At 41.5% G+C, this 57,671-nt stretch carries 58 protein-coding genes, 1 tRNA gene and 2 pseudogenes (2 of these 61 only partly in view); 51 read left to right on the plus strand and 10 right to left on the minus strand.

The window, feature by feature from the left end; all coding sequences use genetic code 11:
- The 21 genes from HXT37_RS00700 to nucS all read left to right on the plus strand — a co-directional run.
- A protein-coding gene (locus HXT37_RS00700; RefSeq protein WP_004110044.1) for an adenylosuccinate synthase crosses the window boundary here: on the plus strand, window positions 1–26 show its 3' end. Its footprint begins 1,276 nt before the window's first position; 26 of the gene's 1,302 nt are visible here — the last part of the coding sequence; its start codon lies beyond the left edge, outside the window; it ends in the stop codon at window positions 24–26.
- A 95-nt stretch (window positions 27–121) separates the two neighbouring features.
- The gene (locus HXT37_RS00705) at window positions 122–625 is read left to right on the plus strand and encodes a fluoride efflux transporter FluC (protein WP_421779559.1); all 504 of its coding nucleotides are present in this window, start codon (window positions 122–124) and stop codon (window positions 623–625) included.
- Window positions 625–1,035, plus strand: a complete 411-nt coding sequence (locus tag HXT37_RS00710) for a fluoride efflux transporter FluC (RefSeq protein ID WP_415683540.1) — start codon at window positions 625–627, stop codon at window positions 1,033–1,035. Before HXT37_RS00705 ends, HXT37_RS00710 begins: the two co-directional genes overlap by 1 nt.
- A gap of 39 nt (window positions 1,036–1,074) precedes the next feature.
- The gene (locus HXT37_RS00715; RefSeq protein WP_004110037.1) at window positions 1,075–2,442 is read left to right on the plus strand and encodes a ClC family H(+)/Cl(-) exchange transporter; all 1,368 of its coding nucleotides are present in this window, start codon (window positions 1,075–1,077) and stop codon (window positions 2,440–2,442) included.
- Window positions 2,443–2,565: 123 nt separating this feature from the next.
- Window positions 2,566–3,741 (plus strand): ATPase, encoded by a 1,176-nt coding sequence (locus HXT37_RS00720; protein ID WP_116440310.1) that lies wholly within the window; start codon window positions 2,566–2,568, stop codon window positions 3,739–3,741.
- Entirely contained in the window at window positions 3,728–4,804 is a 1,077-nt protein-coding gene (locus HXT37_RS00725) for a CpaF family protein (RefSeq protein ID WP_004110032.1), read from the plus strand. The genes HXT37_RS00720 and HXT37_RS00725 overlap by 14 nt, the downstream gene beginning before the upstream one ends.
- A gap of 29 nt (window positions 4,805–4,833) precedes the next feature.
- Complete coding sequence (locus tag HXT37_RS00730) at window positions 4,834–5,409, plus strand: type II secretion system F family protein (protein WP_004110029.1); 576 nt, start codon at window positions 4,834–4,836, stop codon at window positions 5,407–5,409.
- Window positions 5,410–5,412: 3 nt separating this feature from the next.
- Entirely contained in the window at window positions 5,413–6,060 is a 648-nt protein-coding gene (locus tag HXT37_RS00735; protein WP_004110027.1) for a type II secretion system F family protein, read from the plus strand.
- A gap of 138 nt (window positions 6,061–6,198) precedes the next feature.
- The gene (locus HXT37_RS00740; RefSeq protein ID WP_033888546.1) at window positions 6,199–6,474 is read left to right on the plus strand and encodes a DUF4244 domain-containing protein; all 276 of its coding nucleotides are present in this window, start codon (window positions 6,199–6,201) and stop codon (window positions 6,472–6,474) included.
- Between the two features lie 29 nt (window positions 6,475–6,503).
- The gene (locus HXT37_RS00745; RefSeq protein WP_033888547.1) at window positions 6,504–6,884 is read left to right on the plus strand and encodes a TadE/TadG family type IV pilus assembly protein; all 381 of its coding nucleotides are present in this window, start codon (window positions 6,504–6,506) and stop codon (window positions 6,882–6,884) included.
- Window positions 6,881–7,285 (plus strand): Rv3654c family TadE-like protein, encoded by a 405-nt coding sequence (locus tag HXT37_RS00750; protein ID WP_033888548.1) that lies wholly within the window; start codon window positions 6,881–6,883, stop codon window positions 7,283–7,285. The genes HXT37_RS00745 and HXT37_RS00750 overlap by 4 nt, the downstream gene beginning before the upstream one ends.
- 105 nt (window positions 7,286–7,390) lie before the next feature.
- Window positions 7,391–9,796: a DNA polymerase III subunit gamma/tau gene (gene dnaX, locus HXT37_RS00755; protein ID WP_288230961.1), complete on the plus strand. Its 2,406-nt coding sequence runs from the start codon at window positions 7,391–7,393 to the stop codon at window positions 9,794–9,796.
- 6 nt (window positions 9,797–9,802) lie between these two features.
- Complete coding sequence (recR, locus tag HXT37_RS00760; RefSeq protein ID WP_288230962.1) at window positions 9,803–10,411, plus strand: recombination mediator RecR; 609 nt, start codon at window positions 9,803–9,805, stop codon at window positions 10,409–10,411.
- A 129-nt stretch (window positions 10,412–10,540) separates the two neighbouring features.
- The gene (locus HXT37_RS00765; RefSeq protein WP_004574185.1) at window positions 10,541–11,305 is read left to right on the plus strand and encodes an aspartate kinase; all 765 of its coding nucleotides are present in this window, start codon (window positions 10,541–10,543) and stop codon (window positions 11,303–11,305) included.
- Window positions 11,306–11,368: 63 nt separating this feature from the next.
- A complete protein-coding gene (locus tag HXT37_RS00770; RefSeq protein ID WP_421779562.1) occupies window positions 11,369–11,938 on the plus strand; it encodes an ACT domain-containing protein in 570 nt (189 codons plus the stop codon).
- Between the two features lie 101 nt (window positions 11,939–12,039).
- On the plus strand, window positions 12,040–13,107 hold the full coding sequence (locus HXT37_RS00775; protein WP_421779564.1) for an aspartate-semialdehyde dehydrogenase: 1,068 nt from the start codon (window positions 12,040–12,042) through the stop codon (window positions 13,105–13,107).
- 52 nt (window positions 13,108–13,159) lie between these two features.
- Complete coding sequence (locus HXT37_RS00780) at window positions 13,160–13,780, plus strand: DUF5701 family protein (RefSeq protein WP_004109989.1); 621 nt, start codon at window positions 13,160–13,162, stop codon at window positions 13,778–13,780.
- A 109-nt stretch (window positions 13,781–13,889) separates the two neighbouring features.
- Window positions 13,890–14,591: an ABC transporter ATP-binding protein gene (locus HXT37_RS00785; RefSeq protein WP_004105770.1), complete on the plus strand. Its 702-nt coding sequence runs from the start codon at window positions 13,890–13,892 to the stop codon at window positions 14,589–14,591.
- A gap of 13 nt (window positions 14,592–14,604) precedes the next feature.
- Window positions 14,605–17,358 carry an ABC transporter permease gene (locus tag HXT37_RS00790; protein WP_415690114.1) on the plus strand — a complete coding sequence of 918 codons (2,754 nt, stop codon included), beginning with the start codon at window positions 14,605–14,607 and terminating at the stop codon, window positions 17,356–17,358.
- Between the two features lie 237 nt (window positions 17,359–17,595).
- Window positions 17,596–19,029, plus strand: coding sequence for an amino acid permease (locus tag HXT37_RS00795; protein WP_100066729.1), 1,434 nt, complete (start codon window positions 17,596–17,598; stop codon window positions 19,027–19,029).
- Window positions 19,030–19,065: 36 nt separating this feature from the next.
- Window positions 19,066–19,773 carry an endonuclease NucS gene (nucS, locus tag HXT37_RS00800; RefSeq protein ID WP_004109980.1) on the plus strand — a complete coding sequence of 236 codons (708 nt, stop codon included), beginning with the start codon at window positions 19,066–19,068 and terminating at the stop codon, window positions 19,771–19,773.
- 84 nt (window positions 19,774–19,857) lie between these two features.
- Here the strand turns inward: nucS and HXT37_RS00805 are convergent, their stop codons facing one another.
- Entirely contained in the window at window positions 19,858–20,847 is a 990-nt protein-coding gene (locus HXT37_RS00805; RefSeq protein ID WP_004109977.1) for an FKBP-type peptidyl-prolyl cis-trans isomerase, read from the minus strand.
- 79 nt (window positions 20,848–20,926) lie between these two features.
- On the opposite strand from HXT37_RS00805, the gene HXT37_RS00810 reads away from it, so the two are divergent.
- From HXT37_RS00810 to HXT37_RS00825, 4 genes are all read left to right on the plus strand, one after another.
- Window positions 20,927–22,723, plus strand: a complete 1,797-nt coding sequence (locus HXT37_RS00810) for a hypothetical protein (protein ID WP_119504618.1) — start codon at window positions 20,927–20,929, stop codon at window positions 22,721–22,723.
- Window positions 22,716–23,780 (plus strand): hypothetical protein, encoded by a 1,065-nt coding sequence (locus HXT37_RS00815; protein ID WP_004109972.1) that lies wholly within the window; start codon window positions 22,716–22,718, stop codon window positions 23,778–23,780. Before HXT37_RS00810 ends, HXT37_RS00815 begins: the two co-directional genes overlap by 8 nt.
- 41 nt (window positions 23,781–23,821) lie before the next feature.
- Complete coding sequence (locus HXT37_RS00820) at window positions 23,822–24,847, plus strand: tetratricopeptide repeat protein (RefSeq protein ID WP_102703311.1); 1,026 nt, start codon at window positions 23,822–23,824, stop codon at window positions 24,845–24,847.
- A gap of 283 nt (window positions 24,848–25,130) precedes the next feature.
- Window positions 25,131–25,469 carry a hypothetical protein gene (locus tag HXT37_RS00825; protein WP_004109968.1) on the plus strand — a complete coding sequence of 113 codons (339 nt, stop codon included), beginning with the start codon at window positions 25,131–25,133 and terminating at the stop codon, window positions 25,467–25,469.
- 610 nt (window positions 25,470–26,079) lie between these two features.
- Here the strand turns inward: HXT37_RS00825 and HXT37_RS00830 are convergent.
- The gene (locus HXT37_RS00830) at window positions 26,080–26,754 is read right to left on the minus strand and encodes a hypothetical protein (protein ID WP_421779567.1); all 675 of its coding nucleotides are present in this window, start codon (window positions 26,752–26,754) and stop codon (window positions 26,080–26,082) included.
- 78 nt (window positions 26,755–26,832) lie between these two features.
- Here HXT37_RS00830 and HXT37_RS00835 point away from each other — a divergent pair, with 78 nt between their 5' ends.
- Window positions 26,833–26,955: a hypothetical protein gene (locus tag HXT37_RS00835; RefSeq protein WP_255358933.1), complete on the plus strand. Its 123-nt coding sequence runs from the start codon at window positions 26,833–26,835 to the stop codon at window positions 26,953–26,955.
- 408 nt (window positions 26,956–27,363) lie between these two features.
- Here the strand turns inward: HXT37_RS00835 and HXT37_RS00840 are convergent, their stop codons facing one another.
- On the minus strand, window positions 27,364–28,656 hold the full coding sequence (locus HXT37_RS00840) for an MFS transporter (protein ID WP_076002578.1): 1,293 nt from the start codon (window positions 28,654–28,656) through the stop codon (window positions 27,364–27,366).
- Entirely contained in the window at window positions 28,640–29,128 is a 489-nt protein-coding gene (locus HXT37_RS00845) for a hypothetical protein (protein ID WP_226988337.1), read from the minus strand. The genes HXT37_RS00840 and HXT37_RS00845 overlap by 17 nt, the downstream gene beginning before the upstream one ends.
- Before the next feature lie 384 nt (window positions 29,129–29,512).
- Between HXT37_RS00845 and HXT37_RS00850 the strand changes: the two genes are divergently transcribed.
- Complete coding sequence (locus HXT37_RS00850; protein ID WP_162861110.1) at window positions 29,513–29,878, plus strand: hypothetical protein; 366 nt, start codon at window positions 29,513–29,515, stop codon at window positions 29,876–29,878.
- Between the two features lie 115 nt (window positions 29,879–29,993).
- Here HXT37_RS00850 and HXT37_RS00855 read toward each other — a convergent pair whose 3' ends face one another.
- The 3 genes from HXT37_RS00855 to HXT37_RS00865 all read right to left on the minus strand — a co-directional run bounded on the left by HXT37_RS00855 (window position 29,994) and on the right by HXT37_RS00865 (window position 35,671).
- On the minus strand, window positions 29,994–33,395 hold the full coding sequence (locus HXT37_RS00855; RefSeq protein ID WP_421779569.1) for an LPXTG cell wall anchor domain-containing protein: 3,402 nt from the start codon (window positions 33,393–33,395) through the stop codon (window positions 29,994–29,996).
- A 185-nt stretch (window positions 33,396–33,580) separates the two neighbouring features.
- Window positions 33,581–34,639, minus strand: a complete 1,059-nt coding sequence (locus tag HXT37_RS00860; protein WP_415693599.1) for a hypothetical protein — start codon at window positions 34,637–34,639, stop codon at window positions 33,581–33,583.
- 198 nt (window positions 34,640–34,837) lie between these two features.
- Entirely contained in the window at window positions 34,838–35,671 is an 834-nt protein-coding gene (locus HXT37_RS00865) for a tyrosine-type recombinase/integrase (RefSeq protein WP_421779572.1), read from the minus strand.
- Between the two features lie 208 nt (window positions 35,672–35,879).
- Between HXT37_RS00865 and HXT37_RS00870 the strand changes: the two genes are divergently transcribed.
- A complete protein-coding gene (locus tag HXT37_RS00870) occupies window positions 35,880–36,083 on the plus strand; it encodes a helix-turn-helix domain-containing protein (protein ID WP_408609799.1) in 204 nt (67 codons plus the stop codon).
- Here the strand turns inward: HXT37_RS00870 and HXT37_RS00875 are convergent.
- Window positions 36,043–36,116 (minus strand) — tRNA-Met (locus tag HXT37_RS00875). The genes HXT37_RS00870 and HXT37_RS00875 overlap by 41 nt on opposite strands.
- A 155-nt stretch (window positions 36,117–36,271) precedes the next feature.
- Here HXT37_RS00875 and HXT37_RS00880 point away from each other — a divergent pair.
- The 17 genes and pseudogenes from HXT37_RS00880 to HXT37_RS00960 all read left to right on the plus strand — a co-directional run bounded on the left by HXT37_RS00880 (window position 36,272) and on the right by HXT37_RS00960 (window position 50,927).
- Window positions 36,272–37,303 carry a homoserine O-succinyltransferase gene (locus tag HXT37_RS00880; RefSeq protein WP_004109954.1) on the plus strand — a complete coding sequence of 344 codons (1,032 nt, stop codon included), beginning with the start codon at window positions 36,272–36,274 and terminating at the stop codon, window positions 37,301–37,303.
- Window positions 37,304–37,505: 202 nt separating this feature from the next.
- Complete coding sequence (atpB, locus tag HXT37_RS00885) at window positions 37,506–38,360, plus strand: F0F1 ATP synthase subunit A (RefSeq protein WP_004109952.1); 855 nt, start codon at window positions 37,506–37,508, stop codon at window positions 38,358–38,360.
- Between the two features lie 77 nt (window positions 38,361–38,437).
- Window positions 38,438–38,671, plus strand: coding sequence for an ATP synthase F0 subunit C (gene atpE, locus HXT37_RS00890; RefSeq protein ID WP_004109950.1), 234 nt, complete (start codon window positions 38,438–38,440; stop codon window positions 38,669–38,671).
- A 55-nt stretch (window positions 38,672–38,726) separates the two neighbouring features.
- The gene (locus HXT37_RS00895; protein WP_004109948.1) at window positions 38,727–39,269 is read left to right on the plus strand and encodes a F0F1 ATP synthase subunit B; all 543 of its coding nucleotides are present in this window, start codon (window positions 38,727–38,729) and stop codon (window positions 39,267–39,269) included.
- Between the two features lie 99 nt (window positions 39,270–39,368).
- Complete coding sequence (locus HXT37_RS00900; RefSeq protein WP_064621453.1) at window positions 39,369–39,950, plus strand: F0F1 ATP synthase subunit delta; 582 nt, start codon at window positions 39,369–39,371, stop codon at window positions 39,948–39,950.
- 16 nt (window positions 39,951–39,966) lie between these two features.
- Window positions 39,967–41,628, plus strand: coding sequence for a F0F1 ATP synthase subunit alpha (gene atpA, locus HXT37_RS00905; protein WP_012913755.1), 1,662 nt, complete (start codon window positions 39,967–39,969; stop codon window positions 41,626–41,628).
- 3 nt (window positions 41,629–41,631) lie between these two features.
- Entirely contained in the window at window positions 41,632–42,636 is a 1,005-nt protein-coding gene (locus tag HXT37_RS00910) for a F0F1 ATP synthase subunit gamma (protein WP_004574170.1), read from the plus strand.
- A 6-nt stretch (window positions 42,637–42,642) separates the two neighbouring features.
- Window positions 42,643–44,130 carry a F0F1 ATP synthase subunit beta gene (gene atpD, locus HXT37_RS00915; RefSeq protein WP_012913756.1) on the plus strand — a complete coding sequence of 496 codons (1,488 nt, stop codon included), beginning with the start codon at window positions 42,643–42,645 and terminating at the stop codon, window positions 44,128–44,130.
- A gap of 2 nt (window positions 44,131–44,132) precedes the next feature.
- Window positions 44,133–44,447, plus strand: coding sequence for a F0F1 ATP synthase subunit epsilon (locus HXT37_RS00920; RefSeq protein ID WP_033888552.1), 315 nt, complete (start codon window positions 44,133–44,135; stop codon window positions 44,445–44,447).
- 739 nt (window positions 44,448–45,186) lie between these two features.
- Window positions 45,187–45,372: an antitoxin VbhA family protein gene (locus tag HXT37_RS00925; protein WP_012913757.1), complete on the plus strand. Its 186-nt coding sequence runs from the start codon at window positions 45,187–45,189 to the stop codon at window positions 45,370–45,372.
- 18 nt (window positions 45,373–45,390) lie between these two features.
- Entirely contained in the window at window positions 45,391–46,110 is a 720-nt protein-coding gene (locus HXT37_RS00930) for a Fic/DOC family protein (protein ID WP_012913758.1), read from the plus strand.
- Window positions 46,111–46,404: 294 nt separating this feature from the next.
- Window positions 46,405–47,655, plus strand: a complete 1,251-nt coding sequence (locus HXT37_RS00935; protein ID WP_012913759.1) for a Fic family protein — start codon at window positions 46,405–46,407, stop codon at window positions 47,653–47,655.
- A gap of 30 nt (window positions 47,656–47,685) precedes the next feature.
- Entirely contained in the window at window positions 47,686–48,735 is a 1,050-nt protein-coding gene (locus HXT37_RS00940) for an FAD:protein FMN transferase (protein WP_421779574.1), read from the plus strand.
- Window positions 48,736–48,983: 248 nt separating this feature from the next.
- Window positions 48,984–49,676, plus strand: a pseudogene (locus HXT37_RS00945) (type I restriction-modification system subunit M); the annotation flags it as partial.
- Window positions 49,677–50,316: 640 nt separating this feature from the next.
- Window positions 50,317–50,604, plus strand: a complete 288-nt coding sequence (locus HXT37_RS00950; RefSeq protein ID WP_199172869.1) for a terminase TerL endonuclease subunit — start codon at window positions 50,317–50,319, stop codon at window positions 50,602–50,604.
- A gap of 12 nt (window positions 50,605–50,616) precedes the next feature.
- The gene (locus tag HXT37_RS00955) at window positions 50,617–50,745 is read left to right on the plus strand and encodes a hypothetical protein (RefSeq protein WP_255408308.1); all 129 of its coding nucleotides are present in this window, start codon (window positions 50,617–50,619) and stop codon (window positions 50,743–50,745) included.
- Window positions 50,742–50,927, plus strand: coding sequence for a head-tail adaptor protein (locus tag HXT37_RS00960; protein ID WP_080551010.1), 186 nt, complete (start codon window positions 50,742–50,744; stop codon window positions 50,925–50,927). The genes HXT37_RS00955 and HXT37_RS00960 overlap by 4 nt, the downstream gene beginning before the upstream one ends.
- A gap of 5 nt (window positions 50,928–50,932) precedes the next feature.
- On the opposite strand, the gene HXT37_RS00965 is transcribed toward HXT37_RS00960, so the two are convergent.
- Both HXT37_RS00965 and HXT37_RS00970 read right to left on the minus strand, forming a co-directional pair.
- A complete protein-coding gene (locus HXT37_RS00965; RefSeq protein ID WP_102703314.1) occupies window positions 50,933–52,510 on the minus strand; it encodes an Eco57I restriction-modification methylase domain-containing protein in 1,578 nt (525 codons plus the stop codon).
- Window positions 52,511–52,572: 62 nt separating this feature from the next.
- Window positions 52,573–53,469 carry a hypothetical protein gene (locus tag HXT37_RS00970; RefSeq protein ID WP_421779577.1) on the minus strand — a complete coding sequence of 299 codons (897 nt, stop codon included), beginning with the start codon at window positions 53,467–53,469 and terminating at the stop codon, window positions 52,573–52,575.
- 238 nt (window positions 53,470–53,707) lie between these two features.
- Here HXT37_RS00970 and HXT37_RS00975 point away from each other — a divergent pair, with 238 nt between their 5' ends.
- From HXT37_RS00975 to HXT37_RS01000, 6 genes and pseudogenes are all read left to right on the plus strand, one after another.
- Window positions 53,708–53,908: a hypothetical protein gene (locus HXT37_RS00975; RefSeq protein WP_033888430.1), complete on the plus strand. Its 201-nt coding sequence runs from the start codon at window positions 53,708–53,710 to the stop codon at window positions 53,906–53,908.
- A 201-nt stretch (window positions 53,909–54,109) separates the two neighbouring features.
- Window positions 54,110–54,271, plus strand: a complete 162-nt coding sequence (locus HXT37_RS00980) for a hypothetical protein (RefSeq protein WP_004109027.1) — start codon at window positions 54,110–54,112, stop codon at window positions 54,269–54,271.
- Between the two features lie 76 nt (window positions 54,272–54,347).
- A pseudogene (locus tag HXT37_RS00985) lies at window positions 54,348–55,262 on the plus strand (type I restriction-modification system subunit M); the annotation flags it as partial.
- Complete coding sequence (locus HXT37_RS00990; RefSeq protein ID WP_421779580.1) at window positions 55,259–56,482, plus strand: restriction endonuclease subunit S; 1,224 nt, start codon at window positions 55,259–55,261, stop codon at window positions 56,480–56,482. The pseudogene HXT37_RS00985 and the gene HXT37_RS00990, both read left to right, overlap by 4 nt.
- A 111-nt stretch (window positions 56,483–56,593) precedes the next feature.
- A complete protein-coding gene (locus tag HXT37_RS00995; protein ID WP_102703316.1) occupies window positions 56,594–57,547 on the plus strand; it encodes an Abi family protein in 954 nt (317 codons plus the stop codon).
- 58 nt (window positions 57,548–57,605) lie between these two features.
- Window positions 57,606–57,671, plus strand: the beginning of a protein-coding gene (locus HXT37_RS01000) for a type I restriction endonuclease subunit R (protein ID WP_421779582.1). 3,225 nt of this gene lie beyond the right edge of the window; only the first 66 of its 3,291 coding nucleotides appear in the window; its start codon is at window positions 57,606–57,608; its stop codon lies beyond the right edge, outside the window.

Here is a 57,671-nt window from a genome sequence, read left to right on the forward strand (position 1 = left end):
TTAGTGTTCACTCACTAACTGACTGAAATTGTTTATTATTTTATGATCAACTTAGCAAAACGGCACTTCTCGGTTGGGAGTGTCGTTTTGGTTTATGACGATAATTTCAAAAAGAGTGAAAATGAGTAAAATAAGCGGAAAAAATAAAAAAAATAATTGTCGATTATACTTTTTAGTTTTTATTGGTGGTACATGTGGAGCTTTCGTGCGCGCAGTAATTTCTTCTTATGCGCACATGATTCACCAAGTAGACGGACAATCATTTATATTTGGTCAGCTTACTTTAGGAACTTTTTTGTCGAATATGATTGCATGCTTTATTTTTGCTCTTGTTACTGCAATATCTGTTAAAGCTTTAACGCAAGAAAAGCAAACTTTGTATAAATATGCGCTAGGAACAGGCTTTTGTGGCGGATTGTCGACTATGTCTACTTTCGCGTTTGAAAGTGCAATGTCTTTTATGTCTCCACGCATGACGCTTGTTGTTTTGGGCATGCTTTTTTCGCTGCTTTTTGGCGTTTTTATGGCTTTTGTTGGTAATTGGGTTGGAACAGGAATTGCGAATTGCATGAACAAAAAGCAAAGTCGATCTGTTGCAGAAGCTAACACTAAGGTGATGAAGTGATGAATTCTTTATACGTTTTTATTATGTTTATTTTGCCTTGCTTTTTTGGCGGTTTAGGTGCTGTTTTAAGATGCGCAATGACTAAAAAAATTTCAGCTGCCCACAAAAGCGAAGTTCCAGTTGCAACGCTATTTATCAATTGCATTGCTTCATTTGCTATAGGTGTTGTATCTAATGTTTTCATGGTTGCAGCTGCAATATGTGGAGTACGTTTTGCTTATTTGATGATTTTGGGATTTTTGGGTGGATTTTCCACGTTTTCTACTGCAATTTTTGAAGGTGTGGATCTTATTCAAAGAAAGCGCATAAAAGATGGAGTGTTCTTGCTTTTTGCAGAACTTATTGTTCCATTCTTTGCTGCTTCTGTTGGGTATATTGTTTCGCAAATATTGTTACTGTACGTAATTTAGTATTTAGAAGTTAAGTGTTGTGCGCAGAATCGAGTTGTAGTGAAGTTTAAGAATGCATTGAGCTTTTTGAGTAATAACTTAAAGCAAATATCAAAAACTTTTTGCCAGCTTCGTTGGAAAGTAATATTAGCTGGGATATTTGTCGGCGTTGTTTCTGGTTCATTAGTAGCTTCTTACAGGCTTGGTATTGAATACGGTACAGATTTTGCGCGTTGGATGTATTTACAAATCCGGCATAACGCATGGTGGATTTTGCCATGCTTAATTTTTGCTGTAATTGCAGGTTTAATTATTGGCTGGATGAGTCGTAAAGAAAGTATGGCTTCTGGAAGTGGTATTCCTCAAGTCGTGGGATATGTTAATCGCGGTTTGAATATGCGATGGCACACGATTCTGCCAGTGCGTTTTGTTGGCGGTTTACTTGGTTCTTTATTTGGATTGTCTCTTGGACGTGAAGGTCCATCTATTCAAATAGGTGCATGTGGTGCTCAGATGTTGTCTCGAATTTTTCGTAAAGGTAGGCGTGACGATATTAAAGAGCATTATGTGGTAACTGCTGGAGCTGCAGCCGGTTTATCTGCTGCGTTTTCTGCGCCACTTTCTGGAGTTATGTTTGCTATGGAGGAGATTCAGCACGGCTTAACTTCAATTGTTCTTATAGGAGCTGCTGCAGCTGCTTTATGTGCTGATTTTGTTTCGCAAACTTGTTTCGGGTTGCGTCCAGTTCTTGATTTTGGTCAGATTCCAGATTTGCCAATGAACTTGCATATTTGGATTATTCCTCTTGGTATTTTTGCAGGTTTTGTAGGCTCGATAATGAATCGTTCGTTACTTGGTTTGCAAACATTATACGGATATTTGCCAAAGTGGATGCCTGTTGCCATTGCTTGCTTAATTGCAATACCAGTTGGCTTGTTCCTGCCTGAAGTTCTTGGTGGCGGATCTAATTTAGTGCGACTTTCTGAATATGGAAAAGCAAGTCTTGCAATGCTTTGTTTGCTATTTGTGGCAAAAATGTTGTTTACTTCTACGAGTTTTGGTTGTGGCGCTCCCGGTGGTATTTTTATGCCTATTCTTGCAGTAGGTGCGCTCGCAGGTGGTGTTGCTGCGCGCTGGATTACTAGCGTTTCAGCATTTGGCATTGATACAAAATTTGTATCTGTGTTTGCAGTTTGCGTTATGGCTGGTACGTTGTCTGCATCTGTAAAAGCTCCACTCACTTCGATTTTGCTTACTGTTGAAATGTCTGGAACTATGATTCATACGCTTCCAGTTGCAGCTTCTGCATTTATCGCATTGCTTATTTCGGATATTCTAAAAACTAAGCCAATTTATGGTGAGTTACTTGAACGCTATATGAAAGTTAATAAAGATTTAGTATTGCCATCTGTAAATTCTGTAAAATAGATGTTTTTATAGATAATTTTTGTGCAATATTTGCTTATTCTTAATATTTCCTGAGCTTTTAACCACATTGCATGAATATTGTTGAAAACTCATTGCTGTATGCGTTTCAATAGGCGCATGAGTATGAATATGAGTGTAAGCAACAAATCAATTGGCGTTAAGCAGATTGATAAAAATTATAACAATGGCGAAGCTGTAGGCGCATTTAGAGATGTTAAACGTTATGTTTATCCTCCTCAAGTTGCAGATAAATCTATATACGAATCTGCGTCTAATGGTGTAAAAAGCACGCCTTGTATAGCTGACGATCATACTGTTATGACTCTTTTGCCTAAGAGTTCTCAAGATGTGGAGAGTTTTCAACACACTGAACGCTCACAAGATATTTCTATTAAGCATAAGTCTTGCATGTTTAATAATTCTGAAGAAGATAATCTTATTGCGCGTGATTCTTTAGATCCGTTGCCTAAAAATATTTTAGTTGGAATGTCTGCTGCAGATGGCATTGGGCTAAGCACTTCGCTATCTATTCTTTCGCGCTATATAAGTGAACAAGGTCATAGTGTTGCTCTTGTAGATGCTGATTTGACTCATGGTGGTTTAGACGTTCTGCTTGGTTTGGAATCAGATGAAGGCCGCAGGTTGCAAGAAGTTGATGCTTCTTTAGGTAAATGCGATGGCTATGTGTTACGCAATGAGCTATTGCATTGGGACAATGTGGATGTTTTAGCATTTTCTCCATGGCATGGTAAGTATCCTGAACCTTGGGTTTTAGAGGCTGCTATTAGAGGTTTAGCTGATGCTGTTGATGTAGTTATTGTAGATATAGGTTCTGGCGAGACTGCTATGAAGTCTTACCATAATATTCCGCAATTTATTGACAGTGTGACTCTTGCTGCTGTTGAGCTATCTGTGCTTGATTTAGCAAGGTTTAGAGCGTTGCTACAAAAATTAGATACTTTGTGTGATTCTGAAGTAAAGTTTAATAAATTTGCTGTTGTTGGATTGTCTCCTCGTGGTTTAACGCAAAAATCTTATGTTTTAAGTATCGATGAAGCTTCTGAATATCTATCAACTACATTTCTTGGTTCTTTGCAACACGATGCTCGCATGTACGCCGACATTATAGGGGGATATGGTATTCGAAATGTGCCATCTTCAATGAAGGAAACCATGAAACGCATAAATAATTGGCTTATCGGAGATGTTATATCAAATACAAAAAATGCTGTAACTAAATATCGTCGTTCGCAATATCGTCGTTCGAAATACTCAAGAGGTAAATATGATCGTAAATAATATTCGTGATATCGATTTTGGAATTCTGCAGGAATTTGCCAATGATGTAAGAGTTACAGACATGGTTGTAAGTGAGTCCGGTCGTGTGTGGGTAGATTGTGGGCAAGGTCTCAAGGAACGCGCAACTCGAGTTCCGCTTAACAACCCTGCTTTGTTAAGAGAATATGCTGTATGGCTTTGTGCACAATTAGGCAAAAGACTGGATGATGCGTGTCCTATTGCTGATGCTTCAAGTACTTCTGGCATTCGCATACATGCTGTTTTAGCACCACTTGTATCTCAAGGAGCAGCATTGTCAATTCGTTTTCCTTCAGTTAATCGTTATGATCTTGTTTCTTTAAGCGATCAAGGCATGTTTCCAAAAGAATTGTCTTGTATTCTAAGCGTTTTAGTTAAAAAGCGAGCAAATATAATGATCACTGGAAGTACTGGATCTGGGAAAACCACACTTATGAAGGCTTTGTTGGCTGCTGCTGATTGCGAAGATCGTATTGTATCTGTTGAAGAAATTAGAGAGCTCGGCGAGTTGACACAAAATCATGTTTCGTTAAGTGCGCGAGAAGCTAATGTAGAAGGTGTAGGAGAAATTGGCTTATCTCAATTAGTAAAAGCAACATTAAGAATGCGCCCGGATCGCATTATTCTTGGTGAATGTCGTGGGGAAGAAATTGCTGATTTGTTGAGAGTGTTTACTTCCGGGCATAAGGGTGGAATGACAACTCTTCATGCAGATGAAATAGAAAAAGTTCCCGCTCGTCTTATGGCATTAGGGTTATTGGCTGGGTTGGAGCCTGCAGCTTTATGTGCTTTAGCTGCTGGAGCATTCGATGTTGTTATTCATGTAGAGAGATCCTCTAACGGGCGTCGAATGATCAAAGAACTCGGTATTTTGCAATACGCTTCTAGCGCTTCGTTGCTGTGTGGCATTCCAGTTTTGCAATTATCTTGTGGAATTGACGGCAGTATTGTCATGAAATTTTTGCCTGCATGGGTTAAGTTTTCAAATTATTGGAATCTTCCCGAAAATATGGCCAACATATGTGTTGACAGTTCAAATAATTAGTAGTCGATTGTGTTGCTTGGAGCGTAAAAATGGATATTGAAGAAGTTCTTGCTGGAATGATTGCTGCATTACGTTCTGGTTCTACTTTTGCAATGATTGTTCACAGTGACTCTAAGTCTCAACAATGTATTTGCAGTAGTGCAGTTAATACAAAAATTATTTATAAATGGCTTTATGAACGTTGTTTTCCAAAGAACCGCAATATGAATAAGAATCAACGTCGTCAGCTTGAAAAACATATGCATACTGTTTCTGAAAGTCTTATGGCTTCATATGAATTGAGTAATACTCTTGGTTGTGCTATGGCAGAATGTGTGGAAGCTACGGCAGCGTCATATCATGCTCAGAAGCGTGCAGAAGATTTACGTGCTGACGTAGCTGCAATGCCAAAAGCAACAATAAAACTACTTACTGCTCTACCTATTTTGGCTCTTTTTGCTGGTGAATTATTAGGTGGGCACCCTATTTTGATGTTAATTACAACAGTAAATGGATGGATTTTATTAACAATAGGTGGAATATGTTATGGATTGGGTTTGGCATGGGTTAGTTCTATGTTGCAAATATCTCAGCATGCAATGGATGCTGCCTCGCTGGAAGGATGATTTATGGAATCCACAAAGCAGCTTTTGTTTATCATCCCATTGTTTGTTGTAATTGTTTGGCAATGGGTGAGTTTGAAATTAGAGTGCGATTCATTAGATAATCGTATGCGTTTTAACAGTAAAATTATGCTAGTTAAATACGAATGGCGTAACTCCAAAGTTTCATATGTAGATCCTCTTCTTGGTTTACATATGATTATTGTTTCACTTCGTAGTGGTGTTGCTATTACTAGGGCTCTTAGTGCTGTTGGAGAAGTGTTTCCTTGTGGTCAAGGCATGTGGCTTTGCTCTGTTTCCAATGCTTTACTTGCAGGAGATACGTGGCATGAAGCATGGTCTTCTACTTATACTAAACAAGATAATTTTGAATTAGAAAATAAATCAAAATTTACTAATCGTAAAAACTTAGATTCTTCAGAAATATTAGCTAGATGGTTAATGACATCTTTAAAAGAATCATGGTGTTATGGTTCATCTCCAGTTCCTGTATTGTCTGCACTTGCTCAACATTATGAGATAAATATGGCCAATATTGCTAGACAAGAAAGTTCTAAGTTGTCTGTGCGATTGCTGCTTCCTGTTGGATTATGTTTTTTGCCGTCTTTTATATGCATAGGAATTTTGCCAACAGTTATGTCGCTTATGCGCTAGCTTTTTAAAAATAAATTTTTAGAAAAATAAATTAGCTTTTATCCACAATGCAATTTTTTTATTTTCATTCGCAAAACAAGTTGTAATAATATTTCTATCCGAAAATTTCGGATAGTTTGAAGTGAAAGGTACAAGATGATGGTTGGGATAATGCAAAAACTTGTTGCACGATACGCTGTGTCTATGCTTCAAGTAAATGAACAATTAGTGAATATTGAGTCACGTTTGTGTCAAAAAAGAAAACTGTACGCTGAAGGTCTTAAAAATAAGGATTCCGGAGCTGTAACAGCTGAGTATGCAGTAGTTATTATTGCTGCTACTGGTTTTGCTGCACTGCTAGTTGCTATTTTGAAATCAGATACGGTTCGCACAACGTTGACAGATTTAGTGAAAAAAGCATTGAAAATCGGCTAACGGCATGTTTTAGCAGATGAAATGAGCTTATGATGCGGAAAGTTATTGTGTGCAAAAGATTGTTGCGCAAAATTAGTGATTATGACAGAGGGACGGTAACTGCTGAATTTTCTATTGTTTTGCCTTGTGTATTAATACTGTTATTTGTATTAATTGGCATAGGTAGAGCAGTTGTATGTACTATGAATTGTCATGATGCTGCTGCGCAAGTTGCGTATTATCTTGTGACTCATAAGGACGATAAAGCTGCCGCAAGTATTGTGCAGTCGGTCGCAGGTCAAGGAGCGTCGGTGAAAATAAGTCGTAGCAATAATATGGCGAATATTGTTGTTAAATGTCCTCTTATTCCCGATCCTCTTCATATTTTGCCGCCTCTAGTGGAAAGTCATGTAAGCCAGGTTTTAGTATGAGTAGGCGCAAGAATTTTGTGAAGCATTCAATAAATTTCATTCATAAGCGATGTAAGGGCATTGACTGCGGTTCTGGCACTATGCTTGGCATTATGCTAGTGATCGCAGTCTGCTCAATAGTAGTGCTTTCTGCTATTTTATGTAATGTTCTCGGAGCTAAACATCAAGCTTATGCTGTTGCAACTTCTGCTGCTTTATCTGGTGCTTCTGCGTTGCAAAGGATGGAGGATAATGCGTGTGAGGTTGTTGCGCGTACTGTTGCTTCAAGCAATGCTTTTTTGAAATCTTGCAACTCTACTAGTAATGATGTAACTGTTCGTGTTTCTGTTGGGCTAAATATTCCATTTGCTTCTAACGTGGAAGTTTCTGCTAGAGCAGGACTAGAAGATTGCAATAAGTAGTAAGTAGCAAAAACGAATATAAATATCAGCAGTCGGGTGGCGGCTGCTGATAGTCTTAACTAAGATATATCGGGGAAATAGTTAGGTCGCAGTAGGTTAGGAAACATGGCACTTGCACTGTATCGTAGATATCGTCCTGACACGTTTGATGGTGTTATTGGGCAGGATCAGGTTACCATACCTTTGTCTAGAGCATTAGACCAAGGAAAAATAACGCATGCATATTTATTTTCTGGGCCGCGTGGATGCGGTAAAACAAGTTCTGCGCGAATTTTAGCTCGCTGCATTAATTGCGAAAAAGGACCAACTTCGCACCCATGTGGAGAGTGCCAAAGCTGTAAAGATTTAGCTACTGGCGGTGCCGGTTCTATCGACGTTGTAGAGATTGATGCTGCAAGCCATAACGGTGTCGATGATGCTAGAGAGTTGCGTGAGCGTGCTGGCTTCGCTCCTGCTCGTGACCGTTATAAGATTTTCATTCTCGATGAAGCTCATATGGTTACGCAGCAAGGTTTTAATGCTTTGCTTAAGATTGTAGAAGAGCCGCCTGAACATGTAATGTTTATTTTTGCTACCACTGAGCCGGATAAAGTTATTGGCACTATTCGCTCGCGTACACACCATTATCCTTTCAGACTTGTGCCTCCAGAGGTAATGTCTCCATATCTTGAAGATATTTGCAAAAAGGAAGGTATTCTGCCACAGCCGGGAGTTCTTCGTCTTGTTATGCGCGCTGGTGCAGGATCAATGCGAGATACGTTATCTGTGCTCGATCAGCTTATGGTGGGTGCTGTTGATGGTTCAATTTCTTTGGATTCTGCGGTTGCTTTATTAGGTTTTACGCCTAATTCATTGATTAGCGAATTCATTGACAATCTTATTAATCATGATGGTGCTTCGATATACGATGTAGTTCGTCGCGTTATTGTTGGAGGCTACGATACTCGTAAGTTTGTAGAAGATTTATTAGGTAGAGTTCGTGATTTGTTGCTTATGGTATCTGCAGGTCCTAAAGCGGCTTCAAGCTTACTTAATGATGTTTCTCCAGAAGATTTGGAAATATTGAATAAGCAATCTGCAAGCATGACATTGCATGATTTAGCACGTATGGCTCAAACAATTAATGATGCTTTAAGTGCAATGGCTAGTGCAATTTCTCCTCGAATGAATTTGGAAATTTTAGTTGCTCGTTTGCTTGCAGACAGTGAAACTTCAAATACTGTTGCAACTAATTTGCGCATCAATAACGTGCAGCAACAAAATATTTCCACTTCTAAGCAGAATATCCAAAATAAAGTATCTTCTGGTGCTCATTTCGTAGGTTCTACACGCAATAAGAAATATGTTTCTGCAGATAGTGAGAATAATAGTACTTCAAATTCTTCACTACCTTCTGAAACTACAGCATCTCCTATTGCTAAAGCAGAAACGCAATCTGCTACAAACACAAAAGAAACGGAATCTAAAAAAGCGTTTTTGAACGATGCGCATAATGCTAATTCAAAGAATGATTCCATGGATACTGATGCAATGTGGGATAAAGTAGTTTCAAAATTGCCTGATGACGTACGTGAGTATGTAACTCGTGAGTATGTTCCTACAGTGCAACTTACTTCAGCACAATCAGGTCGACAGCGTCTTATTTTGACTTTTAATGAGCCTATGAGTCAACATGCGTTTGCGCTCGCAGTATGCACCACTTCTCCATATGATGGACAAAAAGTGCCAAAAGTAGTAATGAATGAAGTGCATGAGATATTTGGCACGCAAGTAATGATTGCTCCTGCACCAGTTGCTGCTAATGGTGAACAAGTAGAATCTGTTGCTCGAATGGATCCGCAGAAGCTTGCAAAAGTTAAGCGCGATATTTTATTGCGTAAAACAGGTATATCTGCTGGTTTTAGTAATAAAACTGATTCTGATAGCAGCGGAATAAATAAAAATCCGACTAAAAAAGAATCTTCGGGTTTTAGTGGCGCTGATGGCTCCGCAGCATCAGTAGCTTCTGAAAATACTGCGGATGAGCTAAGTGATGTTGCGAATGCGGATGATGATGTTTGGGCAGATATGTCGTCTATGCCTATGTCGGATGTGATTGCAATGCCAGAAGACTCTTCTTCTGAAGAGTCTTCTTCTAAAGGCTCTTCTATTGAAGATGAGCCTATGAATCATGATGACGAGATTACAATACAGAAGAGTTCGCATTCTCATAACCAAGATGAAGCTATTTCTGGTGTCTTGGATCAAGCTAAACTACAATCTCAAGTTCAGAATGCAACTAATACTTCAGAATTGTCTAGTGAATCAATTCAGACTACTGTTTCTCCTACGAATGGAGCTACTGCTGACGAATGTTCAATGGATGATGCTTCATTAGAATCAGCAACATCTGTAAGCACTGATGAGCTTAAACAAATTTTTGAAGTTAAATCTGTTGAAGAATTTGCTTCCACTGATCCTAAAAATCCTAAAAATGCGATTATGAGCGTTAAGAAAAAGCAAGAGGAGTAGTTTACAGTGCATAATTCATCGTCATATGATGGAGCAATTGGTCGCTTAATTGAAGCATTTTCAAAGCTTCCAGGGATTGGACCTAAAGGCGCTCAGCGTATTGCGTTTTACTTACTTTCTTCCTCGGATGAAGATGTTCAAGAGCTAATAGACGCAATTAATAACATGAAAGAAAGTGTGCGTTTTTGTGATGTATGCGGAAACGTATGTGAGCAGAGCCCTTGCATAGTATGCGCAGATCCTCGGCGTGATCATAGCAAAATTTGTGTAGTTGAAGAACCTAAAGACATTATGAGTATTGAGCGAACTCATGAATATTCAGGTGTTTATCATGTTCTTGGTGGTGCAATTAACCCAATGGCAAATGTTGGGCCTGGGGACTTAGCAATTACGCAATTACTTGAACGTCTTAAAGATGCAAAAGTTCAAGAAATTATTCTTGCGCTTGATCCTGATATAGAAGGTGAAGCGACTGTTACGTATTTGGCTCGATTGCTCGATCCTCTAGGAATTAAAGTTACTCGCTTGGCAAGTGGATTGCCTGTTGGTGGAGATTTAGAGTATGCGGATGAGATCACTTTAGGTCGTGCATTTTCTGGCCGTCAATCTGTGTAATTTTGAATATTGTTTTTATGTGCACAAGTCATTATCAATAAATAGGGCATAGTTGGTAGTCTGATATCGAAGCCATTATTCGGCATATCCTGTGCGTTTATCAATATTGACATGAGCAAGGGGTAAAAATTGGCGCTTATCGTACAGAAATACGGTGGTTCTTCTGTAGCGGATACGGATTCCATACAACGTGTTGCCAAACGCATTCTTTCTACAAAAGCAGAAGGCAATGATGTTGCTGTTGTAGTTTCAGCGATGGGAGATACAACTGACGATTTAATTGATCAAGCAATGAGTGTAAATACTCATCCTCCTGCTCGCGAAATGGATATGCTTATGACAGCAGGCGAACGAATTTCTATGAGTTTGCTTGCAATGGCTATTCATGCTCAAGGATCTCATGCTTATTCTTTTACTGGTTCTCAAGCTGGATTTATGACAGATACTCAGTTTGGAGCTGCGCATATTCGTGCGGTTAAGCCTGATCGTGTCAGAAGAGCTCTTAGCAAAGGCAGTGTTGCAATTGTTGCCGGGTTCCAAGGAATTAACGAAGTTGGAGATGACACGACTCTCGGTAGAGGCGGTTCGGATACTTCCGCTGTAGCGCTTGCGGTTGCTTTAGGTGCTGATGTATGTGAGATTTACACGGATGTAGATGGAGTATTTACTGCGGACCCACGTATTGTGCCAACTGCAAAACGTATTCCTGTAATCGATTATGATTCAATGCTTGAAATGTCATCTTGCGGCTCGCGCGTGCTTGCGTTGCGTTGTGTTGAGTACGCTCAGCGTTTTGGTATGCCTCTTCATGTTAGAAGTTCATTCTCACATAGGAACGGAACGCTTATAGTTCCAAATAATATTAATCCGAACGATTTGCCTAATCTGAGTTAGGAAATACAAAACTAAATATTAATAGATAATGTCAAATAATCTTCGAGCTTAAAGGCGGTAACAATGGTAAACCACGATATTCTTTCGACTATGGGCGATTTATTTCCTGATTTAGGTCCGGAAACTCCTGTTATCTCTGGCGTTGCTCATGATCGCAGTGAGGCAATGATTACGGTTCGCGGTATTCCAGATATTCCTGGTATGGCTGCGAAAGTATTTACAACTCTTGCAAAAGCAAATGTAAATATTGACATGATTGCACAAGCAAGTGCTTCTACTGGTACAGCAGATATTTCTATTACTGCTCCAGGAGCGTCAATGGAAGCAGTCCGTAAAGTTCTAGAAGAAGCGCATGATGAATTGAAATTTACTTCTATGGATGTCGTTCCAGTAGTAGGAAAAGTAGCTGTTGTTGGCGTTGGTATGAAAACACATTCAGGTCTAGCTGCTACCTTCTTCACTGCGCTAAGTGAACATGGTATAAATACTTTGATGATTTCTACTTCGGAAATTCGTATTGCTGCCATGGTTCCTGTTGAACAAATTGATGAAGCTGTTCGTGCTTTGCATACTGCTTACGACTTGGACGCAAGCCAGGTTGAAGCAGTAGTGTACGGCGGAAGCGGGCGCTGAAGCAATTTAAATTATTGAATTAATAAATTAACTAAATTATTTAAATTGTAGAATTGTAAAAACTGTAGAAATTATACGTACTTACTTTTAGGGGAGTCTCGATGACAATTATCAACGAAAAAGGCGTGAACGTGGCAGTACTTGGCGCAACTGGCCAAGTTGGTATGGTAATGCGTCGAGTGCTTGACGAGCGCGATTTTCCAATAAAAGATTTACGTTTTATGGCTTCCGCTCATTCTGCTGGCACAGTTTTGCAATATCGTGGCAAAGACGTAGTCGTAGAAGATGTAGAAAAAGCAGATTTGCGCGGAATTGACATAGCTATTTTTTCTGCAGGCGATGGAACTTCAAAAATTTGGGCTCCGAAATTCGCTGAAGCTGGCGCAATTGTAGTAGATAATTCTTCGCAATGGCGTATGCATAACGATGTGCCTTTAGTAGTTGCGGAAGTAAACCCTGAAGATTTAGATACTATTCCAAGAGGAATAGTAGCAAATCCAAATTGCACAACTATGGCTTGCATGCCTGTATTAAAGCCGCTTGCTGATGCTTTTGGATTAAAACGTTTAATAGTTTCGTCTTATCAAGCTGTTTCTGGTGCCGGTCGAGCCGGTGCTTTGCAACTCATGAATGAGGCTCAAGCTGCATTAAACCAAGGAGCAGATAAACTCGTTTTCGACGGTAGCGCAATAGATTTCCCTGAGCCTACAAAAGTTGCTCGTACTATTGCTTTTAATGTAGTGCCTTTTATTGGTTCAATAGTTGATGACGGATCTGAAGAAACTGACGAAGAACAAAAATTGCGCAATGAAAGCCGTAAGATTTTGCATTTGCCAAATCTTGCAGCCTCATGTACTTGTGTGCGAGTAGGTGTTTTCACTGGTCACGGCATGAGCGTAAATGCTGAGTTTGAGCATGATGTAACTCCAGACATGGCTCGCGAAGTATTGAGCAAGGCTCCGGGAGTCGAGCTCAACGATATTCCTACTCCTCAGCTAGCAGCCGGAAAATCTGCAAGTTATGTTGGCAGAATTAGGAAAGATCAAGCAGTAGATGGAAATAAGGGATTGGCACTTTTTATCACTAACGATAATTTGCGAAAAGGTGCTGCATTAAATGCTGTGCAATTGGCGGAAATTATTGCTAAAAAGCGTAATTTCCTAAACTAATTATGGTTATATTGCGCTCGCGATTATGTAAGATTTTGCGTAAACTGGAATTATGTCAATAGCATCTGAAGAAATACAGCAGCAACTCGATCGTATAGTGGCACTTGGGTATCCAGATGTGGCTGATATGAGTGCCAATGCTTTTCGTAAGTTGGCAAATCCTATATTATGTGCGCTTGAAAATAGTAGTTTAGGTGCGAATATTTTATTGATTCCTACGCGTGAATTAGTTTCGCCTGAATCGTTGATTTCTCGGACGAGTATTAATCGCATGGCTGGATTCACTACTATGCCTCCGCGAGATATCATAAGTTTTCTTCCTAAAGACGGGTATGAGTTTCCTGAAGGTCCGTTCTATATAGTTGTCGATCCGCATACTGGCTCATCGTATTTGAATCGAGAGCCTGATGTTGCTCGTAAGCTTATTGATTCTGATGAGCGTTTGCCTCTTACGCTGGAAGAAGGGCTTGCTATTGCAACACAGCATCCAGATTGGCTTGAAAGCAAGAATGGATTTAATTTGCTTGGTTCGCAAAGCGCAGATGGGCGTGTGCCAAGTATATGGATGAGCCAATGTGCTCCGCGTTTAGGTGCTGTCTGGCCAAATTCTCGTCATACTTGGCTTGGTAATGCGTATTGCATGGAAAGATGTGGAGTGTCATCGCTGAAGTAAGTTAGCGAATTTTGCGCTCATTTAGTAAAATAGTACGAAATATAACGGTAGATAATACAAATAAATAGAAGTTGAATTTTTATAGTTTCTCATATTGTGAAGGTGTGTTGTGGCATATATAACTTTTGATCATGTAGTGAAAGAATACCCATCAGGTTCTGGTGCTGTGCGAGCTTTAGATGATGCCAGTTTTACTGCACAGAGCGGTGAGCTTACAGTAATTTTAGGTGCATCTGGCGCGGGAAAAACTACAGCATTAAATATTTTGGGCGGTATGGATACTGCAACAAGCGGTCGTGTTGTTGTTGGCGATTGCGATGTTACTAAGCTAAAAGGTCGTAATTTGGTTCGCTACCGCAGAGAAGACATTGGTTTTGTTTTTCAATTTTATAATTTAGTTCCAAATTTAACTGCTCTTGAAAATGTAGAGTTAGCTTCGCAAATTTGTGCAGATCATTTTGACCCTGCTCAAACGCTTATTGATGTTGGCTTGAAAGAAAGGCTACATAATTTCCCAGCTCAACTTTCTGGCGGTGAGCAGCAACGCGTATCTATTGCGCGAGCTCTTGCTAAAAAACCTAAATTATTGTTATGTGACGAGCCTACTGGTGCCTTGGATTATGAAACAGGTAAGGCAGTATTGCAATTATTGCAAGATATTTGCCGAACTGAAGGCATGACAGTGCTGATTATTACTCATAATGCTGCCATTGCTCCGATGGCTCACAAAGTTGTTCGTTTCCGTTCTGGAAAAGTTGTAGACGAAACTGTGCAAGAACATCCTATGGCTATAGCCGATATTGAGTGGTGATTAGGTGGTTGTTATGCGGAAAGTAACAGCAGTTTCAAAGCAATCTGATAATAAAAACGCCAATAATGGCAGTGAAGGTAAGCGCACGCACTCATTGCTGCCAATAGTATTTATTAGCGCAATTAGAATGTGGGTTCGCGAATGGCGTCGCTTCTGTGTTCTTGCGGTTATTGCAATGCTTGGCGTTGCTGTTATGACTGGTATTTATGCAGGCTGCAACGACATGTTTCTCGCTACTAACGATATGTATGCGAAATTGCATGCTTATGATTTGCAAATCGTATCTACTCTTGGTTTAACTAAAGACGATGTTGCAGCATTACGCGCGTTGCCAAGTGTGAGTGAAGTTGAAGCAGAGCGTTCTTGGAAAGCAACAGCGCACGCAACAGATGATGCAAAGTCTTCATACGCAATGAATTTCGTGCATTATGTAGAATCGCAAAAAAATCTTAATCGTTTGCATTTGCTTAAGGGCAACATGCCTAAAAATAATAGTGAAGCTGTTGTAACTCAGCGATTTTTACACGATAGTGGATTGAGCATTGGCAATGTGATAGTAGTCAACGTGCAGCAAAATGCGGGCGTTGGAAGTCTTGGTTCTTCTAATTCAAAGTCTAAAACTTATCGTTTGCGCATAACTGGTAGCGTGCTAGATAGCAACGATTTAAACAATCCTGATGGCTATCAATCTAAAGCATTTCGTAACTCTGTGACGTCTAGATACCCAATATTTACTTCTGCTGCTCCTGATAACGTGGCTAGCTTGCCGTATACAGCAATATCGGTGCGTTTGAATGATGCTCAACGTGTCAATGTTTTTTCTAAAGATTATCGTGGCATCGTCGACGATGCGTCTGAACAGATTCAAGAACGCGTGCAATCTAAGCGAGAAACAGCTCGACGTAATCAAATTATCGACAAACAAGTTAATTTAGAATTAAAAAATATTATTGCAAACGATCCCAGGCTTCAGCGCGCTCCAAATTTTGTTAAAGAGCAAGCAAAAAAGCAAATTCGTAAACAAATTAAGTCAGAGATTCAAAAACGTGTTCCTCAAGCTCAATGGCATATATCTACTCGCATAGCTAACGATAGTTATGCGAGTTTGCGTTCTGACGTTGCTTCAATACAGTCACTTGGATACGCTTTCCCAGCAGTATTTCTTGTTGTAGCAATGATGATGAGTTTAACTGCTATGGCTCGTATGGTTGAAGAAGAGCGAGGGCTTATTGGCACATACTTAAGTTTGGGATACGGTCGTTCTACTGCAGTAACAAGACATGCTTTCTTCGCAATATTCGCGTGTTTTGTTGGCGGCGGAATTGGCGATATTATGGGTTTTCTTGCAATCCCTTCACTTTTACTAAAAATCTTGCGTGGCTTATACGCTGTGCCAGACGTTAGGTTGAAGTATGACTGGCTATATGGCTCTTTGTGTGTGCTAGCATTTGTGATTCCTGTTGCAATATGCACAATCGTTGTTAGTTGGCGAGAAACAAAGCAAGTTCCTGCAGCTTTGTTAAGACCAAAAGCTCCAAAAGCTGGTTCTCGCGTTCTTCTTGAAAGGTTGCCTTGGATTTGGAAGCGAATGAGTTTCTTAAATAAGGTTACCGTTCGCAATTTGGCGCGATTCAAAGGCAGATTGTGCATGACTATCGGTGGAGTTGCCGGTTGCACAGCGCTTATTGTTTGCGGTCTTGCTTTGAACGATACTGTTGCGACCTTGGGTATTCGTCAATACGAGGGAATTTATCGATACGATATGATTTCTATCTCGGCTCCAGGATCTTTCCAAAATATGAAGAAAAGCGTTGAGCAAGACAAGTCAAATAATAAAGTAGAAACTATACTTCCAGCTTATGTGGGCTCTGGAGAAATAGCTAAAAATCAATCAAATAAGTCGCATAGTCGTCATGTTGAGGATGCTGAAAGCGTGCAGTTGATTGTTGTAAAAGACACAAAAACTTTGTCTTATCTTGTAAATTTGCAGGATGTGGGCAATAATTTGCAAGCTATTAAACTTACAGATGAAGGTCCGTTGCTTTCTCAAAGCGCTGCTGCATCTCTGGACATTACTCGTGGTAGTGAAATTAATGTGACGAATACTAGTTTTAAACGTGCGAAAGTTAAAGTTAAAGCTATTGTTCGTAATCTTATTGGTTCTAATATTTACATGACTGAACGTTGCTACGAACGCTTATTTAATGGAGAAAACAGTAAGCTTTTGAAACATAATGCGTTAATTTTGCGTTTGCGAGGTAGCGATAATAATAAAATTAAATATGCCGACAAGGTTTCTGAACGTGACGGTGTGCTTGCTGTTATGAATATTACGCGTATGAAGCATGCTTTTAGTTTTGATCTTATGAATGCTGTTGTTGCTTTAATCGTAACTTTGGCTGCTGGCTTAGCTTTAGCTGTGCTTTTTACTCTTGCAAGTACTAATATTTCGGAACGTACTCGCGAAATGGCTACGCTGAAAGTTCTTGGTTTTTATCGTAGAGAAGTTCATTCCTATGTGCATAAAGAAATGCTTACTTTAACTGTTATCGGCATTGCAGTTGGATTGCCATTAGGAAGGCTTATTGCAGGATTGTTGACTAGCGCGCTTCGTATGCCGTCTTTGTATTTTGAAGTTGAAGTAGCTCCTTTAAGCTATTGCATTGCTGGCGTTGCAACACTAATTTTTGCGTTAATTGTGCAATGGGCTACCAACCCAGCTTTGGATCGCATAGATCCAGTAAGCTCACTTAAAAGTGTGGAATAGTTGCGCGAATTGTGGAATGCGTAATGAATAGTTAAGGGTTCCTATAAAATTAGAAATTCGTGGCTATTAAGGAACGGAGTTGTAATAATGAGTGAGACTGTGAATAGTGACATTAATGTAGGTTCTAAACAAACAGAATCTGCAGAGACGCACAATAGCACATCTTCTCATAATCAATCTTCAAACCAATCTTCTCGCGTATCTGCGCAAGAAAATGCAAGTAGCAATACAAACCAAATGGAGCGTAGTCTTACCAAGCGTCATGTGCAATTTATTGCTATTGGCGGCACAATTGGAACAGGTTTGTTCCTTGGTTCTGGAAAATCAATTAGCTTAACAGGTCCGAGTATTGTATTCGTTTACATTATTGTGGGCTTGATCATGTTCCTGCTGATGCGTGGCATTGGTGAGCTAATGTACAAGGATCCAAACCAGCATACTTTTATTAGTTTTATTACGCGTTATCTTGGCAGAGGTTGGGGTAATTTTGCTGGATGGTCGTATTGGTTTGTGCTTGTACTTATTGGTATGAGCGAAATTACGGCAGTTAGTACGTATTGTGTCACATTCTTCCAAACTTTCGATATTGACGTAAGTCATTGGAAATGGCTGATAGAAGTAGTATTTTTAGCGGCTTTAGTGTGCATAAATTTGGTAGCTGTAAAGCTATTTGGGGAAACTGAGTTTTGGTTCTCAATGATTAAAATTACGCTAATTGTTGCTCTTATTGTTACAGCCGTAGTTATGGCTTTAATTGGTTACCATTACTCTGCAACTCCTTTGCATGGTGGTGTAATGAGTCCTGCTGGTCACGCTGGATTAGATAATATTTTCAACAATTTCTCGCTTATGCCAAATGGCTGGCTTTCCTTCTTAATGAGCTTCCAAATGGTGTTTTACGCGTACCAGCTTATTGAGTTTGTTGGTGTGACTGTTTCGGAAACTAAGAATCCTCGCCAGGTTTTGCCAAAGGCTGTTAACGAGATTATTGTACGCGTTCTGGTTTTCTATGTTGGTGCTCTCATAGCGATTATGCTTATTGTGCCGTGGCAACAGTTTAGGGCTACGAATGCGGAAGGCGTATTTATGTCACCATTCATTATGGTGTTCCAATACGCGGGATTGCATTGGGCTTCTGCGCTTGTGTTCTTTGTGGTTATTACAGCTGCTTCTTCTGCGCTTAATTCTTTGCTGTATTCTGCTGGTCGCCACATGTATCAGATTGCGCTTGAGTCACCTTCGCCTCTTTTGGGTAAGTTGCGTAAGGTTTCACGCACGAAGGTTCCTGCTCGCGCGATTTTGTTCTCGTCTGCTTTGATTCTTCTTTCGCCAATTATTAATTCGATCCCTGGCATTCATGGTGCGTTTATTTTGTTTGCTTCGGCTTCTTCTGCAGTGATAATCATGATTTATATTTTGATTATGGTTACGCATCGTAAGTACCGTGAATCTGCTGATTTTATGCCAGACGGTTTCGTTATGCCGCATTATAAGCTTTTGAATTCTCTTACTATAGCGTTCTTTGCTTTTGTGTATGTGACTTTGTTTATTAGCGACGATACGCGAGCTTCTGCAATTGGCGGACTAGTGTGGCTCGTATTGTTCGGCGGATACTGCGCCTTACATCAACATTGGCAGAATCGCGATTTAGCTGAAGCTTTGGGGAAGTAAGGTACTTCTTTACTTGATTTCTGTTATGCTTGCTGTGTGCGAATTATTGTTGCAGATTGCAGTGCAGAGTATACAGGTAGGTTAAATGCCACGCTTCCTTTAGCTAAGCGAGTGTTGCTTATTAAAGCAGATGGCAGCGTACTTATTTTTTCTGAGCTTGGTGCGTATAAACCTCTTAATTGGATGGTAGCTCCTTGTAGTATGCGTGTTTTACGTAAAGAAGATAGCGGCGAATCCGATGCTGGCGTTGTTGTAGATGGCTGTATTTTGCGTGTTGCTGCCGCTAAAAGCGATGATTTGCTTATGATTTCGCTCGAGCATGTTTATAGCGATAATACTTACGATTTGGGTGAGGATCCTGGCTTAATTAAAGATGGTGTTGAGGATCATTTGCAACGTTACTTGGCTGAGCAGATTGAACGAATCGGCGATGGTGCAACGTTGGTGCGCCGTGAGTATCCTACGGCTATCGGCCCAGTGGATATTATGGCTCAGGACGCGGATGGTGTACATGTCGCTATTGAGATTAAGCGGCATGGCGGTATCGACGGCGTTGAACAACTTACGCGTTATTGTGAGTTACTGAATAGAGATCCGTTACTTAAGCCGGTTAGAGGTATTTTTGCTGCGCAAACTATTAGCCCACAAGCTCGCGTTTTGGCTGAGGATCGTGGATTTACTTGCTTAATATTGGATTACGATGAAATGCGTGGAGTCGAGTCCAACGATCTTCGTCTGTTCTAAATATGTAAAAACCCCTCGGGAAGGAGGGGTTTATTATTTATGAATCGCTAGTTAATTCTGCAACAGTTTGCAAAATTACAAATCTCACGAAGCATAGAGAATATCGACTACAAAGTACAGCGTGGCATTTGCAGGAATAGTTACGTTTCCGCGCGCGTCCTTCTTTTCTTCTTTACCGTAGCCATCTTCTGGTGGGATTACCAAAAGAACTTGGGAGCCAACTTTCTTTCCAGTTAAGCCTTTAGTCCAACCAGGGATTACTCCTCCAGCAAGTTGGAAGTCTGCAGGTATGCCACGAAGCCAAGAAGAATCAAATTGATGCAATTTGCCGTCTTTATCAGTAGTCCAGCCAGTGTAATGGGCAGAAACTGTGTCTTTTGCAGTTACTTTTTTGCCGGTTCCTTCAATCAAAGTCTGAGAAACAAGCTTTCCGTCTGGAACGTAGTTATTTTTATCTAAGGTTGGTGCTCCAGATTTATCAAGAGTTACCTTCGGCAAATTTGCGGGAATATTCGTAACAGCCTTGCCCGTTGCTCTAGTTATAGCCTTTGATCGCGAAACCATTGTAAGAACCATAACATATGAAGGATTTTTATATCCTTCACTTACGCCAAAAGCAATAGTTGTATTAATTTTCTTGCCTTTAATCAAAGCGTAATATGGGCGGCTTGTAGAATTTTTATTAATGTAAATCGAGCAATCAGCTTTGCCTTTTTCCCAAGTATTCATAAGCTCTTTGCCGGTTTTGGAGTCGAACACAATGCCCTGAGAGCATACGCGATCGCCTTCTTTAATTGTTTCTCCGTTGCCTCGTTGCAAAACAGCATAAGTATTTTGCTTTACTTTTACAGGCGTTTTCAGCGTTATTTTAGGCTTTTTCCCAAGTGCTCCAGATGCGCTTACGCCTTCCAGCAACTGCATTCCAGCTTTTTGAGCGTTCTCATCAGTTAAATTGTTTTTGTTGTTGGAACTTTCTCCGCATGAAGCGAGTACTACACACATTGCCACTGCACTAATAGTTGCAAAAGTGCGAAGCAAAAAGGATTTTTGTTCTAATGTTTTGATTTTTTTCATAGCCTCACATTACCGCTTGACGCTGATTTTTACATCAAAACATGCAAGTAATATTAAAAGACTGTAGAATGGTATCGTTATGACAAATATAGAAGATGCTTCTGATACAGAAGGACGACCAATGCGACGACCAATGCGACGGCTCACTTTGCGCAGTAAAATCATGCGCGGTGTTGTAGCTCCATTTTTTGCTTTGCTTGCAGTATTAAGCGTTGTTCTTGGAGTTGCTAACGCAACATTTTGGAAGCCTAGCAACGTTGTTATTGCGTACGCTAACGTATCTGGAACTCGTTATATTGTCACTGATCCTGGTGTTTTGAATCTTGTAGATAACAGGGTTCGTATTAGTGTTGCTGCTTTGCATACGCGTAAGCCTATTTGTGTTGCTGTAGGTTTAACGAAAGACGTAAGAGGCTGGGTGGCAGGTTCTCCAGTACAAAGAATTACTGGTTTGCGTGATTGGAATAATCTTTCAGTTTCTGAAGTGTCTGGTAAAACCTCTGTGCAAGCGGGTGACTCTGTGGACATTAAGGATCCTGACGTAAAATTCCAAGAATCTAATTTATGGCCTATAGTTACATGCCAGCTTGGTTTAGCGAAATTGGCAATAAATACTGCAGATTATGTTCAATCTTCTGGTTCTGCGTCGTATGATCATGCTGTTGCAAGCGGCACAATGCCTAAATCGGGCACTCGCGCTAGTAAGTCAAATAGTCATGATGCGTCTTCTTCTTCACTGCGCTCGCAGGCTGCTAGACGTGTTTTGCTAATTGATTTGGGGGATAATGTGCCGGAAGCTTCCGTAGAATTGCGGTGGCGTCGTAATCAAATTCCAGATTTTGCAACGCCTTTATATTTTGTAGGAGTGCTTTTTGCAGTATTAGCTATACTTTCTGCAACTATTTTTGCAATGGCTCCGCATCGTCGTCGTAATAAGCAATTAATAGCTAGCCGTTCAGGAGTGTTGGCAGTAAAGTCTGCACAGCGTGACGAAGTCACCTTTGCTGAGGCGATTTCTGGAACCATGTCTGGTATTTTTGGTCACAAACGACACAAGAAGGATTCTGGAAGCCACGCAAGGCATGGAGATCATGCGCGTCGTCGCAAAGATTCAATGCAAAGCGGCGACTCAAATGGTATGCAAACTCGAATTGCGTCTGCTTCTACAGCGGTTGCATCTACTGATTCTTTGGCTGAAACTACTGTTATTGCGCAAGATGAAATGCTTGCGTTTGCCACGCGCTTTATGCAGCAACATGACGATAATTCTTATTTAGATGGTTTAGACAATGCTGATGATGAATTTAATGATTTGCACAATCAGGATGCTGCGGCAAACGGAGAAGATTTAGCAAATGCGGAAGATATAGGAAATGCGAAATATTCTGGAAATTCAGCAGGATCAGCAAATTCAGAAAATAAGCAATATAAGCGGAATTCTCAGAATATTAAGACTCCGCGAAATAAGAAAAAATCTTACGCAAGCGCGTCGGATGGCAATAGTCTGAACGATTATAAGAATAAGCGTCAGCAGCAAAATAAGTATGCACAGCAGAATAACAAGAGGCGTAATCGTCAGAACGATAGAAATAATGCTAATAATTCTGAAAAGTTTGCAAAGAAACGTTTAGAAACGGTCAAGCCTTCAGATAGTAATAGCAAGATTTCACATGAATCTAGTAAGAAAAAGCTTAATGAGCACGAAAACTATCGCAACTCAGAATCAAACAAACGTCAAAATTCGTCTAAAAATAGCAACGATAAGCAATCTCGCATAAAACGAAATGGGTTTAGAGGAGACGGCGGTAACGGTCGCTACAGAAAAAATGGGAAAGGCTACCGCGGTAATTCTTCAAGTGAGCGAGGAAATGAGTAAAATGCGTAATAGTAATGTCGATATTCACCGAGTAAAAAGTAAAAATAGAGGCGTATTGCGCAACAACGTAGTCACATTAATAGCATGTGTTGTATCAACGGTTATGGTAACCGGATTATCTGCTTGCGATGGGCAGGTGCCGAAACCTGCTGAAGCGCGTAGTAATCAAGAGTTACCTAATGTGACTATGCTGCAAGAAAAAGATATCCGCTTGGGGTTGCTTCGCACTCTAGAAAAGGCAAACGACGAAAAAGATGTGGATTCATTATCTCAAGCAGTTTCTGGACCTGCTCTCGATATTCGTACGAGCGAGCTTACGATTGCAAACAAAACTGGAAACTTAGATCCTAAGGCCACTATTCCGCGTGAAGCCGCGCAAACTATTGTGCCAACTAATTCTGGTTGGCCAAGAGATTTAATGACTATTACAACTACTACTAAAGATCAGCAGTCAAAACGTTTGCTGGTTTTACGTCAACAGAGAGCGCGTTCGAATTATAAACTTTGGGCTGTTGCGCGCTTATTCCCTGGAGTGCATCTTCCTAAATTTGCTGTGCCAAGTATTGGTTCTTCAATGGGTAAATCTAACGATACTGGTTTGGTGATGACTCCAGATGAAGCGGTAGCTGCGTACGCTGACGTTTTACAAAATGGTGAAAACAGCAAGTACGCAAAGCATTTTGCTGACGATTATTTGCGTAAAAAGTTAGTTGAACTTTCTAAAGCAGTGCAAGCTGGAATGGAGCGAAATAAAGGCTCTCAAGAACAAGTCTTTACACCAAATCTCAAACAAATAAGCATTATGCGTTCAAGCGATGGAAGTGATTTGGTTGTTGCGCGCATAGATTCTGTGTGGACTCGTAAAGCTGGTGAAGGGCGTGAATCTCGTCCTGCTTCTGATGAAGAAAAAGCATTATTTGGCGACGGTAAAGCAAAAGGTACTATGCGAGTAACTTACGTAAATGTTATTGCTCTAGTAGTTCCTCCAGCTAGTTCTCATATGAAGATTATTCCTGTTGGTGCTGAGCGTCAGCCTATTAAGGTAGAAGCTTTATAAATTTTGTAAGTGCAATGTAGTGTGCTTGGAAAAGAGGAAAAATGGTGAGTAGCAAAGCGCAAGGCATGAATCCTGGCGGATTTTCGCTTGCTGGGGCTGTAGATTTAGAAGGCGTAAAGCGTCGTGTAGAAGCTCAAGCTAAGCAAGCTGCTAAAGCTGCGTCGGGTTCTACTGGTTCTTCTGCTCCAAAAGCTGGCGGCTATGTAATCGATGTTAATGAGCAGTCTTTTCAGGCGATGGTGCAAACGTCTGTAAGTTTCCCAATTGTTATTTTGCTTTGGCAAGCTAATGACGAGGCCTATTATGATGTGGCGCAGAAATTAGCGGATGCTGTTAACGCGCTTGACGGTCGTATGCAGTTAGCTCGTATCGACTCTGATGAAAGCCCAAGTATTGCTCAAGCATTGCAAGCGCAGCAGCTTCCTGCAATTTACGGTTTAATTGGCGGACGCCCTATGCCTATTGCGCAAGGTTTACCTAGCGATGAGGAATTACAGCAGATTTGTGGCACTATTTTGCCGCAATTGGTTCAGGTTGCTGAACGCTCTGGTGTTGCTGGAACTGCTCCTTTTGTGGAATCCTCGGTTGAGAAAAAGTCTGAAACGTCTAAAGATGCAGATCAAGATAGTTCCGAGAATAATTCTGTTGAGAGTGTTCCACCTGCTCATGAGCAAGCTCATTCGCTTGCTATGAAGGGTGATTATGAAGGTGCTGCACGTGAGTATGCAAAAGTAATGGAAGCGGATCCTCATGATGTGCTCGCATCGCGTGAACATGCAAAAGCTTTGTTGCTTTCGCGTAATACTAATACTGATGTTGCTGCGGTTAGAAAGGCTGCTGGCGATAATAAGGATGATTTAGATTCGCAGCTTGCAGTAGCAGATGTAGATATGATTGACGGTCATATTGATGACGCTTTTGGGCGACTGCTTGACTTCCTTGCATCTGGTCATAAGAGTGATGCGGATGCTATTCGTTCTCGTATGCTTGAGTATTTTGCCATACTTCCTGCAGATGATGCTCGATTAGCGCGCGCTCGCCGTCGCCTTGCAATACTTCTTTATTGATTCTTATGAAGATGACTTGTATTTTGGCGATTGCAGATTGACTGACTTATGCGTTATTAAATAAAAAAGCCAAGAACCACAACAATCGTGAGAAATTCGTGTGATTCTTGGCTTCAGTAGCGGGGCATGGATTTGAACCATGGACCTCTGGGTTTCCTAACTAATCTCTTACAAAGCCACAAATTTTAATATCTTTCCTTTCCTAAAAATTAAGATAGCTCAGAGCAATACCTCTGAGCTATCGAATAAGCCTTTTCATCAAGAAACAATGCGGAGTCTTTTGATGAAAGTACTTAATATTTTAACCAACCCAGATGATAACGTCAACGATCTTGTAACGTTTAATGCTCCTTCCGCAGCTCTCCAGTTTGACGAGGAAAAACGGGAAGAGATTCGCTCTCTTAATCCTGATGCTCAAATGAATTGGGCACATACTACTACGCAACAGTTGCGCGAAAAACTTGTCACAACGATTGATAGCGTAGAGCTTGCTAACAATAATGTTGCAGACTTCTGCATTGCATTAAATACGGCGCTTTCTGGTGAAGCATGGGCTATTCTTGGAATAAGGCGGGCTCTAGTTGGGAGACATAGTCTTTATCGAGTGTCCAGTTGTGGATGAAGCGTAGGTCGCACGAGTTTTCGTATGTGTTTTCAAGCTCGCTTATGGGGTGGATGGTGTATCCGGTTTTTTTGCGCGTCTTGCTCATCTTGTGTGTTTTCGCAGATGTAGATTTTGTGGCATCCGTCGTATGCGAAGCTTGTGCCGGTGACTGGCTTGCTGTTAATTTTCATTCTTGTTTTCCTTTCTACTTGTATATGATTTTTCTTATGGTTTGGTTTTATATAAAAACCCTGGTGTGATTATTTTTCGTTCGTGTTGTTGAACACTGGAAGGGACAAAAACGGAATGCGCTGGAGCCAACCCCTTGCGGGCCCTAGCTTCGCGCGTGTCCGTAACGCGAGTGGAGGACGCGGGGAAGTTGGCGGAAGTGACCCGTTTTTTAGAGTGGGAAGTGTCAAGAACACGTCATAAAAAGCAAAAAATGAGAGTACACCGCAGGTGTTCCATGCGATGATAATGGGTCTGCCGCCATGATAGTGGTGGCAGATTCTTTGTTCTGCTGGTGGCGGCTGGTTCACACATCTTTGTGTGAACTTATGGAAGCATAGTAGCCACCCTTCTCGCGTGGTAATAGCGCGGCTTGCTCCTGGGGGTAATGCCCTAAAATTTATGGAATTTTGTTCAGGGCATGCCCTAGGGGTAAGACGCGCCCCGCGCGGGAGGGTGGCTGCGATAAGCCACCAGGGGCTGGCAGAAAAAGTTGCGCTTCTTTTTCTGCCAGCAAACCCTCTGCTTGCTTCTGGCACCAGTGGGGTGTGATGTGGTGAAGGAGCGCTGTAGTAGTGATGCGTGCAAGCCAGTACTTCTCGTCTATCGTGAGTGCTTTCTGGGCTGTGATACGAGCGTTTGTCGTGTCATTTTTCAGCCAATACAAGTATGACAGTGTGCCATAGACTGTGACAGTTTCCCTCTGACTTAATCCTTTAAGTTCCAGCATGGTGGTCAGCAGTGCTATTGCACGATGGATGCGCCGTGTGTCGAGGGTGAAATTGTCATCTCTAAAAACCAGGTCGAGGCTTGAACGCACATAGTGGACAGTTTTCTCAGCGAATGGGTGCTCAACGTTATCGAGGAAGTCTTGCATGGTGCAGCCATGGAAACTATCAATAAGGAACATGTCACGCACGATGAGGAGACTGCTTAATGCTTGGATACCGTAGCGTAGTGTGTTCTCGTCCAATCCTTTCGTGGTAAAGCCTGCTAGGTAGTTGTGGAATGCTACGAGAGCTTCTACCTCTCCTATTAGGAGTGTGACCGTGTGGTCGCTGTTGATGGTAACCATTTTTTTTATCCTTTCCTTGTGTGTTGGTAGTTCCAGGGCAGGCACACCCGTAAACCCACAAGAACACTCCCAGTCCTTGTGCGACGCTCCAGGCTCGACTCCGGTCAGCCCGTGGAACATGTTGTGGAATGGGCTGGCAGGGGTGAGCTTGTTGGGTGGCGTGACAAGGCTGGCGTGTGGTCTTTGGACTGGGTGTGCTAGCCTCTGGGCTACCAACACGAGAAAGTGGGGGCGGCGACCGGTGGCAGCATTCTTGCTGCGCCACAACAGTACAGTCTCCACGAGTGAAACTCGTGGAGACAATAGCCGCCCAGACTTTTTAGTGGATCCGGGTATGGTGCTGATATTTCTTTTAATTCTCATGATGTTAGTCAAAAGAATTTACAGACGGGACATCAGTTATAAATATCCTAGATATAGATGTTGGTGCTATTTGCTCACGGCACAAATGAACACTCTATGACAGATAAAGTATGGTTCACTCGGTTAACTTAGATGTCTGAATTGAAAGCGTTCTAATTTAAAAATAAGCTGCGCTGTGAAACTTCTGTAGTGAACTTTCACAGCGCAGCTTGTAGTTGTGCTCGTATTTACAATATTTATTGCATCTTATTCTGCTTTAATTGAACGCAATCGCTTATCGAATATGCAGATAAGCACCAGTATAAAGTGGATAAGAGCAGCTATGACAATTATTCCTGACTCTGCATGTAGAGATGGAATGGTCATGTGGGAATAAGCGTAATCCCATAGCGGATAGCTTACTGCTCCTATAGCGGCAACAACTGAGATGAATACAGACATTACCTGTCCAACGAGATTATCATCTACTGCATGAATAAATACTGTTTGGAATGGTGGATTTACTACTCCTTGGAAGAAAGCAAAAAGGAAACCAAACACGGCTGCTGCTATAGCGTTAGGCGCTAATGCCAGTCCTATTATAGAAAGAGTCACTAGTATATGTGAAAGAGTGAGTAGCATAGAGAAGGACATTTTGCTGGACACTTTTGGCGCGATGAGATAGCTGAGGGCATACCCAAGTGACATTGCGCTTAAATACCAGCCATATCCTTCTGCACTATGTAGAACCATTGAGAATAAGAGGACTCCAGCAAAGCTTATGCCAGTAGATGCGATAGCTTCGAGTATTGCAAATGGAGCTAAAGTCCTGTACGTTTGGTTTTTTACAAATGTTGCCATTCCCCTAGCCCAAGTTGCCAAAAAGCCTTGAGAATATTCTGGATTTTCATCTGCGACGTCTGAAGTATAAATTCCGGTTCTAACTGCATGCTTGTAAATAAAATAAATAAAAATTATTATTCCTGCTAATGCGATAGTTTCTGTAAATAGAATTGGAATGTATAAATATTTACTACTCGCAAAACCTGCAACTGCTGGTCCTACTAATGTACCCATGAGGCTTGTAAAGCGAAGAAGTGAAAGAACATTAATAAGATCATCATTTTTTGTTACACGATTAACAAAGGAAGTAATAGCAGGAAAATAGAAAGTATCACATGCTGTCGTAACCATTACAAGTATACAAACACACCAAAATAGGAGCAACTTGTTAGCAGATGGGGTTGAGAAGGATACCGATACAATTGCGATAATACATAATCCCGCAATCATTCTTGCTAAGCATGCAGCAACTGTTGTCCTGAAAATTCCTACATGCTCAGCTAGTGCTCCTGAGAAAAGGCCTGCTACTAATTCACTTATTGCAGTGAGGGTGAGGTAAAGCGATAAATAATGGCTTGACTGCTGAAAACCGATAAAAAGTGAGTTCAATAGCCATAATTGAATAGTAGTTGAGGCTAGTGTAGTTGCATAGTTAGAAAGAAAATCACTAGCTGCTAAACGCAGATATCCGCGGTAAGGTTTAAATAGATTCGTCAAGGTTTGCTCGTTTCGCGAAATTACATTGCCAAATTATTGCTTGAGAGATGCTATCGGCACTAGTAGTGAAGTATGTTGTAAAGTCGTCGTTATCCCAAATCTGTTGCTGTAGGTTCTTGTCATCACGCACTGTGCTAAAGAGTTGAATAATCTGCTCGACGCAAGATAATGTTTTCTTTATATAGAAGTATTGTTGTGCGAAATCGACTTCTACTTGCTCTCCAGGGATAGTCGTATGTATTTCTTGGAATGTCCGTAGCAAATCAATTGTTTTAATAAGCGATATTTTACATGTCTCGAAATATTCTTGTATTGAATGGATGGTGGATGTTTTCGCTGTGTTTGTACTGACGATAGTGGCTTCAAGTGCAGCATTTGCTTTGAAAAAATATTCTGTTGCTTCAAATAGAGAAGCGCAATATGCTGCACTTGATTTCACATACTCATCAAACATTTCTTCGTACGAAGTCATGTTCATTATTAACCTTTGGTGTGAATATGTGCGGATAAATTATGCCTAAATCATATGAGGATATGGTCGAGGTCGTGGGTTGATTCCGCCGCGCTTGCTATTCTTGTTCATCTTTGTCTCCTTTCATAAGAACAATGCTGTATCTTATTTGCATCTTCATCTATGAAGATGCAAATAATCCTAATACAGGATTCGCATTCTTTCCAAGTGTGTCTCTTATTGTGGAATAATTTTATATAAAAATTAGTAGTACATTATTAGACCTTAACTATTTACCAGTCTCAGCTCGTAGTACGTGTTTTCTGATATCCCTACTGTTTGGCAGAGTCCGGCTATTCGTATGTCAGGATTCTTTCTGTGGAATTGGTGGATAAGGTGTAACGCTTGGCTTCAATCAAAACCCTCAACTCTGCTCGCCATCTGGTCGAGGAATATGCTGACTTGCTTGTGTACTTGTTCTGGCATGCCGGACTGTGTGTAGTCGGTGTTTTCCCGCCTGTTGATGCAGCGTTCAATCCTTTTGCGCCCGATGAGGGTGGACGGCATTCCAGCCTGTGCAAAAATAACAGACGGTCTGACACCGTTATCGTATTGCTGGACAGCGTCTTTGTGGAATTGGCTTGTGTAGTAGATTCGTGTGGCTGTCGCGTGTTTGATAGCTGGAAGACTGTTGAGATAAGCACGTTGACTAGGGGTAAAGGCTGTGTCTTTTCTACTCATGAGTATGAACCGTTACGTGTGAAAGATTAATAAGAAATCAATAGAGGAAGAAGAAAATATAGAGTGAGGGGCCACACCATTGCACGGAGATAGTCCCGTGTGCATGTGCGACCCCTCGCCAGTTAATACTAAGCGTGTTTACGGGTTAATGCTTACGAGCATTTTCCTTGTTACGCTTAGTGATCATGATGCTTGCTCCTGCGCCCAGGGCTGCAAGAGCAGCGATAGCGATAGACACGACCGCGCTACCAGTCTGAGCCAATGGTGCAGCAGTAACACCGTTCCAATCATCAGAATCTTCGACTGGAGTGTCATAGCACACACCCGTATTACCACCATTACCATTATCTCCACCGTTTGGGTCGAATGGGTGATCGTTATGGGATGCGCATGGCACGATAGGTGTACCAGTCGTGTGACCACGGTCGGTATGATTCATCGTGTTCATACCAGTCAACGTGCCCTTGACTTCTACGTATTCGCCAGGCTTTAATACCAGGTTAGACCAGTTTGCTGGATACTCCAGATTAGTTACCGTACCGGAGCCTGCGATAGTCTTATCATCTAACGTGATCTTGGTCAGGTTGACTTTACCGGTGTTGATGATACGGAACACAATCTTGGTGCCGTTCTTGGTAGACTTCAAGGCTTCGCTTGGTGTGTTACGGTCTCCCGCTTCAAGACCAGATGCTGCGTCGTACTTGATGAGTTTAATAGCAGGGGTCTGGTCTGGGGTCTTGGTCCACACCATATTGGATTCGCGTTCAACATCATTCATGGTTTCCACGAACGTGTTTTCTACGCGATCGCTTACGCCCAAACGGGTCATTTGCACGTACGCTGTCCAGGACAAGTCACTATCTATAGCAGATGCAATATCAAGGAACTGTTGTGTTGCCTCTACAGTAAACGCACCATTAGCCTCGGTGAAAGTGAAATATCCGGCATCAACACCGCTACCGTCGATACGGCTACCCTTGGAGATCACAGTGCCGTCAGCGAGCTTAATGTCGTTGTTGACATAGACTGCCCACTGGCCGGTTAGCTTGTCAAACTTTTCATCATAATCATCCACGATGCGCCAATTCTTGATCTGCTTGTAGGCACGGTTACCAGCGATCTTGGAGCTATCGAGACGATACAAGAACTGATGATCCTTATAAATACTCTTACCATTCGCACTTTCGCCATTAACCTTAACAGTCACATCCTTCTTCGGGTTAATAACCTTTAACGGGTTAGTTACCGTGTTCGTTACATCCTTGCGATCGTTTGTAATCTGGGTGGCAGTGTTCTTCACTACATACCCGTCCTTGACCTGCTTGACTGTCATAGGAAGCACGATGGTGTAATCCTGACCAAGGAGAGACTGGTCGATTGCAGGATCCTTTGTCACATCCAATACCTTGCCAGCGTAGGCCTTTAAATCTGTTGGTTGTGGATCCCCTGGAAGAATATCTCCGAGATACTCCGTGTCTACGGTCTTAGCGAACACGTAGACGACACCATCCTTAACCTGGATATTGAACTTGTTGGTGACGTCCTTACCGGCTGCGTCTAGGATTTCGATATTCTTGTCATTGAGCTGCAAGTACTCATCATCATAGTCATCGATCATGCCGAGACGGTGAACCTTATACGCAGTGTCCTTCAACGTGGCTGCGCTTAAAGTGAGACGGTAGTAAATATCGTCTCCTACGTATGCGGTCTTGCCATCAATATTGATACCAGTCTTGGTTTCATCCTTCTTTTCAGGCTTTGGCTCTACCGGCTTATTCGATACCACGTTAGACGAGGTCAAACTATTGTTGAGTTTCAAACCCCACTGATTATCCACACTATGGTCTGTTGGAGCGTTCTTGGATACCGTGCCTTCGAAACGAACCTGGAAACGATGCTTAGATCCCGCGGTCATATTCGCTGTCACGTAATCCTTGTTGAGTTCGATAGTAAACTCATGCTTCTCGGTATCTGCAGTAAGCGTGTAGTTCTTCTTACTGATGGTGCGACCGGTTTCAAGGTCACGCAGCTCGATAGTCTGCTTGTCAAGCTCAAGATACTGGTCATACGTGTCAGTGAATGCAACAGACTCGATAGCATAACTCAGGTTGTTTGGAATGGTTGGTTCGCTAGTGAGTTCGTATTCCAGCTTCTGTCCTGGCATGACACTCTTACCATTAATATCGTCCTGGTCACCACCCTGAGAGGCCTCAGATATGACTGCCTTTGCTACTGGTGGAACGTAACCACACACGTATGGTTCGTTCGTAGTCTTTGTCTTGCCCGCGGCAGACTCTGAGCCTTTATTCTTCAAACCATGAGAATTGAGGGCTGCGCCTGTGGTTGGATCAGCACAAAACTCGACTTCATCCGTAGCTTTTTTGCCTGCGTCAGCGCGTACCTGGGCTGCACCCTTACCATTTGCATAATTCGCCTTGCCTCCGATAAGCAGCGTGTATTGCATAGGGGTAGCAAGACTACGTGCAGCAGCAAGAGCTTGACTGGTCATGGTAGCAGTAATGGTCGTGCCAGCCTGTTGGATAGTGAACTGGCTTGTCACGTCAGTACCCTTAGTGATGATGTCATCGACTGAGGAGACGGTAGTTGATGCCTCAGGGATTGGAGCAGCATACACATGCACATCACTCATATCTGGATCCCACAAATAGTCAGCAGCCGTGTAATCATCAGACAGGGTGAATGTGTCGAGGCTATCTCCCAGGTTCTCGCCCAAGCTACCGTTAACCACAGAGCCGAGCTTGTCACCATCAAGGATGGTTTGGGTGTCTGCACCGGTGGTGTTGGTATGCTTCGCATCAATAACGGTTGCCCATTTGCCGTTAGAGTATTTTACCCAGGACTTATCAGGGGTAAAGTCCCACAGTTTAGGCTGGTCTTTTGCAAGAACGATAACAATCAAATCAGTATTTGGCGTACTCATACCCTGAGCAGCGAATGAAGCGAGTGTATTAGCTGAATCAATATCATCAAACACTGTGTATTCGCTACCGCCGTGATTATATTTTCTGGTACCGTTCTGTGTTTCGTTGTTCCATGCTGATAACCATTGAGCGCCAGTTGCTTGCGCGCTAGAAGTATTGTTATATTCCGGTTTTGTGATTCCTGGTCCTGCTGTTGTTGCGGTGAAGCCTACACCCCAGATGCGGCAGTCTGCCGAACCAGTGCCACCTCGCGCAGTATACTCTGTTTCACAATCACCGCGAGCCTTGGATAATGCAGCGTTAATTTGCGCTCTAGCTGCTGCTTCGCGGGTAGCAGAGCTACCGATGGCTACACCTTCTGATTGGATAGCGCGCACCACTGCTTCATTATCTGATGCGGAACCTAGGTTATCATCGGTAACCCAGAATGTATTCGATTTATATGTGCCAGATCCGCCAGTGTTTCCACCTGTCCATCCGGCACCGCCAGCGGCAAATGCGGATCCTGTCAACATTGTTGATGCGACAACGATACCAGCAAGAGCGCGATGTGAACCTTGTCGGATCTTGTCTCTCATACTTTTATGCTTAGCGAAAAGCGACATAAAAGTCTCCCTTTTTCAAATTGCTTATTATGAAATGCGAAACCAAAAAGTTTCACATTCAGTAATGAGAAAATGAAAAAATTTTATTTTATATCAATAAAAATTTGGTATTGATAAAAATGGTTGGTTTTAGAAGTCGTCTAAAACCAACCACTATGTAAAGGGAAAATGAGTAAAGATGGAAACTATTTGCTATTAGTTACATCACCGTCACCATCTGGTGTTCCATCGGTATTCCATCCAGTGCCACAGCGATAGATATATCGACATTGATTAGGTGTTCTATGTAATTCATTATATGCTTTCCCGTCAGCAAGGTATTTATCCCAGTCGACCGCACCCGAATTCTTATTCTGTGCTGGCGCACTATAAGAAGACCCACCACGAGTACTTGAACGAGGAGCTCCCGAGCTAGTACGAGCCGCAGACTGGGAACGAGCCTGCGGAGCTGCTTGCGCCGCAGCCGCTGCGGCAGCGTCTGCCTGCTGCTTCGCTTGTATACTTGCGTTTACACTGTCGATTGCGCCTTGGACTGGCTCAAGAGCCTTAGTCAAAGACTCGACGGTTGCTTTCTTATCATTCAACGCTGCGGTAAGCGTGTTTATCTGGTTTTGCAGGTTATCACGAGTAGCATTATCAGCCACTTGACCGTCTGATGAGGAGAGCAGATTATTCATCTCATCAAGCTTCACCTTCACCATATTCTTAGCATTTTCAAGATCCTTCACATTCTTCGACTTTGTGACCTGAACGACTGAGTTTTTCAGAGCCTTAGTGGTCTTATTAAGCTGTGCTGTAGTCTTATCAAGACTAGACATGGTCGCGTTGAAAGCCTGAGTGTAGGAGATAGCACAATTCAAAGACTGCGCCTTACTTACCTTTTTACTCTTAGCATGCTGGGCTGTGAATGTGGTGTAGGTTTTAGCGTTTGCAACCTGCTCCACACTAGTCACAGTCTTAGCAGTTTCATCAGCATCCTGGCGTGTCTTCTCGTACTGTGCCCACGCTTTGGCGTACGCACTGTTTGCCTGGATGCACGCTTGAGTCTTGGAATCTCTTAAAGACTTCACACCCAGCATACTCGCAACCAGCAAAGCTATAACTACAACAACCGCAGTAGCAATGATGATAAGCTTACGCTTCTTCTTGCTCCCTGGCTTCTGGTCACCGCGACCAGAAATAGCATCTAGTCTCGTAATCTCGGTTTCTTGTTTAATAATCTGATTTTTATCCATATTAGCCATAATTATCCTTCGTCTTTCTATCTATGTTTTTACCATACGTAAATATTCAGGTGAAAGATATATACATACTTAGTGTCGTTCTAATTTTTCTTTCCTAATCTCGATAACTTTTGCTTTATACATAGTAGTGAGAATACGATTGGCAACTTTTTGATATAAAGTCAATATGCTCGTGTGCTCCCCTCATATTGTCTTGTTTTAGAGGCGAACAGCTTCTGTAATGGCACTGCTATCAGGGAATGGGAGACTGATATATATTTGAGTGGTTTCTACACTAGCGTGGCCAAGGAGTTTAGATACTAAGAGAAGGTCGTGTGTACTTTCATATGCCTTAGTGTCATATCGATGTCTGAGACTATGTGTGGAGTATCCGTTACCAAGAAGCTGAGAGATGTGATGCGCAATATAGGATGCTTCGACGTGACCGGTCCATCTGCCAGGAAACATGTATCCATGCTTGTTGGCGATGATTTGTGCGAGATCTGGCGCGATGGGGACAGTGCGTTCTTTGCGTCCTTTACCGTGTACAAGAAGCTGGGGATGAGTATTAAGCATCATAATATCGGATGAAGATACTTGTGCTATCTCACTACGTCGTAATCCACATTCTGCCCCGAGCCTGAGCATGGCTTCATACTCCTTGTTACCTCTAACTCGGGCTAAAGCACCACGAATGATGTAATCAGGACATGGATGAGGTATTGCGTATTCTTTACGAATTTTAGGTAACTTTACTGTTGGATTGACATCAATAATTTCTTCTTCAATCATGTATGAGTAAAACGAGCGTATTGTTGAAGAATAACCTTTGCGCGTTTCTCGTTTCCAGTCTTGGTGTGCAAAAAGCTCAACAAGTTGTTGTCCTGTAATATCTTCTGGTGGCTGATTAAGTAGGCGTGCAAGCCGACTGATTTTGTAGTAGCGGCATCTAATCGTATCTTCTGTATATCCACTTGCTTCAAGATATTCCAGCCAATGTGTAACATATGTTTCCCAACTATTAGGGAGTAGTTTTCTTTTGATTTTTAACATAAAAACATAGACTAGAATACGTAGAGAAAAGATTTTACGTATTGTTTCGTTACACGGTTTCAAGTCCGTTTTTTTTTACAAATACATAATATGTGATATACTATATATGTAACTAACCGATAGGATGAAAAGGCTAGTTGGTTTTAGGAAAGAAAGATGAATGATAATGGATTTGACATTGAATCAGATTGTGACAATGAATATTCGTATGCTTTTGGCGGGTCAAAGACGTACGCAAAATGAATTGGCGGAAGTATTAGATATGACACGACCGTCGGTCAATATGAGATTAAATGAAGCCACTCCATGGCGTGTTCCGGAAATAGAAAAGGCCGCAGAATTCTTAAAAGTAGAACCTACGACCTTATTCGTAGCGGGGCATGGATTTGAACCATGGACCTCTGGGTTATGAGCCCAGCGAGCTACCGAGCTGCTCCACCCCGCGTCGGCTACTTTTAGCAGCTCTATCTACGATAGGTGCAAATTTAAATTTGTCAACTTTCGGGCGTGTCTCGCTGTATTTGGTTAGAATTTTACGATTCGTGCACATGAGTGACATAGGCACAATAAACATAAACAAGTGTGGAGTATAATAAACACATGCCTATTAAGATTCCTGAAGGATTGCCAGCGCGAAGCATATTAGATGCTGAGCGAATTTTTGCATTGGAACGCCCAGAAGCAGAACAGCAGGATGTTCGACCACTTCGTTTGTTGATTTTGAATCTTATGCCCAAAAAAATCGAGACAGAAACTCAGCTTTTGAGACTCATCTCTAAATCTCCTTTGCAAGTCGACGTCGATTTTATGAAAACTTCTACGCATGTATCAACGCATGTTAGCGCTGATCATTTAGTAAAATTCTATGAAAATCTTGACGCACTTCGTAACAACTATTACGACGGATTTGTTGTGACGGGCGCTCCTGTTGAGCATATGGAATTTGAGGATGTCGACTACTGGCACGAATTTACGCAAATTCTTGACTGGGCATCAACACACGTTTTCTCAACAATGTATTTGTGCTGGGGTGCAATGGGTGCGCTTTACTATCGATATGGCGTAAAAAAGCATGTTCTCAGCAAAAAAGTTTTTGGTGTGTTCCCGCAATATTTGCAGGATGAGTACTGTTTTCTTACAAATGGTTTTGATGAAATCGCTTTACAACCGCATTCTAGAATAGCGAGTGTTGATGTTGACAGCATTTCTGCAGATCAGCGTTTACAAATTCTTACGTATGGTCCCGAATCTGGTCCGGGCTTAGTTGCTACGCGTGATTTTTCTGAAGTTTTTGCGCTAGGACACTGGGAATATGGCAAAATGACTCTTGCGCAGGAATATGAGCGTGACATGTTAAAAGGTTTGAGCAACGTTCCATTTCCTTACAACTATTTCCCTCATGACGATCCAAAATTAGAGCCATTATTTTCTTGGCGCGCGCACGCGAATTTGCTTTGGCGCAACTGGCTTAATTGGGTGTACGAAACTACGCCTTACAATCTTTCTGATATTCCTCATTTAAGAACTGCTGGAAGGCTTGGAACTGAACGTTCTATAAGACATGAGCCAGCTTCTCCGCGCTCCGATAATTTTTATCCATTTGACGGAGTTAAGTACGGTATGAATAAATAAATTTTGACGTTGCGTAATTTTATGTACAAGCAAAGAGTACAATCAGCAATTAGATATATTTTTCGTTTCGTGCCCCGCGCCTTACGAAATATGAAACATATGATCTAGTTTGATATATATGCCGCGAGAATGAATGAATTGAGTATGTGAGTGAGCGGCACTGAATTGAGGCGTGTGAACGAATTGCTATAAGGAGGCACTTATGGATGTAATGGTTGATGTTTTACAGAAGACCACAACTGTAGCTTCTACTGTAGCTTCGAATAAACCAGAGCTACCTAATATTAGTGAGTTTTTGCCTCCAGAAATTTTGTTCCAAGGCACTCCATTTGCCATGAATCGCATTATTTTGGTGCGCTTACTTATGGCAGTAGTAGTAATGATTATTTTTGGAATTGGTGCTATGCGAGCAAAGGTTGTTCCTGGCAGATTCCAAAGCGTGCTTGAAATTTTGATGGATTTTGTGCGCTACAACATTGTTTACGAAATGATTGGCGAGGAACGCGGCAAGCGCTATGTGCCAATGATGTCCACATTATTCCTCACTATTTTCTTCTTTAATCTTTGTTCTGTGATTCCAGGATTAAATATGGCTGCAACCGCAACCATTGCTTGTCCGTTGGTATTTGCTTTGTGGGTTGTTTGCCAATATCTTATTGCTGGCATTCGCGAAAAAGGTTTTTTGCGATTCTTCCGCGAAGCATTGTTCCCAGCGGGTGTGCCATGGCCGATTTACTTTATTCTTTCGCCATTGCAGCTCATAGAATTAATAATTGTGCGACCACTTTCGCTTACAATTCGTTTGTTTGCGAATATGATTGCTGGCCATTTGCTGGTGGCCACTTGTTTAGTATTCACCAATTTCTTCGTGGTGGATTCCAGCAATAAACTCCTTGCCTTAGGCGGTGCTTTGTGGCTGCTTGGTGGCATTCTGTTTACCCTATTCGAAATTATGGTAGCTGGCTTGCAGGCATTTATTTTTACAGTGCTTGCTTCAGTCTACATTTCGGAAAGTTATCCGGAAGAGGAAGAAAAGTCTGCTGTTGTAGCTGCTTAATAAAAGTAGTTTAGATTTTCAGATTTTACATATCTTACGGGTTTATACTGGTTACTGTTTCAACAGAAAGGAAACCAATGAATAGTATCATCGCTCTTGCAGGTTTGACCGGCAACCTGAGCATTCTTGGCTTTGCTGTAGCAACTATTTCCCCTGCACTCGGCATGGCAATAGTAGTGTCTAAGGCTATGGAATCTACTGCACGTCAACCAGAGGTTGGCAACCGCATTCAGCTGTTTATGTTCGTCGGCTTGGCATTTATTGAGGTTTTGGGCTTGCTTGGCTTCGTTTCCTACATTATGGGAGCCTGAACAAAACTTACAATGCACAACACGAATAGTGTTGAAAGAATAGAAAGGACAAGCCATGGCATATGCAGCCGGAAGTAATAAGTTGGCGTTGTTCTTGCCTGAGCCTTATGACGTACTGTGGTCATTAGTAGTTTTGGTAGTTCTTGCAGCGTTTTTCTACAAGTTTGTTATGCCTAAATTCCAGGCAATTCTCGACGAGCGTGCAGAAAAAATTGAAGGCGGAATGGCTAAGGCTGCTAATGTGCAGCGTGAAGCAGACGAGTTGAAGAGCCAGATTGAAAACGAACTTTCTCAAGCTCAAACTGATGCTGCAAAGACTCGTGAAGAGGCTCGATCGGAAGCTTCAAAAATTATTGGCGAAGCTAGACAACGCGCTGAAAAGGATGCTGCGAAGATTATCAGTGAAGCGCAGCATTCCATTGAGGCTCAGCATAAGCATGCCATGTCCAGCCTCCAAGGAGAGGTGTCGGTTCTTGCAGCAGCTTTAGCTGGCAAGATTCTTGCATCCAAATTGGATGACGATACCGTCAGCTCCAAGATTATTGATCATGTGATCGATGAAGTTGGAGACACTAAAAATTCGGATCAAAGCAAGTAAAGTAATGTACAAAACTGAATAATCGCAAAATAAAATTACGGTTATTTCATTTTGTATTATTTGCATTACTTCGTTTTTTACAGAAACGAGGAGGTAAGAATGCCAGAAAAGGCATCGCGAGTAAACGATAGTTTGTCGCGTTCTTCGCTTGCTCAGGCCATCTCAGATGCGCACGATGAAGCGCAGCGCATTTCAGACGAGCTTTCGTCAATGATGGACATGATTGATAAGTATCCTGAGCTTTCTGATGCGATTACTGATCCGAATAGGTCTTCGGAAGATAAGTCTCGCCTGATTGACGAGCTTATTGGAGGTAAGGCGCACCCTGTTGTATTGCGCATTATGCATTATCTAGTAGGAACTTGGCACGGAGGTGCCGAAAGCGGTAAAACCGGTAGCTTCGGTGGTGCTTGGTCAGGATTTGAGCGTGAAGCTGGCGAAACATTGGTTACAGTCACTACTGCTCAGCCGCTTACAGATAAGCAAATTAAGCGTTTGATTGAAATCTACAGCAATAAGTTGGGTCATCGTGCATACATTAACCCAATTGTGGATCCAAACGTACTTGGTGGTATGCGTATACAAATCGGTGATCAAATAACCGATCGCACCATGTTGATGCAGCTTAAGCAGTTGCAGCGTTCTGCGCGAAATGGTGCTTGGACACAGGCAGTGAAGTAGTAAATTAAGGAGAATTATGGCGGAACTATCTATTGATCCCGCCCTGATACGCAAGGCGCTCGACGGGTTTGTTGACTCGTATAAGCCTACCGACATGCCAACGCAAGAAGTTGGCTATGTTGTTACGGCTGGTGACGGCATTGCGCACGTAGCTGGATTGTCCGGCTGCATGGCAAACGAGCTGCTCACATTCGAGAACGATACCTTGGGTCTTGCGTTCAACCTTGATGCACACGAAATCGGCGTCGTTATTCTCGGCGATTTTACAGGTATTGAGGAAGGGCAGGAAGTATACCGCACAGGCGAGGTGTTGTCTGTGCCGGTTGGTGACGCTTATCTTGGTCGTACTGTGGATCCGTTGGGTAATCCAATCGATGGTTTGGGTGCGATTGAGTGCAGTGAGCGTCGTATTCTTGAAGCCCAGGCTCCAGACGTTATTCACCGTCATCCAGTCGATGAACCATTGTCTACTGGTTTGAAGGCTATTGACGCAATGACGCCAATAGGTCGTGGTCAGCGCCAGTTGATTATTGGTGACCGTCAAACAGGTAAGACTGCAATCGCAATAGATACGATTATTAACCAGCGTGCTAACTGGGAAACTGGAGATCCAAAGAAACAGGTTCGCTGCATTTATGTAGCAATCGGTCAAAAGGGTTCTACTATTGCTTCAGTGCGTCAAAGCCTTGAAGAAGCAGGAGCTATGAAGTACACCACAATCGTGGCAAGTCCAGCTTCTGATTCTGCAGGTTTTAAATACATTGCACCTTACACTGGTTCTGCAATCGGTCAGCACTGGATGTATAACGGCAAGCACGTTTTGATTGTTTTCGATGATCTGTCGAAACAAGCAGAAGCATACCGTTCAATTTCCTTGCTTTTGCGTCGTCCACCTGGGCGTGAAGCTTACCCAGGCGACGTGTTCTACTTGCACTCTCGTCTGCTTGAACGTTGTGCTAAGCTTTCTGACGATTTGGGTGGCGGTTCTATGACCGGTCTTCCAATTATCGAAACCAAGGCAAACGATGTTTCTGCATACATTCCAACCAACGTGATTTCTATCACCGATGGTCAGATCTTCTTGCAGTCTGATTTGTTCAACGCCGGTCAGCGTCCAGCAGTAGACGTTGGTATTTCCGTGTCTCGTGTTGGTGGTGCAGCTCAGGCTAAGGCTTTGAAGAAAGTCTCCGGCATGTTGAAGATTTCCTTGGCTCGTTACAAGTCTTTGGAATCCTTCGCAATGTTCGCTTCTGATTTGGATGCAGCCTCAAAGGCGCAGCTTACTCGCGGTGCTCGTTTGACTGAGCTACTTAAGCAGAAGCAGTTCTCTCCTCGAGCAATGGAGCAAGAAGTTGTTTCTGTGTGGGCTGGTACTCATGGCAAGCTTGACGATATTCCTGTGAAGGATGTGTTGCGTTTCGAAAGCGAATTGTTGGATTACTTGGATAAGGGAACCGACATTTTGCAAGTAATTCGCGATACTGAAGACTTCACTAAGGAAACTGAAGCTAAGCTTGATGCAGCCATTGATGATTTCCGTAGGACGTTTAAGACATCTGCTGGCAAGCCTTTGATTGTAAAGGATTCTTTGCCGCCGGCTGAAAACCCTGCTCCTGTTGAGAAGGAACAGCTCGTAGCTAAGCCGAAAGCAGACAGTCGCGAGCCTGAGGGGAAGTAGCGTATGTCCTCCCAACTTGCATTGAAATCGAGAATTATTTCCACACAGTCTTTGGGTAAAATCTTTAAGGCTCAGGAAATGATTGCGTCTTCTCATATCGCTAAAGCGCGAGATATTGCGCTTAATGCTAAGCCTTATAGTGACGCAATTTTCGATGCCGTGCAGGCGTTGGTAGCTCATCACGAAGCAAATATTAAGCATCCTATTTTTGGTAAAGAGCATGCCGGCAATCGCGTAGCTGTTTTGGCTCTTACTTCTGATCGTGGTATGGCAGGTGCGTTTACGTCTTCGATTATTCGTGAGACTGAAGCACTTCTTGCAAAACTCGATGCAGAAGGTAAGCATGCAGAACTGTACGTGTACGGCCGACGCGGTGCAACTTACTACAAGTATCGCAATCGCGATGTGGCAGGTACTTGGGAAGGTTCTACTGACCACCCAGACGTTACTATTGCTGAAAAGATTTCCGATACTTTAATGGACGCTTATATGACGCCGGAAGCAGAAGGCGGAGTTTCGGAACTGTATATTGTGTTCACTGAATTTATAAATATGGTGAGGCAAAAAGTTCGTACGTTACGCATGCTGCCAGTTGAGTTGGTTCCTTTGAAGGACGGTGAAGAGTTCTCTATGCATCGTCCTGACTATGAAGCAGCTTCTGGTCCTTCAGCAGCATTGTCGTCTACGAGCGCAGTTTCGGCTCGTGAAGAAGCAGTGAGCCGCAGCAATCCAGAAGCTGTGGAGTATTGCTTCGAACCAAGCCCGGATGAAGTATTGGATGCTGTTTTGCCGAAGTATATTCAGTCTCGTATTCACGAGTGCTTACTTACTTCTGCTGCTTCCGAAACGGCAAGCAGACAGAACGCTATGCATACGGCTACAGATAACGCCCGCAATTTGGTGGATGATTTGACAAGAAAGCTTAATGCTTCTCGTCAGGCATCCATTACTCAAGAACTTACCGAGATTATCGGCAGCGCTGATGCGCTGAATAATGAGGAGGATTAGGAGCATATGGCTGAAAATCAGACCACAGCGCCTCCAGAAGCTGAGCAGGAGGTCGATCCAACAGCTGGTCGCGTAACCCGCGTTCAGGGTTCCGTGATTGACGTTGAATTCCCGGTCGGCTATCTGCCGGATATTTACAATGCTCTCAAAGTCGATATCAACACCGTTGGAAACACCGAGGGAGATACCGTCCACGAGATTACGCTGGAAGTTGAGCAGCACCTTGGTGATTCGACTGTGCGTGCAGTTGCTTTAAAGCCTACTGACGGTTTGGTTCGTGGTGCTTTAGTGCGAGATACTGGCGGCCCAATCTCTGTACCTGTTGGTGATGTTACTAAGGGTCACGTGTTCGATGTTACAGGCAACATTTTGAATGCTAAGCCTGGCGAGCACATTGAAATAACTGAGCGTTGGCCAATTCACCGTAACCCACCTGCTTTTGATCAGCTTGAGTCTAAGACTCAGATGTTCGAAACTGGTATTAAGGTTATCGATTTGCTTACCCCTTACGTTCAGGGCGGTAAAATTGGTCTGTTCGGTGGTGCAGGCGTTGGTAAAACTGTGTTGATTCAGGAAATGATTCAGCGCGTTGCACAGAATCACGGTGGTGTGTCTGTGTTTGCTGGCGTTGGCGAACGTACCCGTGAAGGTAACGATTTGATTGGCGAAATGGCTGATGCTGGCGTTTTGGAGAAAACAGCGCTTGTCTTTGGTCAGATGGATGAGCCTCCTGGGACTCGTCTTCGCGTGCCTCTTACCGCTTTGACTATGGCTGAGTACTTCCGCGATGTGCAGAATCAGGATGTGTTGCTGTTCATCGATAACATATTCCGCTTTACTCAGGCTGGTTCTGAGGTTTCCACGCTGCTTGGTCGTATGCCTTCCGCAGTTGGTTACCAGCCAAACTTGGCAGATGAAATGGGTGCATTACAGGAGCGTATTACTTCTACGCGCGGCCATTCCATTACGTCACTTCAGGCTATTTACGTTCCTGCAGATGATTACACTGATCCTGCACCTGCAACAACCTTTACGCACTTGGATGCAACTACTGAGCTTTCGCGTGATATTGCAGCTAAGGGTATTTACCCAGCTGTGGATCCTTTGACTTCTACTTCTAGAATTTTGGATCCGCGTTACGTTGGTCAGGCTCATTATGATTGCGCGAACCGCGTTAAGGCTATTTTGCAGCGTAACAAGGAGCTTCAGGACATCATCGCTTTGATTGGTATCGATGAGCTTGGTGAGGAAGATAAGACTACTGTCAGCCGCGCTCGTAAGATTGAGCAGTTCCTTGGTCAGAACTTCTATGTGGCTGAAAAGTTCACTGGTCGTCCAGGTTCTTATGTGCCAGCAGACGAAACCATTGAGGCATTCACTCGCATTTGCGATGGTGTTTACGATGAGATTCCTGAGCAGGCATTCTCTGGTATCGGTGGCATTGATGATCTTGAGCGTCGTTGGCACGATATGCAGCAAGAGTTTGGTGCGTGATTATGTCGGAGAAGCAAGTAAAATCGCTGCACGTTAGTGTGGTGGCAGCCAGGCATCCTGTTTGGGAAGGTGACGCCAAGTTTGTGGTTATTCCTTCTGTGAATGGCGCAATGGGCGTGCTTCCTGGACATGAGGCTGTGCTTGCGTTGATTGATCACGGTTTTGTGAAGGTTGACGATTTGAAAGGCGTGCGTCACGTTTTTAAGGTGACGGATGGCTTCTACTCGGTTGACTCTGACAATATTACGATTGCTGTTGAGCATAGTTGTAACGTTGATAAAGACGGCAACGTGCTGCCTAACGCTAAGGTGATTTAAGGTTGCTTTTGTTGCTTATGTAAGTTTGTTGCTTTTGTAAGTTTATGAACTTGTGTAAGCAAGGTAATCTCTTCTAAGGCAGGAGTTTGGGATATTCTCAAGCTCCTGCCTTTTTGTTTTTATAGCGCGTTTGTAAAGAAAATAGATCTCAGAGGCGAAGCACTGTTACTAACTCAGCTAACGAACTGAGAAAGTAACGGTGATTGGCAAAACACTGTTAAAAACTCAGTTAGCCGACTGAGAAAGTAACGCTCACAAACGAAACGACGTGTTTGTTTCGAGCAGCCATTGCGCTATGTCTATTACGCGGATTCCTTCAATGTCGTAAGAATCGTGGCGAGTGTTTGCAAGCAGATTCGCACTTTCACTTTCAAAACTGTAAAATTTTTTCACTTTTGAAAGTGAGTGCCTATTTGCGTTCGTGTGCGAAGGCTCTTTCTTTTTGCTTAAGTTTTGCGAATCTTTACTTTTCAATATGCAAGATTGCAATTATCTTTACTTTTTATTGTTGTTATGTGCAAATAAGTAAAGATTTAGCTATAACATGGCGCTTATCTTTGGAATAATCTACGCCGAAACGAGCGGCGTTATGTTGCCGATGCTAGATTCGTCAAATCGCAGAATGTGCTGTAAGTAAAATGTGTTGTAATTGAATATGTTGTAATCAAAATGTATCGTGCATAGTAAAATAGTTAATAGTTGTTTTTGATTTGGGTGCGTGTGTTGGCAGGGAGAAGAAATGATTGATAAAGAAACGCAACGTAGGCGTCAAGAAAATTTGGGTCTTGCAATAGCTTCAGGCAAACTTGAAGGCAATTCGCCTTCAAAAGAGTTTCTTTATGACGCAAATCAATATGCTAATGGTCTTATAAGTAGCAATGAATTTGTTGCTAGAATGCGTTCTAGATATGGCGTGATGGATTAAGTTATTGGGTTGTGTGTCGTGGAAACAGTTTTTGACCCTTATCTTATTCCTCACACAAGGGTATTGAAGAACAAATCTAATATAAATAATCAGATTGAATTAGATAAATATGAGAACGATGCTGTTCTCACAAGATGTTCTATTTTGTACGAAAACTTGCCACATGCTGAAGGAACTGTTAAGCAATTGCAGTGGATTCATCATTATCTTTTTCAAGATGTTTACGATTGGGCTGGCCAGATTCGCACTATAGATATGACTAAAGGCGGCGGCGAACCGTTTCATCCGCTTGAATACATGGGCGTTGGGATTCGTTACTGTGAGCAAACGCTTAAAAATGATAATTTATTGCAAGGTTTATCTATTGACGAGTTTATTAGTAAGCTAAGTGTAAATTACAATAATTTTAATGTTTTACACCCATTTCGTGAGGGCAATGGTAGAACGCAACGCGTTTTTTGGGATATAGTTGCGCGAGATGCTGGATACCATTTCGATTGGGGATTAATAACGCAGCGTGTTAACGACGAAGCTTCAATCCAGGCTAAAGATGCTAACGATACGAAGCTTCTTGAGGATATGTTCCACATTATTACAAAGCCTTTGAATGTTGAGCTTTTAGCTCAGCAGCAGTTTGCGCATCTTGTTGAAGAAGAATACGAATACGCTCCGAATGTGGCTAGTATTTTGCAAGATAAGGATTACGCTGCGTATAAAACGCGTTACGGCATAGATTGAATTTAGCGTTTGAGTATTGCGAACGCCGAAACGAGTGGTGTGATGTTGCCAATGCTTCCGATGTTTCTATAGCGCGTTTTTGCCAAAATGTCGGTATAGACGAATGTTTTTTGTGTGCTATGCCTTCATTTTGCCAAAATGTAGGTATAGAATAGACTTTTATATTAGTTATGCAATCATTTTGTGATAAATGCGTTATTTGCGTATAAGCAAAATATCGCAAGCAAAATATTGCAAGACATCACTACAAAATCCTCAATAATGTAAACGCAATAATGTAAACGGAGTCGCATTATGGATTACAAAACAATACGCAAAATAGTTGCAATGTCTAAAAGTAATGCAAAACCTTGTGATATTGCGGAAGAAGAGTATTGCTTGCGCATTGATAATCCAGTGACGTATCGTTCTGGAATCGTATTTGATGCGCATGAGATTTTTGCAATGTGCGTAACGGATCTTGTGACGTATATGAATTATATTGCGAATACTGAAAAAGCGGTTGAAAAAGCGTGGAACGAGTTGCCGCGGTTTGCTCAGCGCGAGTATTTAATGCAACTTATTGCAAAAGAAGTGCAAAATACCAACATTATTGAAGGTGTTCACAGCACTAGAAAAGAGCTTTCCAAAGCACTTGATGCTGCAAACGAGCAGAATAATCATACGCGTTTTAGTGAATTTACTAAGCTTTTTCTCGAGCTTGCGGATTCAAATGAATGTGACACTTCGATTCCACAAACCTTGCAAGATATACGAAAAATCTACGACAGTATTATGCAGGGCGAATTAGAAGCAAATAATATTCCAGATGGCGAGATTTTTAGGAGTGGAAAAGTAAGTATTCGTGATGGTGCAAATAATGTAGTGCACGATGGCGATGCAACGGAAGCAGAAATTCAAGATCATTTAACACAGATGTTGAGTTTGATGAATAGCAGCGAAGTTCCAACGCTTATTAAGGCGTGCATGTGCCACTATGCTTTTGAGAGCGTGCACCCGTTTTACGATGGAAACGGTAGAACTGGGCGGTTTTTGCTTGCTTTGCAATTGCATGAGCATCTTTCGATGCCAACAATTTTGAGCTTAAGCTCTATAATTTATGCAGAAAAATCTGGATACTATGCTGCTTTTTCTAAAGCTCAGGAGCTGTTTAATTGCAATGATTTAACTATGTTTTGTTGCACAATGTTGGAATATATTGTAAAAGCACAGGGCGAAGTGTTTGAGAATATTAGTGTGCAATTAAAGCACATTATTTACTGTATGGGTAAGCTGCGTGAGCTTTTCTCAGAGGAAGAAATTTCTAAAGTGCAGCGTGAAGTTCTGTCTATTTTGTTGCAAAATAAGCTTTTTTCGTATAATCCAACTCCGATGACTCGCAAGCAATTAAGCGAATATGTTGGCAATGCAATTGCTGAGCAGGTTGGTGAGAGAAAGATTGTGAGTGCGCTTAACGGTTTGATTGAGCTTGGAATGGTTGATTCTATTGGCGAACGCCCTATTCGGTATGAGCTTTCTAAAAAAGCGAATGAAATGTTTGCGTGAGGCAAGCGATGTTTTTGTGTGAGGAAAGTGATGTTTGGGAATGTAATGGCGATTGAGCGCGCGCTTGGCACGGGGATTATTATCTCTAGCAGCGTGCCGATTTCGCAGCGCGTGCAGAATCGGATTCGCGATTTTATTGAAGAGTATGAATCGGTGCTTTCGCGCTTTCGTGCGGATTCGCTTGTTTCGCGCATGGCTTGTGCGGAGCATGGCGGCGAGTTTGAGTTTCCAACGTGGGCTCAGCCGCTTTTTGCGATCTATAGCGAGTTTTACGATGCCACGCACGGTGCTTTTGACGCTTGTATTGGTGTGGATCTGCTTGCGCTTGGCTACAACAATTCTGTGCAATTCGTTCCGGAGTCGGCAGCTAGCGCAGGCAAGAACGATAATAGCAGCAGCTACAGTTGCTCTAACTATCGCCGCGCTCTGCCAGTTAAGTGGGCAGATATTTCGCGAGATGACGGCGGCGCAACGCTTCACACAAATAAGCCAGTGCAGCTTGATTTTGGTGCAGCCGGTAAGGGCTATTTTGTAGATCTTGTAATGCAGATTATTAAAGAGGAGTTTAGTGACGATTCGACTGCGAATAATTATTTTCCTTCGGATTTTGATTTTTTGGTAAACGCAGGCGGAGATATGCGCGCTTGCTTTAGCAAAAAGAATAGTCAAATAAAAGTTGCGCTAGAAAATCCTTTTGACACAACGCAAGCGGTAGGTGTGGCATCAATCGCAAGCGGAGCGTTGTGTGCTTCGTCTGCTGCAAGAAGGCGCTGGAAAGTAAAAGACACAAATTGCCTTGCAGCTGATGCTTTTGAATCTAATGTAGTTGCAACTCACCTTATCAACGCTTTAGATGGCGTACCTTCGCAAAAACTTTCTGCAAGCTGGACTTACGTTCCTGCTAAAACATGTGCTTTTCCGACTGCTTACGCCGATGCGCTCGCAACTGCGCTTTTTATTTCGCAAGAAAGCGATTTGCAAAAAATCGCGCAAACTACCGGCGCTGAGTTTGCTGTAATGCAGCCAAATCATGCGCTTCGCAAAACGTGTGCTTTCCCAGCGCGCTTTTTTGCTGAATAATCGCCTTATTGCCTAATGCGTTGTTGCGTTGTGTCTTTTGTAACTCAAGGCTTGCGCGCACAAAATCGAAGCTAGACGCAAGCAATGAAAATAACATTATGCAAATAACATCGCTGCTGATTGTGCGCGTTTACAGTAGAATATTAAAGAACGCTTATTTAATTATTGCGTAATTATTGCGTAATTATTGAGTTTATTTAATTATGGCGCATGCGCTTGCACAAATTGCACAAATAGGGAGCGGCAAAATGGACACTCGCAAAGAAGAAGAACGCGCGGAATTGCATCGCACGATTTGGAAGATTGCAGACGATTTGCGAGGTTCTGTTGATGGTTGGGACTTCAAAGCATACGTATTGTGCACAATGTTTTATCGCTATATTTCCGAGAATTTATGCGATTATATCAATAAAGATGAGCACGAATCTGAAGGCGGCGATCCAGACTTTGATTATGCAAAAATAAGCGATGAAGATGCCGAGCCTCTTCGCAGTGAAATGATTAGTGAAAAAGGCTTCTTTATACTTCCTAGCGAGCTGTTTTGCAATGTGCTTAAGAACGCTCCTCAAGATAGCAATCTAAACGAAACGTTGAGCCGCGTGTTCCGCAATATTGAAGCTTCTTCTCAAGGAACTGATTCGTCTGGTGATTTTAAGGGATTATTCTCCGATTACGATGTGAATAACATTAAGCTTGCAGACACTGTTGAAGGCAGAAATAAGCGTTTTGTTAAGTTATTACAAGTGATTAGTGAGATGAAGCTTGGTAGTGTAAACAACAACGTGATTGAGGCTTTTGGTGATGCTTACGAATATTTGATGGGCTTGTACGCTTCTAACGCTGGCAAGTCTGGTGGCGAATACTTTACGCCTGCAGAAGTCTCAATGCTGCTCACGCGCCTTGGAACCAATGGAAAATCAAGTATTTCCAGCGTGTACGAGATAACTTTACAGGAAATGATACCAAGCCTATTGGCTGTTGCCTAAAAGAACACTGTAAATAAGGGTTTATTGTAGGCTGGCTAAGCAGAAGAACGTGAATGAAGGTCTGGCGTGAATTGACGCTGGATTTTTTCTTTTTATGGGGTGTCTTTTTTGGTTTTAGGGGTGTGTGCTACTTAGGCAAGGGGGTGCTCTTTTACTTCTTAGGGGGTCTATAAGTGCTGGACTTATTCCGGAGGCTGAGTGATGTATAAGATTAAAAAGCGACCTCTCAAAAAGAGAGTGTCTGCCTAATGTCTAAGGCGTAGCATCGAGACGGATTGAATGTACAGGATGGATATAAGGAGGTAAAAATGATAACAGTAGACAATCTTCAAGCATTATTAATAAAACTTGGTTATAAACAAATTGGTCAGCAGTATACTGTACTGGATTCCTACCGAGTGTCTGACAGAACGTGTGCAGCAAGATGAAATCCCTTATGACAAGTGGTATGAACGGGGCTTGATACGTCTTTGCACTGGAAAGGCAATCAACTATTCCGATATAACAACAGAGTTTTGTAAAGTGTTGCAAAATACGAATTATTACCGGCGTGGGTATATTATTACATCTATTTTGCAAGGTATTTTGTAGAAAAATGCAAATGCAGGGCTTTAATATGGTGCGCTGCATACAAGAGGCAAAAACTCTTTCTCTGCCTATGCAGATGTTAGGGGCAGACTTACAGGCACATAAAGTTATATGCGGCAATAACCCGGTTTTGAAATGGTGCTTAACGAATACGGGCGTGCAGACTGACGGAAACGGAAATATCGTTCCTATCAAGAACCAAAGCCCAAAACAGCGAATAGACGGCACGGCAGCACTGCTTGACTGCTATGTGGGGCTATATGAGCATTACAACGAATATACAAGTGCAATCTAAGGGGGTGGCAGCATGAAATTGAAAGATAAGAAAATAGAGATTTTAGGAAAGACCTATACGCATGATAAATACGGCAATAGCAAAGTGAGTTTGCACCCATTACCCCGCCGCTGTGGGCGTATTTTCGGCATTTATCCATGAAAGAATTATGCGGCACTGTCACGCATGTTGAAGAAGAAGCCCCGTTTATTATCAATTACAGAACGGATATAACAACAACCCATGTAATTCTATATAAGGGGAACTTGTACGAAATAATACGGGTTGATGTTTTCGAGGGCTACAAAAGCGACCTCACGTTATGCTGTAGGCGGATAGAGTAAGCAATTTACTTTCTGAAATTAGAATACAGTTCATTTATTGTATGATTCAATTCAGAATGTAGCTTTTCACATTCTGTAATTTTTCCTTTCTCCCCAAGGGAAAGAATATGTTTTACCTTATTGTTAATTTTCTCTAAAACTGATTTTGGCGGTTCAAAATAAGGAATTTGTTTAATGTAGTTGGCTGAATTATTAGCAGTTGGATTGATAGTATGAATTAGTTCATTCACAATATCTGAATTCATAAGTGCAAGCACGTACAGTATCTTCGATTGATCTTTCGGGAAAATTCCGACAATAGATTGATCGAATACTCTATTTTCGATATAGAACGCACGTATGGTGCTTGCCTTAACCATTGGTATTGCAACGCCCTTTTTGAAATAGAATGCTGAATTTTGAAACCGTGATTTTGGATGACTATTATAATATTCAATAGTATCTTCATCCCATCGAACAAACCATTCATCTTTTTCGCGATAATATCTAGTTTTTGAAGCACTTTTTACATAAGGAATGTAGCCTTCTGAAACTTCTTTGATTCCTGATAATGAACTACAATTAAATATTTGTGAAGGATTTACTTTCTCATAGTTCTTGCTGCCTTTCACGCTATCATCAGCAGCGCGAATAAATCTTTTATTGTCACCTGTATAAAATCCAGTAACAATGTTTGCAATATCGCCAAGACGAATTAAAGCAGTGTTTATTATTGCATTCGTTGAACTATCTGCAAGAATAAAACGGTGCTTGTCGTTTGTAAGAACATCCGACTGTTTTACAAAAAAGGTACTAAGATTATCTGGAAGCTGTGAATCATTTAATAGCAACTGAAATTCATTAGCAGATTCAAAACCTTGTACAATTCTTACGGTATTATTTAAAGCATTTTCTTTGTTTGTTCGTTCTAATGTTATGATTGACAAGTTAGAATAACCAAAACTAACACCCGGAAAGAATTTTGAAGGGAAAGTAATGATTTCGACTATCCTTGTTGATGTTAGCAGCAGTTCACGTAATTTCGCATGTAAATTCAAAAACAAGTACGTGTCGGGAATAATGAATGAAAGCCGACCACCATTTCTTAACAGTGAAATGCAACGTAATAAAAAAAGTGAATATGTTTCTTTTACATACTGCCCCGGATATTTTTTCTTTAGTTGTGCCCTCTTATCATAATCTTGCCACGCCCCATAAGGCGGATTGCCTATTACTTTGTTGTAATGCCCACCTATTGAACCAAAAAAATTAAGCTGTTCATCAAGCAATGTATCTGTTTGCTTAATCCACAATTCCGGAGAACTTAGCAAATCTAATCTTTCATCTAACAGAGTGTCTGTTTCTCGTACAGTGATGGAAGGAAGATCTTGATATTTTGAATTAAGAATTTTTATTGCTTCTGCATTGATGTCAAGCGCATCAATTTGAATCATTTTATTAGAGTTCAAAATTTGGTCAATAAATATTCCTTCCCCCGCTGACGGCTCAAGAATAATATCGTTTTCCTCTATTTCCAAACGGTTAACCATATAGGATGTAATTTCGTCTGAATTTGTATAGTAGGAACAAAAAGTATCTTTCATACACAGCACACGCCTTTCGATTACTTAAGATAAAACTTAAGATAAAGTATATGCTGTTTTTGTTACCACGTCAAGTATTTTAGTAGATCGTTAGCTTGTAAGTGTTGCTTGAAATCGGCACTTATATCTTTTTTCCAATCTGCATTTACATCTAACCAATTACGCAAATCAAAACCAGTAAAGGACTTAATCGCTTCATAACAATCATTAGCGCAATATACATCCCAATAAGGCGAATTCTTTAATGTTTGGAGATAATGATTGTTTTCATCTTCGTTCTGCCGAACAAATAAAAGTGTTTTTTCGCCAGCACCAAGCGAATTATATATACTTGCAACTAAAAGCAGACGGTTCGTATTTCCTTTTTCGTTTGAACTAAACCCACTTTTAAAATCACAGTTATAGTGAATACCGTTCTGCTCAAAGTGAAGATCAAGCGCTAATTTTATGCCGCCGCTATCAACCATAGTCCACGGTATAGAATAGTGTCGTTTTAACTCTTTTTTAATATCATCAGCTAGCTGCAATGAATTGATATAATCAGTTGCGTTCTTTTGTATTCCAGATTGAACATCTTCAAATTTTGGGGGTTCAATAATACGTAATGTTTTAATAGGATATTCAAACGGTAAACGACAGAACGGTTCCCACAATTCCCCAATACGTCGAGCAAACGCCATGTATTCATAAGGCCATACCTTATTGCGGTATTCCAACATTGCAATATATGACGTATATGTCATGCACATAATTTCATTAAGAATGCGCTCATTATCCCACTTTTCAGAACGGGACTTCCTAAGAATTAAAGATAGTTTTTCATTGCGGTAGTTCTTAATGGACTTATTGATTTCGCTTGCCTTATCTTTTTTACTTTTTCGAGTGTGCGACAACGCCACCAAAACTGAATCTGAATAGATGCGAAAATCATTAAGCCATTCTGCCTTAGAATGTAGCATGATAATTTATCTTCTTTCATAGTACAAAAATCTAGTCTTTATTATACATAAAATTAGTGGTTCGCTCAATCGAACAATTATTTTATTGTCGCTTAAATAGGCAAAAGTCGCTTACGAATATCAGAAATAATAAAATATATATTCAAGAAACTAGAAGAAAAACACAATGGTGATCTTTTAGAAATAGAGATTAATCCTGTTCATAGCAGAGCTTCATTATCAAAAATACGTAATGTAAATGATTGGGACACTGGCTTTGATGATGGCTATTCATTTTGGGAAAAAGGCGATAGCTTTAGAAAATCTGGAAGCTTTGATGAAGCAATTGATTGTTTTGACAAGGCTAGATTTAATGGCTATTGTGCTTCAGCGCTGTATGAATCCTATGCGATGGCATTCCATAAGACAAAAGACTATGACAATGAAATTGATATCTTAAATGAAGGAATCAAGAGATTAGCAAAACTTAATATGAAAACTAGTCAATTGATTACCAGACGAAACAATGCCATTAAAGCATTGATAAAACAGAGAGAACGGAAAAACGCAAGAGTCTAAAGCAAGGCGAAAGCTAGAAAAAAGCACTTGTGCTCAATCAGAAAAAGCCACTAAAAACAAAGCTGGTCGCTCAGTATTCCAGATGGATGATGAGGGAAACATCATCGAAAGATTTGAGACAATTGCAGATGCAGTAAGAAAAACAGGTGTAAATTCTAAAAGCATTCGTGATGCAGCAAAAGGTGTTCAAAGACATGCTGGTGGGTATGTTTGGAAATTTGTAGATGAGGAAAGTATCGATTAAAAGGTTTCAGAGTACAGAACAATAGTTTCAGAGTTCAAGGTCAAGGTTTCATTGTATCCAAATGGGTAAGAAACTAGATCCTGCGTGCGGTTCTGGCTCGCTTCTGCTAAAAGCCAAAAAAGTGCTAGGCATTGAAAATATTAATGGCGGTTTTTACGGCCAAGAAAAGAACGTTACTAGCTACAACTTGTGCCGCATGAACATGTTTTTGCACGATGTGAATTTTGATAAGTTTACTATTACTTGCGGCGATACTCTTATAAAACCGAAAATCGACGCTAATAAAAAGTTCGAGTTAGTGGTTTCTAATCCGCCTTATTCCACGAGTTGGGAGGGGGATTCTAATCCGTTGATGATTAACGATCCTCGTTTTGCTCCAGCTGGAGTTCTTGCTCCAAAAAGTAAGGCGGATATGGCGTTTGTGTTGCACTGTTTAGCGCATCTGGCAGAAGATGGTGCTGCTGCAATTGTTTGCTTCCCTGGGATTATGTATAGAGGCGGAGCTGAGCAAAAGATTCGCCAATATTTAATTGAGCATAATGCTGTTGATTGCGTGATTCAACTTCCAAGCAACTTATTCTTTGGCACTTCGATTGCTACGTGCATTATGGTTTTGCGTAAAAACAAGCAAAACGACACTTCTATATTGTTTGTTGATGCTAGCCAACAGTTTGTAAAGTCAACGAATAGCAACAAGCTTTCGGACGAGAACATTGAGCAAATTGTTAAGTGGTACACTTCTAGGCAAGATGTGGAGCATATTGCGCACGTAGCGTCTTTGGAAGAAGTGGAATCCAATAAATACAATCTTTCCGTTTCCACGTACGTTGAAGTAGAAGATACTCGCGAAAAGATTAATATTACGGAGCTTAACGCGCAAATTGCATCGGTTTGCGCTCGCGAGCAAGAGTTACGCGAACAAATTGAGAAGATTGTAAGCGAGATTGAAGCTGGCAGCGTTAACTTTGATAATAGCGAGGTGGCTCAATGACTAGCAAACTTGAGGATTTAATTGCTGAGCTTTGCCCTAATGGTGTGGAGTATAAGAAAATTGGAGATATTGCTGATGTTAGTATTGGATTAGCAACATCTGTAACAAAATATAAAAGAGATTCTGGCGTTTTGTTACTTCACAATTCAGATATTCAACAAGGTAGAATTGAACTGAAAAATATTGAACATATTGATGATTCATTCGCTAAAAAAAATAGTAGTAAACTTCTAAGAAAGAATGACATTATCACTATTCATACTGGTGATGTAGGTACGTCGGCAGTTATTACTGATGAATATGCAGGATCTATAGGATTTACTACAATTACCTCTAGAATAAAGGATTTTAATCAAGTTTATCCGTATTATTTATGCACATATTTCAATTCACATAAGTGCAAGATTGATATACGTAAAATGACTATTAGCGATCGTAGCAATCTGAATCAAAAAGATTTCATTAAAATTCAAGTCCCCGTCCCTCCTCTGGAGGTACAACGTGAAATTGTCCGCATATTGGACAATTTCACAGAGCTTACAGCAGAGCTTACAGCAGAGCTTACAGCAGAGCTTACAGCTCGTAAAAAGCAATACGAGTATTATCGAGATACCTTACTCACTTTTAACGATAATAATCCCCTACGCTCGCTTATCTCACGCTACTGCCCAAACGGTGTGGAGTATAAGAAGATTGGCGATATTGCTACGCTTTCTCGTGGTAAAGTAATGTCGAAAAGCTTTATAAATGATAATTCAGGTGAGTATCCTGTTTACTCGTCTCAAACAGAAAATAATGGTCAATTTGGTGCGATTTCTACTTACATGTTTGACGGTAAGTATGTGACATGGACAACTGATGGTGCTAATGCTGGAACAGTGTTCTATCGTGACGGTAAATTCAGTGTGACAAATGTTTGTGGCGTTATTGATATATCAGATTGTCAAGTTGACACTAAGTATGTGTATTATGCGTTGACAATTCATGCGAAGAACTATGTAAGTTCGGGCATGGGTAATGCAAAACTCATGAGTAATGTTATGAGTAAAGTAACAATCCCCGTTCCGCCTCTAGGAGTACAGCGTCAAATCGTACAAATTCTGGATCGTTTTGATGCTCTGTGCAATGATTTAACTCAAGGTTTGCCTGCAGAAATCGAAGCTAGACGTAAGCAGTACGAGTACTATCGCGATCAACTCCTAACCTTCAAGCGTGCGTAATGTAGTTATGCACAATTTATGTAAAGTAACCTATAAAAGCGTATCTAGTATTACAATTTATATAAATTACATTTCTAGTGAGACTCGCCGAAGAGATTGAGGAGGTAAAAAATGTCTGATAGACTTGCTGATAACAGCAGCCCCCTAAGCCTACTAACAGTGCTCAAACCTGGGGGTTCTTCTTGTTTTTCAGCTGATTCAAAGCCTCCAAAATCTATTGACGATATGATTCAACTCATGAAAACTCGAGGATTAGTAGTTACAGATGAAAATAATTTAAAAAGTATGCTATATAACTGCAACTACTATAGATTATCTGGGTATTTTCGAGTGTTTCAAGTCGATCCTTCTTCTGGCAATAATCAGTTTAAGCCAGGCAGCAAAGATGTTGATTTTCTTGTGCCGTACAAAATGGATGAAGAATTGCGAACAATTATTCTTAAAGGTACCGCACAAGTAGAGTTAACATTAAGATCTAGATTTGCATATCACGTTGCAAACTCTGGAGGAGCATATACATACTTCAATTCAGATTCGTATATTAAAAAATCTAATATAAGCATAAATAATCTTTTATCTAATATGAATAAATGGCTGGAAAAATCTAACGAAGTTTGTATAAAACATTACAAGAGTAAGAAACAACCTATACCAATATGGGCTGCTGTTGAAGCTTTTCCATTTGATACTATTTCACGAATGATTTCTTTGTACGAAGATACTAATGTGTTGCGAAAACTTTTTGATTCAATGGGGTTAAAAACAGAAATTCGTAAATCTTCTGAAGCAATCCATTCAATAGTTTACTTGCGTAATTTGTGTTCTCATCATTGTAGATTATGGTATAAGGAAACTGTAATATCGACTCCTTCAATTCGTGATGTTAAAAATTCTTCTTTATTAAATGGTTATACGGATAAATCTATTGCTGCAGCATTAGTAAATTTAATGTATTTAGTATCAAAAATAGAAAACAATCATAATTATGAGACTGAAATAAAAGATTTTCTGAATAAAAATGAAGAATATAAAAATGGGATATTTAACCATTTACATTGGAGATAATTTAAATTTGTAGAATATGCAATGCGTTATGTGAGTAAGTAAGAAAGAAGGAAGCAGAATGAAAATTGTGTTAGAGAATCAAGATAGCACTGTAATGTCTACGTTTACGCCAAGCGCGCGCAAC

Source organism: Gardnerella sp. DNF01151, from assembly GCF_049244235.1.
GTDB lineage: Bacteria > Actinomycetota > Actinomycetes > Actinomycetales > Bifidobacteriaceae > Bifidobacterium > Bifidobacterium swidsinskii.

What these genes read in the sequence shown, in the direction of transcription:
- HXT37_RS00705 (WP_421779559.1), top strand. Translation starts at nt 122, where the DNA reads ATGAGTAAAATAAGCGGAAAAAATAAAAAAAATAATTGTCGATTATAC.
- HXT37_RS00710 (WP_415683540.1), top strand. Translation starts at nt 625, where the DNA reads ATGAATTCTTTATACGTTTTTATTATGTTTATTTTGCCTTGCTTTTTT.
- HXT37_RS00720 (WP_116440310.1), top strand. Translation starts at nt 2,566, where the DNA reads ATGAATATGAGTGTAAGCAACAAATCAATTGGCGTTAAGCAGATTGAT.
- HXT37_RS00725 (WP_004110032.1), top strand. Translation starts at nt 3,728, where the DNA reads ATGATCGTAAATAATATTCGTGATATCGATTTTGGAATTCTGCAGGAA.
- HXT37_RS00730 (WP_004110029.1), top strand. Translation starts at nt 4,834, where the DNA reads ATGGATATTGAAGAAGTTCTTGCTGGAATGATTGCTGCATTACGTTCT.
- HXT37_RS00735 (WP_004110027.1), top strand. Translation starts at nt 5,413, where the DNA reads ATGGAATCCACAAAGCAGCTTTTGTTTATCATCCCATTGTTTGTTGTA.
- HXT37_RS00740 (WP_033888546.1), top strand. Translation starts at nt 6,199, where the DNA reads ATGGTTGGGATAATGCAAAAACTTGTTGCACGATACGCTGTGTCTATG.
- HXT37_RS00745 (WP_033888547.1), top strand. Translation starts at nt 6,504, where the DNA reads ATGATGCGGAAAGTTATTGTGTGCAAAAGATTGTTGCGCAAAATTAGT.
- HXT37_RS00750 (WP_033888548.1), top strand. Translation starts at nt 6,881, where the DNA reads ATGAGTAGGCGCAAGAATTTTGTGAAGCATTCAATAAATTTCATTCAT.
- dnaX (WP_288230961.1), top strand. Translation starts at nt 7,391, where the DNA reads ATGGCACTTGCACTGTATCGTAGATATCGTCCTGACACGTTTGATGGT.
- HXT37_RS00770 (WP_421779562.1), top strand. Translation starts at nt 11,369, where the DNA reads ATGGTAAACCACGATATTCTTTCGACTATGGGCGATTTATTTCCTGAT.
- HXT37_RS00775 (WP_421779564.1), top strand. Translation starts at nt 12,040, where the DNA reads ATGACAATTATCAACGAAAAAGGCGTGAACGTGGCAGTACTTGGCGCA.
- HXT37_RS00780 (WP_004109989.1), top strand. Translation starts at nt 13,160, where the DNA reads ATGTCAATAGCATCTGAAGAAATACAGCAGCAACTCGATCGTATAGTG.
- HXT37_RS00790 (WP_415690114.1), top strand. Translation starts at nt 14,605, where the DNA reads ATGCGGAAAGTAACAGCAGTTTCAAAGCAATCTGATAATAAAAACGCC.
- HXT37_RS00795 (WP_100066729.1), top strand. Translation starts at nt 17,596, where the DNA reads ATGGAGCGTAGTCTTACCAAGCGTCATGTGCAATTTATTGCTATTGGC.
- HXT37_RS00805 (WP_004109977.1), bottom strand. Translation starts at nt 20,847, where the DNA reads ATGAAAAAAATCAAAACATTAGAACAAAAATCCTTTTTGCTTCGCACT.
- HXT37_RS00810 (WP_119504618.1), top strand. Translation starts at nt 20,927, where the DNA reads ATGACAAATATAGAAGATGCTTCTGATACAGAAGGACGACCAATGCGA.
- HXT37_RS00815 (WP_004109972.1), top strand. Translation starts at nt 22,716, where the DNA reads ATGAGTAAAATGCGTAATAGTAATGTCGATATTCACCGAGTAAAAAGT.
- HXT37_RS00820 (WP_102703311.1), top strand. Translation starts at nt 23,822, where the DNA reads ATGGTGAGTAGCAAAGCGCAAGGCATGAATCCTGGCGGATTTTCGCTT.
- HXT37_RS00825 (WP_004109968.1), top strand. Translation starts at nt 25,131, where the DNA reads ATGAAAGTACTTAATATTTTAACCAACCCAGATGATAACGTCAACGAT.
- HXT37_RS00830 (WP_421779567.1), bottom strand. Translation starts at nt 26,754, where the DNA reads ATGGTTACCATCAACAGCGACCACACGGTCACACTCCTAATAGGAGAG.
- HXT37_RS00845 (WP_226988337.1), bottom strand. Translation starts at nt 29,128, where the DNA reads ATGACTTCGTACGAAGAAATGTTTGATGAGTATGTGAAATCAAGTGCA.
- HXT37_RS00855 (WP_421779569.1), bottom strand. Translation starts at nt 33,395, where the DNA reads ATGTCGCTTTTCGCTAAGCATAAAAGTATGAGAGACAAGATCCGACAA.
- HXT37_RS00860 (WP_415693599.1), bottom strand. Translation starts at nt 34,639, where the DNA reads ATGGCTAATATGGATAAAAATCAGATTATTAAACAAGAAACCGAGATT.
- HXT37_RS00865 (WP_421779572.1), bottom strand. Translation starts at nt 35,671, where the DNA reads ATGTTAAAAATCAAAAGAAAACTACTCCCTAATAGTTGGGAAACATAT.
- HXT37_RS00870 (WP_408609799.1), top strand. Translation starts at nt 35,880, where the DNA reads ATGCTTTTGGCGGGTCAAAGACGTACGCAAAATGAATTGGCGGAAGTA.
- HXT37_RS00880 (WP_004109954.1), top strand. Translation starts at nt 36,272, where the DNA reads ATGCCTATTAAGATTCCTGAAGGATTGCCAGCGCGAAGCATATTAGAT.
- atpB (WP_004109952.1), top strand. Translation starts at nt 37,506, where the DNA reads ATGGATGTAATGGTTGATGTTTTACAGAAGACCACAACTGTAGCTTCT.
- atpE (WP_004109950.1), top strand. Translation starts at nt 38,438, where the DNA reads ATGAATAGTATCATCGCTCTTGCAGGTTTGACCGGCAACCTGAGCATT.
- HXT37_RS00895 (WP_004109948.1), top strand. Translation starts at nt 38,727, where the DNA reads ATGGCATATGCAGCCGGAAGTAATAAGTTGGCGTTGTTCTTGCCTGAG.
- HXT37_RS00900 (WP_064621453.1), top strand. Translation starts at nt 39,369, where the DNA reads ATGCCAGAAAAGGCATCGCGAGTAAACGATAGTTTGTCGCGTTCTTCG.
- atpA (WP_012913755.1), top strand. Translation starts at nt 39,967, where the DNA reads ATGGCGGAACTATCTATTGATCCCGCCCTGATACGCAAGGCGCTCGAC.
- HXT37_RS00910 (WP_004574170.1), top strand. Translation starts at nt 41,632, where the DNA reads ATGTCCTCCCAACTTGCATTGAAATCGAGAATTATTTCCACACAGTCT.
- atpD (WP_012913756.1), top strand. Translation starts at nt 42,643, where the DNA reads ATGGCTGAAAATCAGACCACAGCGCCTCCAGAAGCTGAGCAGGAGGTC.
- HXT37_RS00920 (WP_033888552.1), top strand. Translation starts at nt 44,133, where the DNA reads ATGTCGGAGAAGCAAGTAAAATCGCTGCACGTTAGTGTGGTGGCAGCC.
- HXT37_RS00925 (WP_012913757.1), top strand. Translation starts at nt 45,187, where the DNA reads ATGATTGATAAAGAAACGCAACGTAGGCGTCAAGAAAATTTGGGTCTT.
- HXT37_RS00935 (WP_012913759.1), top strand. Translation starts at nt 46,405, where the DNA reads ATGGATTACAAAACAATACGCAAAATAGTTGCAATGTCTAAAAGTAAT.
- HXT37_RS00940 (WP_421779574.1), top strand. Translation starts at nt 47,686, where the DNA reads ATGTTTGGGAATGTAATGGCGATTGAGCGCGCGCTTGGCACGGGGATT.
- HXT37_RS00950 (WP_199172869.1), top strand. Translation starts at nt 50,317, where the DNA reads ATGCAAATGCAGGGCTTTAATATGGTGCGCTGCATACAAGAGGCAAAA.
- HXT37_RS00955 (WP_255408308.1), top strand. Translation starts at nt 50,617, where the DNA reads ATGAAATTGAAAGATAAGAAAATAGAGATTTTAGGAAAGACCTATACG.
- HXT37_RS00960 (WP_080551010.1), top strand. Translation starts at nt 50,742, where the DNA reads ATGAAAGAATTATGCGGCACTGTCACGCATGTTGAAGAAGAAGCCCCG.
- HXT37_RS00965 (WP_102703314.1), bottom strand. Translation starts at nt 52,510, where the DNA reads ATGAAAGATACTTTTTGTTCCTACTATACAAATTCAGACGAAATTACA.
- HXT37_RS00970 (WP_421779577.1), bottom strand. Translation starts at nt 53,469, where the DNA reads ATGCTACATTCTAAGGCAGAATGGCTTAATGATTTTCGCATCTATTCA.
- HXT37_RS00975 (WP_033888430.1), top strand. Translation starts at nt 53,708, where the DNA reads ATGATTGGGACACTGGCTTTGATGATGGCTATTCATTTTGGGAAAAAG.
- HXT37_RS00980 (WP_004109027.1), top strand. Translation starts at nt 54,110, where the DNA reads ATGGATGATGAGGGAAACATCATCGAAAGATTTGAGACAATTGCAGAT.
- HXT37_RS00990 (WP_421779580.1), top strand. Translation starts at nt 55,259, where the DNA reads ATGACTAGCAAACTTGAGGATTTAATTGCTGAGCTTTGCCCTAATGGT.
- HXT37_RS00995 (WP_102703316.1), top strand. Translation starts at nt 56,594, where the DNA reads ATGTCTGATAGACTTGCTGATAACAGCAGCCCCCTAAGCCTACTAACA.